At 49.3% G+C, this 57671-nt stretch carries 37 protein-coding genes (1 of these 37 only partly in view); 27 read left to right on the forward strand and 10 right to left on the reverse strand.

Features of this window, described 5'->3' with window-relative positions:
- Window positions 1–309 precede the first annotated feature (309 nt).
- The 17 genes from IDH41_RS20875 to IDH41_RS20960 all read left to right on the forward strand — a co-directional run bounded on the left by IDH41_RS20875 (window position 310) and on the right by IDH41_RS20960 (window position 28479).
- Window positions 310–900 (forward strand): carbohydrate ABC transporter permease, encoded by a 591-nt coding sequence (locus IDH41_RS20875; protein WP_397328350.1) that lies wholly within the window; start codon window positions 310–312, stop codon window positions 898–900.
- Between the two features lie 37 nt (window positions 901–937).
- A complete protein-coding gene (locus IDH41_RS20880; protein ID WP_190864479.1) occupies window positions 938–1855 on the forward strand; it encodes a glycoside hydrolase family protein in 918 nt (305 codons plus the stop codon).
- 1008 nt (window positions 1856–2863) lie between these two features.
- Window positions 2864–4516 carry an extracellular solute-binding protein gene (locus tag IDH41_RS20890; protein WP_190864481.1) on the forward strand — a complete coding sequence of 551 codons (1653 nt, stop codon included), beginning with the start codon at window positions 2864–2866 and terminating at the stop codon, window positions 4514–4516.
- A 79-nt stretch (window positions 4517–4595) separates the two neighbouring features.
- Entirely contained in the window at window positions 4596–5513 is a 918-nt protein-coding gene (locus IDH41_RS20895) for an ABC transporter permease (RefSeq protein WP_190864483.1), read from the forward strand.
- A 16-nt stretch (window positions 5514–5529) separates the two neighbouring features.
- Window positions 5530–6399, forward strand: coding sequence for a carbohydrate ABC transporter permease (locus tag IDH41_RS20900; RefSeq protein ID WP_190864485.1), 870 nt, complete (start codon window positions 5530–5532; stop codon window positions 6397–6399).
- A 72-nt stretch (window positions 6400–6471) separates the two neighbouring features.
- Window positions 6472–8199, forward strand: a complete 1728-nt coding sequence (locus tag IDH41_RS20905; protein WP_190864487.1) for a sensor histidine kinase — start codon at window positions 6472–6474, stop codon at window positions 8197–8199.
- Between the two features lie 2 nt (window positions 8200–8201).
- Window positions 8202–9785 (forward strand): response regulator, encoded by a 1584-nt coding sequence (locus IDH41_RS20910; protein WP_190864489.1) that lies wholly within the window; start codon window positions 8202–8204, stop codon window positions 9783–9785.
- 48 nt (window positions 9786–9833) lie between these two features.
- Window positions 9834–11117, forward strand: coding sequence for an alpha-L-fucosidase (locus tag IDH41_RS20915; protein WP_190864491.1), 1284 nt, complete (start codon window positions 9834–9836; stop codon window positions 11115–11117).
- 219 nt (window positions 11118–11336) lie between these two features.
- Entirely contained in the window at window positions 11337–12872 is a 1536-nt protein-coding gene (locus IDH41_RS20920) for a glycoside hydrolase family 43 protein (RefSeq protein WP_190864555.1), read from the forward strand.
- 186 nt (window positions 12873–13058) lie between these two features.
- Window positions 13059–14018 (forward strand): ABC transporter permease, encoded by a 960-nt coding sequence (locus IDH41_RS20925; RefSeq protein ID WP_190864493.1) that lies wholly within the window; start codon window positions 13059–13061, stop codon window positions 14016–14018.
- Window positions 14019–14030: 12 nt separating this feature from the next.
- Window positions 14031–14924: a carbohydrate ABC transporter permease gene (locus tag IDH41_RS20930; protein WP_190864495.1), complete on the forward strand. Its 894-nt coding sequence runs from the start codon at window positions 14031–14033 to the stop codon at window positions 14922–14924.
- Between the two features lie 69 nt (window positions 14925–14993).
- Entirely contained in the window at window positions 14994–16700 is a 1707-nt protein-coding gene (locus IDH41_RS20935) for an ABC transporter substrate-binding protein (protein WP_190864497.1), read from the forward strand.
- A gap of 740 nt (window positions 16701–17440) precedes the next feature.
- Complete coding sequence (locus IDH41_RS20940; RefSeq protein ID WP_190864499.1) at window positions 17441–19141, forward strand: ABC transporter substrate-binding protein; 1701 nt, start codon at window positions 17441–17443, stop codon at window positions 19139–19141.
- Window positions 19142–19382: 241 nt separating this feature from the next.
- On the forward strand, window positions 19383–21737 hold the full coding sequence (locus tag IDH41_RS20945; protein WP_190864556.1) for a glycoside hydrolase family 95 protein: 2355 nt from the start codon (window positions 19383–19385) through the stop codon (window positions 21735–21737).
- A gap of 196 nt (window positions 21738–21933) precedes the next feature.
- Window positions 21934–23085 (forward strand): SGNH/GDSL hydrolase family protein, encoded by a 1152-nt coding sequence (locus IDH41_RS20950; protein ID WP_190864501.1) that lies wholly within the window; start codon window positions 21934–21936, stop codon window positions 23083–23085.
- 349 nt (window positions 23086–23434) lie between these two features.
- Window positions 23435–27514: a cellulase family glycosylhydrolase gene (locus tag IDH41_RS20955; RefSeq protein ID WP_223829921.1), complete on the forward strand. Its 4080-nt coding sequence runs from the start codon at window positions 23435–23437 to the stop codon at window positions 27512–27514.
- A 155-nt stretch (window positions 27515–27669) separates the two neighbouring features.
- Window positions 27670–28479, forward strand: coding sequence for a polysaccharide deacetylase family protein (locus IDH41_RS20960; RefSeq protein WP_190864505.1), 810 nt, complete (start codon window positions 27670–27672; stop codon window positions 28477–28479).
- Between the two features lie 284 nt (window positions 28480–28763).
- Here IDH41_RS20960 and IDH41_RS20965 read toward each other — a convergent pair whose 3' ends face one another.
- The 3 genes from IDH41_RS20965 to IDH41_RS20975 form a co-directional block, all read right to left on the reverse strand.
- Window positions 28764–30431 (reverse strand): cellulase family glycosylhydrolase, encoded by a 1668-nt coding sequence (locus tag IDH41_RS20965; RefSeq protein ID WP_190864506.1) that lies wholly within the window; start codon window positions 30429–30431, stop codon window positions 28764–28766.
- 267 nt (window positions 30432–30698) lie between these two features.
- Window positions 30699–31505, reverse strand: a complete 807-nt coding sequence (locus IDH41_RS20970) for a rhodanese-like domain-containing protein (RefSeq protein WP_190864508.1) — start codon at window positions 31503–31505, stop codon at window positions 30699–30701.
- A complete protein-coding gene (locus IDH41_RS20975) occupies window positions 31471–33285 on the reverse strand; it encodes an alpha-galactosidase (protein ID WP_190864510.1) in 1815 nt (604 codons plus the stop codon). The genes IDH41_RS20970 and IDH41_RS20975 overlap by 35 nt, the downstream gene beginning before the upstream one ends.
- A 124-nt stretch (window positions 33286–33409) precedes the next feature.
- Here IDH41_RS20975 and IDH41_RS20980 point away from each other — a divergent pair, with 124 nt between their 5' ends.
- On the forward strand, window positions 33410–34234 hold the full coding sequence (locus tag IDH41_RS20980; RefSeq protein WP_190864512.1) for an AraC family transcriptional regulator: 825 nt from the start codon (window positions 33410–33412) through the stop codon (window positions 34232–34234).
- Window positions 34235–34282: 48 nt separating this feature from the next.
- Here the strand turns inward: IDH41_RS20980 and IDH41_RS20985 are convergent, their stop codons facing one another.
- The gene (locus tag IDH41_RS20985; protein ID WP_190864514.1) at window positions 34283–35074 is read right to left on the reverse strand and encodes an AraC family transcriptional regulator; all 792 of its coding nucleotides are present in this window, start codon (window positions 35072–35074) and stop codon (window positions 34283–34285) included.
- Window positions 35075–35279: 205 nt separating this feature from the next.
- Between IDH41_RS20985 and IDH41_RS20990 the strand changes: the two genes are divergently transcribed.
- The 8 genes from IDH41_RS20990 to IDH41_RS21025 all read left to right on the forward strand — a co-directional run bounded on the left by IDH41_RS20990 (window position 35280) and on the right by IDH41_RS21025 (window position 47451).
- Complete coding sequence (locus IDH41_RS20990) at window positions 35280–36407, forward strand: glycoside hydrolase family 5 protein (RefSeq protein ID WP_190864516.1); 1128 nt, start codon at window positions 35280–35282, stop codon at window positions 36405–36407.
- A gap of 75 nt (window positions 36408–36482) precedes the next feature.
- Complete coding sequence (locus tag IDH41_RS20995) at window positions 36483–38456, forward strand: beta-galactosidase (RefSeq protein WP_190864517.1); 1974 nt, start codon at window positions 36483–36485, stop codon at window positions 38454–38456.
- Between the two features lie 254 nt (window positions 38457–38710).
- Window positions 38711–41002 (forward strand): helix-turn-helix domain-containing protein, encoded by a 2292-nt coding sequence (locus tag IDH41_RS21000; RefSeq protein ID WP_190864519.1) that lies wholly within the window; start codon window positions 38711–38713, stop codon window positions 41000–41002.
- Between the two features lie 200 nt (window positions 41003–41202).
- Window positions 41203–42846 carry a type 2 periplasmic-binding domain-containing protein gene (locus IDH41_RS21005; protein ID WP_223829913.1) on the forward strand — a complete coding sequence of 548 codons (1644 nt, stop codon included), beginning with the start codon at window positions 41203–41205 and terminating at the stop codon, window positions 42844–42846.
- A gap of 89 nt (window positions 42847–42935) precedes the next feature.
- The gene (locus IDH41_RS21010) at window positions 42936–43853 is read left to right on the forward strand and encodes an ABC transporter permease (protein ID WP_190864521.1); all 918 of its coding nucleotides are present in this window, start codon (window positions 42936–42938) and stop codon (window positions 43851–43853) included.
- A gap of 16 nt (window positions 43854–43869) precedes the next feature.
- The gene (locus IDH41_RS21015; RefSeq protein WP_190864522.1) at window positions 43870–44751 is read left to right on the forward strand and encodes a carbohydrate ABC transporter permease; all 882 of its coding nucleotides are present in this window, start codon (window positions 43870–43872) and stop codon (window positions 44749–44751) included.
- 28 nt (window positions 44752–44779) lie between these two features.
- The gene (locus tag IDH41_RS21020; protein WP_190864524.1) at window positions 44780–46465 is read left to right on the forward strand and encodes a glycoside hydrolase family 2 protein; all 1686 of its coding nucleotides are present in this window, start codon (window positions 44780–44782) and stop codon (window positions 46463–46465) included.
- Window positions 46462–47451, forward strand: a complete 990-nt coding sequence (locus IDH41_RS21025) for a Gfo/Idh/MocA family protein (protein ID WP_449867063.1) — start codon at window positions 46462–46464, stop codon at window positions 47449–47451. The genes IDH41_RS21020 and IDH41_RS21025 overlap by 4 nt, the downstream gene beginning before the upstream one ends.
- Window positions 47452–47490: 39 nt before the next feature.
- On the opposite strand, the gene IDH41_RS21030 is transcribed toward IDH41_RS21025, so the two are convergent.
- The gene (locus IDH41_RS21030; protein ID WP_223829915.1) at window positions 47491–48411 is read right to left on the reverse strand and encodes an AraC family transcriptional regulator; all 921 of its coding nucleotides are present in this window, start codon (window positions 48409–48411) and stop codon (window positions 47491–47493) included.
- A gap of 226 nt (window positions 48412–48637) precedes the next feature.
- Here IDH41_RS21030 and IDH41_RS21035 point away from each other — a divergent pair, with 226 nt between their 5' ends.
- Window positions 48638–51325, forward strand: a complete 2688-nt coding sequence (locus tag IDH41_RS21035) for a glycosyl hydrolase family 95 catalytic domain-containing protein (protein ID WP_223829922.1) — start codon at window positions 48638–48640, stop codon at window positions 51323–51325.
- Between the two features lie 99 nt (window positions 51326–51424).
- Here IDH41_RS21035 and IDH41_RS21040 read toward each other — a convergent pair whose 3' ends face one another.
- The 5 genes from IDH41_RS21040 to IDH41_RS21060 form a co-directional block, all read right to left on the reverse strand.
- Window positions 51425–52921: an alpha-L-fucosidase gene (locus IDH41_RS21040; protein WP_190864530.1), complete on the reverse strand. Its 1497-nt coding sequence runs from the start codon at window positions 52919–52921 to the stop codon at window positions 51425–51427.
- A 334-nt stretch (window positions 52922–53255) separates the two neighbouring features.
- On the reverse strand, window positions 53256–54164 hold the full coding sequence (locus IDH41_RS21045) for a carbohydrate ABC transporter permease (protein WP_190864532.1): 909 nt from the start codon (window positions 54162–54164) through the stop codon (window positions 53256–53258).
- A gap of 19 nt (window positions 54165–54183) precedes the next feature.
- Window positions 54184–55143 carry an ABC transporter permease gene (locus tag IDH41_RS21050; protein WP_397328345.1) on the reverse strand — a complete coding sequence of 320 codons (960 nt, stop codon included), beginning with the start codon at window positions 55141–55143 and terminating at the stop codon, window positions 54184–54186.
- 113 nt (window positions 55144–55256) lie between these two features.
- Window positions 55257–56957 (reverse strand): ABC transporter substrate-binding protein, encoded by a 1701-nt coding sequence (locus tag IDH41_RS21055; RefSeq protein WP_190864535.1) that lies wholly within the window; start codon window positions 56955–56957, stop codon window positions 55257–55259.
- Window positions 56958–57059: 102 nt separating this feature from the next.
- On the reverse strand, window positions 57060–57671 hold the end of the coding sequence (locus tag IDH41_RS21060; protein ID WP_317890785.1) for a sensor histidine kinase. 1044 nt of this gene lie beyond the right edge of the window; 612 of the gene's 1656 nt are visible here — the last part of the coding sequence; its start codon lies beyond the right edge, outside the window — the gene reads right to left on this strand; its stop codon occupies window positions 57060–57062.

Consider the following 57671-nt stretch of genomic DNA (forward strand, 5'->3'; position numbering starts at 1 on the left):
GAGCGCGTTTTTAATATAACGAATGTCGCATTCATGCTGATTCTGATGTTTGCGACCATTTATCCGTTTTGGTATGCGGTCGCGAGCTCCCTGAACGGGGGAGTGGATCTTCAACGAGGGCCCGTGTTTCTATGGCCTCGGGAGTTTACCTGGGCAAGCTGGCGGACCGTATTGTCGGATCCAGGCTTGATTCAAGCGACATGGATTACCGTATCACGGACCGTGATCGTCACAGCCGTGTCCATACTATACACTGCGATGTTTGCCTACGCGTTTTCGAGGCCTTATTTGAGAGGGCGAAAATGGGTTATGGCTGTCGGATTTACAAGCATGTATTTCAGCGGCGGGTTGATTCCTTCCTTCATGTTAATCAATTGGCTGGGGCTGTATGATAATTATTGGGTCTACATCATTCCTTCCTTATTCGGAGGCTTCTGGAATGTAATTGTTCTGAATGCGAACTACAAAACCATTCCAGACTCGCTTTTCGAATCGGCCAAAATGGACGGAGCCAGCGAATTTATTGTGTTTTTCCGTATTGTTCTGCCGCTCTCAAAGCCGGTTTTAGCGGCGCTATCCGTTTTCTCGGCAGTAAGCATATGGAACGATTACGGTACTACCCTTTATTTCACGCAGTCCAATCATCTGCAAACCCTGCAATATCTTATATTGAAATTGCTTCAGACAAGCACGGCGATCGAGCAGTTGGCGAGCACTGCCCAGCTATCGAACGCATCCGTCTTCGCGCTGCTGTCCAAATCGCAAGGGGAGGGGCTCGTTACGTCGCAAACGCTTCAACTCTCCTCGATGGTAATCGCGTCGATTCCGATGATCGTTATGTACCCGTTCGCCCAGCGGTTCTTTCTTAAAGGTGTTTTGATAGGGTCCGTAAAAGAGTAATCCGAAAACCGTTATACTGAAAAGGAGTGGAGAAGGAATGAAATCGCCATTGTTCAGGGATCCCATCTATGACGGTGCGGCAGATCCTGTCGTTATTTGGAATCGGCAGGTCAAGGAATGGTGGATGATCTATACGAACCGCCGCGCAACGGTGGAGGGTCCGAGATTCGGATGGGTGCATGGCACCGATCTTGGTGTTGCTTCTTCATCGGATGGCGGATCTACCTGGTTATACCGGGGAATCCTGGAAGGTCTCGAAACGGAATGGGGAAGAAATACGTTCTGGGCGCCAGAAATCATATGGCATGAAGGGCTGTACCATATGTATGTCACATACGTCCACGGCGTACCGAAAGATTGGACGGGCAAGGCTCGTATCCGGCATTATACAAGCCCCGACCTTATTCATTGGGAGTTCCTGTCCACGCTTGGCATTAGCGAGGAGAACGTGATCGATGCCTGCGTGTACCGGCTGCCGAACGGCACGTTCCGAATGTGGTTTAAGCAGCGGAATCATACCTTCGCTGCCGAGAGCAACGATCTGTATGAATGGCAGCCTATTGGTCCGGTAATAACCGAAAGAGGCCATGAAGGACCGAATGTTTTCCGCCTGGGCGGCTATTATTGGATGATCGTAGACGAGTGGAGAGGACAAGGCGTATTCCGTTCCGATGATCTTACGGCATGGGAGCGAAACGGCCTCATTCTCGACCAGCCTGGCAAACGCGAGGATGACGGGACGATTGGCCTTCACGCCGATGTGGTCGTTCAAGGAGAAGAAGGGTATATTTTTTATTTTACTCATCCCGGCCGTGTGGATGGGCATCATGAAGAGTCGAACCATTATGAATGGCGACGTTCCTCCATTCAGGTGGCCAAGCTGGAGGTCGTGAACGGAGTGCTGATCTGCGACCGCGACATGGAGTTTGAGTTGAATCTTAGAGAAGAAGATTAATCATTCTGCCTATCTAGGGGGACCTGACCATCAATGTTCAAGGCGAATTAAAAATACGGACCAAACAAAGCGGCCCTGTATTGGCGGAAAAGCTGAAATAAAGGTGGAGGATGAATATCCGCTGAATGCTAGAAATCCACATTATCCAGTAATGCCAAAGCGGATCTGGTAGATGAACACTACTATAAAGCTCCAAATTGGTTTTTGGCGACGTTGTCCATTTGGTCTGCTATGCGCCGATGTTGGCCCATGTTGATTATGTAAACTGGCGGCCGGACTTGATTTGGTATAATAATCATTCGGTTTAAGGGACCCCTAATTACTATGTGCAGAAAATGTTCATGAATGATCAAGGCGATGTTGTACTGCCTTCTCAATACACGGATTTGGAAGAAAAGCAGCAGCTCGCCTAAGCTGCACGTTATCAGGGCTATAGCGGCAAAAATGCCTGCAAACGTACATCCTTGGGTCCATCGATGGGGCAATCGGACGAAACGCCTGCGGATGTGCAGGCATTTCAGGAATGCGAAGCTCTTTTCGAGCTTACAGAACGGGAAAAGATGCGCATTCGCAGGCATTTTCTTCGCAGTACGGATGCAGCGACCCAGAAGCCTGCACTTTTGCAGGTTCAAGCGCAAAGCGCGCTGCCAGGGCGCGTCACGCGGCGGCTTCGGCGCTAGGCGCGCCTCTTTTCTGTATAGCTGCCGGAAAACCGTTACGCATAGATGCGTTGATCGTGGCTATCCACGGATGATCTTTGGGCGGGTTTGCGTTGAGGCGCAGAACTGGCCTTTTTCTTTTGCTGCGACTTAAAGCGCTCTGTTTGTTTGAGTAGCAAAGCTTGTGACAGCTATGTTTGAACAGGTTCTAATAGATAGTCCTTTAAATAAATCCAGCGTTAAACTTGCTAATTTTTTTGCATGCTTCTTTTATTTTTATTATATCTCCCAATTTTCGCTCAGACTATAATGATGATGTCAACGGATAAATCAAGAGGGGGATGAAACAATGAAAAGACGTTTAACGGTTGTGAAGAGTTTGTATACAGCTTTGGCGATAAGTGTATTGTTAGCCGGATGCGCATCAAACGGTTCCGCAGGCAAAGAAAATGGAAGCACAGCCAATTCGGGGGCGGGAGGCGACTCCGGCGCGAATGAGGCGGTTACGATTACGACGGCTCGTATTGTCGGCGGAGACGTGACATTTAAAAATGGCGAAGATATCGATAACAACGTGCATTACAAATGGGCGAAGGATGAGCTGGGCATCATTCTCAAGAACGATTGGACGGTAGGAACCGGAGACGCATTTACAACGAAATTACGCTTGATGGTAAATACGAATGAGAAGCTTCCCGATGTATTCCGTACCGGGGATCTGAACCTGGCGACTCAATTAATCGACTCCGGCAAGCTGATGGATATTACGGAAGCATTTGAGCAATACGCATCCCCGCGTCTTAAGGCATTGTTTGAACAATACCCGCAGCTCTGGTATCCGGTAACGGTGGATGGAAGACGTTACGGGCTTCCGATAACGAATGCGGTCAGTTCGTCGAATGTGCTCTGGATCCGGCAGGATTGGCTTGATAAGCTTCATCTTGATGCTCCCGAAACGATGGAAGAGCTTGAGCAGGTTATGGATGCATTCACCAATCAAGATCCCGACGGCAATAACAAGAACGATACGATTGGAATGTCCGTATCGCTGCGCAACGGCGTAGCCACATGGATGGCCTCCTCTGACTTTATTTTCGGCAAAGCCGCTATGCCGACCAGTTGGAATAAAGGACCGGACGGGAAACTGCAATACGGCTCAGTCCAGCCTTCGGTCAAGGAGGGCGTATCCAAGCTAGCCAAATGGATGAAGAAGGGTTACCTTGACAAAGACGCCGGAACATTAGACGAAAGCAAAGCGGTTGAAAGCTTTATCCAAGGAAGATCGGGTATGGTATTCGGTCCGACCTGGATGGCTAGCGGATGGCCGTTCACCGCGGATATGAACTTCGATTACAAAGCGATTCCACTGCCGTCAGGCATTGACGGACAGCAGGGCTTCATGGCGGAACAGTTGACTTCCATGCAGTTCTACTTTAACAAGGATTTCAAGCACATGGATCGTTTTTTCGTGTATTTGGATAAAATTATGGGTCCAGGCTTCTACGATACCGAATCGGAATTTGCGAACGGTTGGGCGGAAGGCTACGACTATGTGATGGAAAACGGCGAGCCGGTGTATGATCACGACAAAATACCCGGAGGTTTCACAGACGCCAAAAAATATACCCTTTTCTACAATGATATTCAAACGCCAAAGATGGAATTAGAGGTTATGGCTAAACTCGGAGAAGGCAATGCTCCGGAAACGTCATATGATAAGCAGTTTGCGAGCCGGGACAAGCGGTGGCAGGAGGGGGCGGCTGTACTGAAAACCTACATGGACAAAGCTTCCGTACTGAATGAAATGACTGGACCTCCAACGCCGGCAATGTCCAAGAAAAGCGAACTTCTCAAAAAGATGGAAAACGAAACCTTTTTGAAAATTATTTACGGAAGCTCGCCGATTGAATCATTTGATACATTCGTTGAGCAATGGAAGAAAGCGGGCGGCGATGAAATTACGAAAGAAGTAAATGAGTGGTACGCGTCTGTGATCGAATAATGCCGAATGACGGACCTTGAGGGAGGAGCCTCTTTCAAGGTCCGTCTGTATTCGCAATCTACATGGGGGTGTGAGAAGGATGTCAGTCCGTACGGAAGGGAAGAAACAGTCGAGGTTCATCAAGGATTTGCCGATTCATTTATTTATTTTGCCATCGATTATTCTGCTGCTCATTTTTAACTACATGCCAATGGCGGGGATCATTCTTGCTTTTCAAGACTATAAGCCGCGACTCGGGTTGTTCCATTCGCCGTGGGTCGGCTTGGAGCATTTCCGTTACCTGTTTACGTATCCGGACAGCAAGCAGGTCATTTGGAATACGTTTCTAATTGCCTCTTTAAAAATAGTTGCCAATACCGTCATCCCGATTGGATTTGCATTGCTGCTCAATGAAATCCGCTTACTTGTTTTTAAACGGTCCGTGCAGACGCTCGTATATTTACCCCATTTTTTGTCCTGGGTCATATTGGGGGGGATCTTGACCGATCTGCTCTCCAATAAAGGATTAGCGAATCAAGCGTTAGGCTGGCTTGGGATTCCGTCTATCTATTTCCTAGGGGATGGCGATTGGTTCCGGTTCACCTTAATTGTCAGCGATGTCTGGAAGGAGTTTGGTTTCTCTACGATTGTATACCTTGCCGCTCTTACCGGCGTAAACCAATCCTTATATGAGGCGGCCGAGATCGATGGAGCCGGGCGTTGGAAGCAAACGCTCAACATCACTCTTCCGGCGCTCATTCCGGTTATTGTCGTCATTATGACCCTTTCCCTCGGCAATATTCTGAACGCGGGATTTGATCAAATCTTCAATTTGTATAACCCATTGGTCTACCGTGAGGGAGACATTATCGATACGTTTGTATATCGCGTGGGCTTAATGAACGGATCGTTCAGCTTTGCGACTGCTGTAGGGTTGTTTAAGTCGGTCGTCAGCTTTATTTTGATCGTCGTCTCCTACACGATTGCCTATCGATGGGGGAATTATCGGATTTTTTAAGAAGGAGTGAACAATTGTGTATCGTAAAACAATGCCGTATAAAATATTTAATGGCTGCAATATTCTATTTCTAGGTTTAATGGCATTGCTGTGCATTCTGCCGCTCATACATGTTCTCGCCGTATCGTTCAGCTCCAGCGCGGCGGCAACGGCCAATATCGTGACGCTTTGGCCGGTCGATTTTACCTTTGTGGCCTATCAAAAAACATTTGATAATCCCTTGTTTCTGAATTCCCTTGTTTACGCTGTTGCGCGAACGGTGTCGGGAACCTTGCTGACGATGTTGCTGACGATATCGGCGGCCTATGGATTGTCCAAGTCCTTCCCGGGAAGAACGGCATATTCCTGGATCATTGTATTTACGATGTTGTTTAACGGCGGTTTGATCCCATCGTACATGGTCGTTACGAATCTGCAATTAACCAATACGCTCTGGGCACTTATTCTGCCCTCGGCCGTGAGCGTATTCAATACAATTCTAATGATGCAATTTTTCCGCGCCATTCCCAAAGAGCTGGTAGAGGCGTCATCGATCGACGGAGCCGGTTATTTCCGGGTACTAATCAGTATCTTTCTGCCGTTATCGCTTCCATCCATTGCAACCTTATCTTTGTTCTCGATGGTCGGGCACTGGAACTCTTGGTTCGACGGGCTTCTGTATATAACCGACTACCGTAAATACCCTCTGGCTACTTTCTTGCAAACCATCATCCAGAGCGGCGATATGCGCAATACGAGCATCGATCCGTCGGAGCTGGCGGCTTTATCCGAGCGCACGATCCGTTCAGCCCAAATCTTTATTGGAGCGCTGCCGATCCTGCTAGTCTATCCGTTCCTGCAAAAGTACTTCGTGAGCGGTACAACGATGGGCGCCGTAAAGGAATAGACACTTGTCATTCGATTCACGAAAGCTATACATGCGTGGTACCATTTAGGGAAACGGCAGGGGGATGAAGGATTGAAGCATACATTGTTTAGAAAAATACTTCTGACGTTAAGCCTGTTTCTTGTTGTGGTATTGCTTCTGTATAGCTATTCCAACGCCATGCACGAAAAGCTTATCAAAAAACAAATCAGGGATTCTTCCACGGACCAATTGTCCTTCTTCGCGGATCAGGTTAATCGTACGGTCTTGCAGTTGGAGACGTTCTCCAAAATTATTCTTCGGGATCCGAATGTGATTGAGTTTCCCGCCTTGCCGCTTCTGGATGACGAGTATGAGATCATGAGTAAAAAGTCGACCATTCTGGAAAAATTGATCCTGCAAAGCACATCCGCCGTATGGGCGAACTACATCACCGTATATGCACCTGAAATCGGTCAAACAATATCGACAACCGTCGAATCGGCGACCGGCACCGGCAACGAGGAATTGGAAATGCTGGCTCGGAAAAATTGGAATTATCGTCTCTCGAATGGAAATACAGGCGAAGGCGAGTTCGTTCATATCAGTGTGGAGCCTTACAATATGACCGAGAATATCAATCAAGCAAACACTGTCGTGGAGATACGATTCTCGGCCCGTAATATAGTAGAGATGCTCAATCGGTTCAACGAAGAAGGAAGAGGAAATCCATTGTTCTACCAGCGCGGATATCCATCCATCACCAACAGCACGTTCGACCAGCGTCTGCTAGCTGAGGTGAATCAGTACATGGACAATAGTCTTCTCCGGGAGAGAGGGGATGAGGTCGTACACTTTCAGGACGTCACTTATTTGATCACGTATACGGAAATTTCCAGCCTGCAAAGTTACGTCGTAAATCTGGTGCCGATAGACGAAATTATGAAGCCGATTCGATTAAATAATTACTATGTGTATGGCTCCATCTGCCTCATGCTGATCGTTAGCATTATCGTCTCCTGGATTATTTATCTGAATCTCCAAGTTCCGTTGCGGGCGCTCGTGAAAGGCGTTCAACGAATAAAGCGAGGTCAATACGGCATGCTCGTGGATGTTCCCGTCAAAAATGAGTTTCAGTTCATTATTGCGCGCTTTAATGAGATGTCCTTCGAAATCCAGGAGCTTGTTGAGAATGTGCTCGAGGAAAAAATAAGAGCCGGCGAAGCGGAGCTTAAGCAGCTTCAATCTCAAATAAACCCTCATTTTCTATATAACAGCTTAACCTATATGGTTAATATGACGAAGATGGATCGGAAGGAAGCCGCCTTGCAAATGGGCTATCATCTGGCCGATTTCTACAGATACGCGACCAGGGTTGAACAGCAGGAAGTCATGCTTGCGGATGAAATCAAGACGGCCCGCGATTATTTGAGCATACATTGCCTCCGCCTCGAACGGATGAGGTATGACATTACGATTGACGAATCCATGAATGCCCTTCCCATGCCGCGCTTGATCCTGCAGCCAATTGTCGAGAATGCGCTGATACATGGAATTGAACAAATGGCCGGAGAAGCCGTTATCACCATTTCCGCTTCCCGCGTAGACGATTGCTTCCGACTTATCGTGGAAGATAACGGGGGGAAATTGACAGAGCCGCAGGTGCAAGAGTTGCGGAATCTGCTTATGAACGCTTATCCAATTGAACAGACTGGCTGCGGATTGTCGAATGTACACCGCAGATTGCAGCTTCGATTCGGAAGAGACGCGGGCTTAAGCTTGTCCCTATCCCCTTCCAATGGGCTGATTGTGGAGTTGAAATGGAAATGGGAGGGGCCCTGATCGTGACTAGATTGCTAATCGTAGACGACGAGAATTATTTGGTTGAAAGCATGCTGAGCAGCATTCCATGGGAGATGTCAGGTGTCACGGATGTCGCAGGCGCTTATTCGGCTAATGAGGCATTAGCGTTGCTTGAGGAAGATGACTTCGATATCGTGATTACGGACGTAAAAATGCCGGAAATGGACGGTCTGGAATTAACGGCCGCCATAAAAAAAAGATGGAAATACGTAAAATGCATTTTGCTGTCCGGATATGCGGAATTTGAGTTAGTTAAGGCAGGTCTTCAGCATGAAGCAAGCGACTACTTGTTAAAGCCTGTCCGCGATGAAGTGTTATTGGCACGAGTCAAAGAACTGGCGGCCGTTCAGCAGAGGGAGAAGGAACAAGAGCGGGCGTATCTGGATTCCAAAGCTTTTCTGCATCAAAGCGTGCCGTTACTGCGCTTGAAACTGCTGAATGATCTGATATTTGGAAATCATCCATCCCAGAAGCAATTATCGGAACAGATGTTACGATATGAAATCGGCATTCGGATCGGCGATTATGTGTCTATTCTTCTCATACGGATCGAGCACGAAGCACAGGAACCGAAAGGGACAGACGACAAGCTTATGACCTTCGCGGTAACCAATATTTTGGAGGAGCTTCTTGCAGAGGGATATGAACAATGGGCTGGTGAGGATTTATACGGTCATTTATTGTTTGTCGTTAAACAGAAGGAGATAGTTGCGGAGACGGAGTCTCTTGCCCAAATTGCCGATCATTTGCTAAGAATCGTAAGGAAGTTGTACAAGCTCACGGTATCCGTCATTATATGTCCTCCCGATATTTTTCCCGGCTGCATGCAATCGTCTTATCAACAAGGCGTCGCTTCGTTTCGCCGTTACCTGGGAGAAGAACGGGATACCATTGTTACGATTGGGTCGCAACACCCGAATCGGGATCCGTCTGTACTTACGTCCCTGCACAGGCTCCCGTTATTTGTGCATTTGCTAGAGGCCGGTCAATGGGATTCAGCCGCAAGTAAACTTCAGGAAGTCGTCAACGAATGGCGGCAATTGTTTGACGGGTCTTATGAGCATTTGATGGAAATATACCATAGTCTGTCTGCGGATTTCTTTTATTATGTTCTAAAGAACGGTGAAAAAATAACGGATTATCACTTGTTAAGCGGCATTAAGCTTCATACGATAGAGGACTTATATAAATGGGCTTCGGAACTGATCGCAAGATTGCAATCGGCAATGAATGACGATGTATCGCGACATCGCAGATCGCTCGTGTCACAGGTTCAAATGTACGTACAAGAGAATTTAGGGCACGATTTATCCCTCCAGTCCATATCAGAACATGTTCACATGCACCCGGTCCATTTGTCTAAAGTGTACAAAAATGATACCGGCGAAAATATTTCCGATTATGTATTGCGGTTGCGCATGGAGCAAGCAGTGACGTTGCTGCATAATCGCGAATTGAAAGTCTACGAAATCGCCGAACAAGTTGGATACAAAAATCCGGCCTATTTTATCCGTGTGTTCAAGAATCATTTTAACGTAACGCCGCAAGAATATAGAAACGAATAATGAGCTAAGCCATTCAAAAATGCGAAGAAAAAAGGAGTTTGATTGATTATGTCCATTAAGAAATTGCAAGACGCCGAGCTCGCCTCCATGTTAAAAAGCAGTATTGTATTGAAAAGCAAAGACGGCATCGAGGCTCCGTGGCTGAACCTGAGCGACGAGGACATGCAATGGTGGCGGGATGCGAAGCTCGGTCTTTTCTTCCATTGGGGACTCTACTCCATACTTGGGCGCGGCGAATGGGCGATGTTCAACGAAAAAATTCCCGTAGACGAATATGCGAAGCTGGCGGATGATTTTAATCCTCATGACTGGAATCCGAAGCAGTGGGCCAGTCTGGCTAAGGAAGCAGGTATGCAGTATTCGGTTATGGTAACCCGCCATCACGACGGCTTTGCGCTCTGGGATAGTCCTGGCAGCTATGGACAATTCGACAGCATGCATTCCGCCGCGAAACGCGATTTCGTGAAAGATTATTCGGATGCCTTCCGTGACGCCGGACTACGGGTAGGATTGTATTATTCGCCAATGGATTGGCGTTTCCCTGGATACTTTCAGCCGAAGGAATTGCCTGAAAATGCGGCGTTGATGAAGGATCAATGCTATAAGCAAATCCAGGAGTTGACCACGCGGTTTGGGCAGATCGATATTATGTGGTACGATGGAGGCTGGCTGGCTCATAGCGGAACGGATGCAGACGCGGCTTGGTTCTGGGATCCGGTCAAGCTAAACGAATTGGTAAGAAGCAACCAGCCCAAATGCGTAATCAATCCGCGATCCGGATGGATCGGCGATTTTCAATGCGATGAAGGTTCTCATGAAATTACAGGCAACATCATGCCCATCGACTGGGAGAAATGCTTCACAATCGCCTATCACTGGTCTTATGAATATGAGGAAAGAGTCATGCCGCTGGAATCCATCATCAAACTAATGATTGACTGTTTTGTCCGCGGTGGCAATGTGCTGCTTAACGTTGCCCCTAATCCGAACGGGCAAATACCCGCAAGCCAAGTGAATCGGCTTAAGGAAATTGGAGCATTCATGAAGAAGAACGGGGAAGCGATTTATGCAACTCAGGCAGGGCCGCTCGAGCCGGTAGACAATGTATATGGAATGACATGCAAAGACAATCGCCTGTATTTACATGTTCAGGATATGCCGGCTTTTGAAACCATGGTGTTACCGGCAATTCAGCAGAAAATCATACAGTGTCAATTGCTTGACGGCACTTCGGTTCCTTTCGAGCAAAATGAACATGGGATTTCGATCAAGGTTCCTCAAAATAAATGGGAGCCGCTTGATACCGTCGTCAAGTTGGTTGTGGAAAGCTAAACAGCCTTGAAAAAGTAAAAGCTTCGAAAAAGATCAAATTCCGCGAGCGTAATATAAGCTCGCGGAATTTTTTTAGCTAAGCCAGGCGCCTGAAATATAAATGTCTAAATCATGCTATTCTATGACTTGAAAATCAAGGTGCTAGCTTATGCCGTGTTTTATAATCCGAATGGAAGGGCTTCGGCAATATCAAACTTTAGATTGATTAGGAGTTGTAACATGATGACGACAAGCAGCACCGCGACGTATAGCAATCCGATAATTTCAGGCTTTTATCCCGACCCGAGCATCTGCCGTGTCGAAGATAATTATTATTTGGTAACAAGCTCATTTGGTTATTTCCCCGGAGTTCCTATATTTCATAGCAAGGATCTTGTCAATTGGCGCCAGATCGGACATTGTCTCACTACCGAGCAGCAATTGCCGCTGGCCAACACCTGGTTATCGGGAGGGATTTACGCGCCGACGATCCGCCATCACGACGGCTGGTTCTATATGGTTACGACGAATGTGAGCGGGGTCGGCAACTTCTATGTTCGCAGCCAAGGGCCGGAAGGCCCTTGGTCCGAGATGATACCTGTCGCGCAGGGCGGCATCGATCCTTCTCTATTATTCGATGAAGATGGCAGCGTATTCTTTCAGTCTACTTATGCGGGCAGTGAAGGCTATGGCATTTATCAATGCGAGATTGACATATCGACCGGGCAAATGCTGACAGAGAGCCGTCTGATCTGGAAGGGGACGGGCGGAGCGCATCCGGAAGCGCCTCATCTATACAAGATCAATGGGCTTTATTATTTGTTGATTGCCGAAGGCGGGACGGAATACGGTCATATGGTGACGATTGCGAGAAGCGACGCTCCATACGGACCTTACGAACCATGCCCTCATAACCCGATACTAACCCATAGAAGCCGGAACAGCAGCATTCATGCAACAGGCCATGCCGATCTGGTACAGGCGCATGACGGCAGCTGGTGGGCGGTTTTCTTGGGCATTAGACCGGTCTCCTATCCTTATCGGCATCATTTGGGCAGGGAGACGTTTCTGGCGCCCGTATCATGGACGGCTGACGGCTGGCCCATTATCGGTAATGGGGGAAGCATCGAGAGCGTCATGGATGCTCCTCGGTTGCCGGAGATCCGGTGGCAGACGAACGCAGCCCGAGATGATTTTGACGATTTAACCTTAAGCTTCGATTGGTTGTTCCTGCGAAATCCGGATCCGTCATGCTGGTCGCTCAGCGAATCTCCGGGGAATCTTGTATTGCGCGGAAACAAGACGTCGCTGAGCGATTCCGGCGCCCCAGCCTTTGTAGGCCGTCGTTTGCGCCACTGGTCAAGCAACATCTCCGCCTTGCTGAATTTCGAACCGCAGCACGAAGGCGAGGAAGCCGGACTTACCGTATTTATGAACGATAGCTATCATTACGATCTGGCTGTAAAGCGTCAAGAAGGGCGCAAGGTAGTCGTATTCCGGCGTACCGTAGGAACCTTGATAGCAGAGAGAACGCTGGAGTGCTCGGAGGGCCCTGTCATTCTTAAGGTTGAAGCGCAGCCGGAGTGGTTTCACTTCAAAATTCAGCAGGATTCATCCGATGTTCTTGAAGCGGGATCCGGAGAAACGCATCTTCTCTCAACGGAAGTTGCTGGCGGCTTTACGGGAGTAGTCATTGCGATGTATGCCGTCTGCGAAACGGGGCAAGGCTCTCCGGCGTGCTTTGATTGGTTCGAATATGAGCCATTGAACGGATGATGAACAGCTTCTCTCCGGAGAATCGCTTGTTCAGTAGCTTGATACCTCCGGCCGTTATGGTTCGGAGGTAATTTAATTGAAATGTCTATATCATGCTATTTTATGTCTTGAATATCAAGGTTTACTATCAGTAGTGTTTTTATAATTTTACTGGAGAAGAAGCTTACGAAGCCAGGAGGAGCACAGATGAATCCGCTAACAGAGAGTACCCTGAAAGCAGAGTCGACGCACAAAAGGAACCGGTTCTGGTTCAAAGCATTCCAGCAGCGTTACTTGTACATGATGTCACTTCCGTTTGTGATATGGATTTTTATTTTCAGTTATGTACCAGTATGGGGCTGGCTTACCGCTTTTCAAAATTACAAGCCGAAAGATTCCATTCTGGATCAAAAATGGGTAGGGTTTGCTAATTTTATAGAGTTATTCCAAGATGAAAGATTTTATATCGTTTTGCGAAATACGCTGGCCATGAGCACGATGGGGCTCATTGTAGGCTTCACGGTTCCTGTCCTATTCGCCTTGTTGTTAAACGAGATGAAAGGCCAGTTTTTCAAACGGTCGGTACAAACGATTTCGTATTTGCCTCACTTTGTTTCATGGGTTGTCGTAGCCGGACTCGTATATAAGATGCTTTCGACAGACGGCGGAGCGGTGAACCAATTGCTCATGTGGCTTAACATTATCGACCAGCCTATTCAGTTTATGGCTAAAGGCGATTTGTTCTGGGGAATTGTAACCGTTTCGGATATATGGAAGGAAATGGGCTGGAACTCGATTATTTTCCTGGCAGCGATGGCAGGCATCGATCCCGAGCTTTACGAAGCGTCAACGGTTGACGGCGCAGGCAGATTCCGCAAGATGTGGCATATCACGCTGCCCGGTATTCGTACAACCTTCATGGTCCTATTCATCTTGTCGATCGGACACTTAATCAGTATCGGCTTCGAGAAGCAGTTCTTGCTTGGAAACCCTCTGGTAACCGATTATTCTGAGGTGCTCGATCTGTATGCGCTCAAGTACGGTATTCAAATGGGCCGATACTCGTACGGTACGGCAATCGGTATATTCAATTCCGTAGTCAGCATCCTGTTAGTATTTATTGCGAACGGAATATACAAGAGAGTCGCCAAAGAGTCAGTCATATAGGAGGCGCGGCATATGCAGGGAGTTGTTCAAAAAAATATCGGCGATAAAATATTCGACCTATTCATCTATATATTCATGACGATGGTAGCCATTGCAACCTTATATCCGTTTTTAAACGTACTCGCGATTTCATTCAACGATTCGGTGGATACCGTACGAGGCGGTCTGACGATTTATCCGCGGGAATTTACCTTAAGAAACTATGAAACGATTTTCGGCTTTGAGGGCTTGATAACCGGCTTTAGAAACACCGTCATCCGGACGGTAGCCGGTACGGCAATGGGGGTCGCGGCAGCGTCCATGATGGCTTATACGTTAAGTCGTCCCGATTTTCAAGGCAGAAGATGGATGTCGGTTTTGTTCGCCCTCACGATGTATTTCTCCGGCGGACTCATTCCGGGATTCCTGCTGATGAAATACTTAGGCTTGATCGGCACCTTTTCCGTTTATCTCATTCCTGCACTTCTCAGCGTTTGGAACGTGTTCGTTATCCGCTCGTATATCGACGGGCTTCCGTTCGCGCTTCAAGAATCGGCGAAAATTGACGGCGCAAATGATTGGACTATATTCTGGAGAATTATTCTTCCGCTTTGTCAACCCGTATTGGCGACAATCGCATTATTCATCGCTGTCGGACATTGGAATTCCTGGTTTGATACGTACTTGTTCAATAACAGGAATCCGGAAAATACGACGCTGCAGTACGAGCTGATGAAGGTGCTGCTATCTACGCAGACGGGCAGCAATTACCGCGACCCGAACGCACAGCAAGCGATGGCGGCGGTATCGCCCGAATCCATTAAGATGGCGATTACGATCGTCGTTACCGTACCCATCTTGCTCGTCTATCCATTCCTTCAAAAGTATTTTGTCAAAGGAATGACGCTTGGCGCAGTAAAAAGCTAATTTTGGTAGTATCAGGTTTACCTGTTATATACATGAAATCACGCACATGAAAAAAGGGAGGCATAAGAAATGAAAAGAAAGATGCAATTGGCACTTAGTTTGATGTTGGCACTCGTATTCGTATTCGTCACAGCATGCAGCAGTTCGAATACGGAAGGCGGTAAAGACACGACGACGCCAGAAACAACAAATGCAACAAATGAGTCGGCAACTGAGCCGATCACAATCCGTTTGGCAGCCGGCGGTAACAACCCGAACTGGGATAACATGCAATCCGATATCGGTAAATTTATTAAAGAAAAAACAGGCATTACTATCGAACAAGAATTCCCTGTCGGCGGTAACAATACTGAAATGTTCGCACTTATGGTAGCAAGCAATGAGTATCCGGATCTGGTTATGCCTAGTGGCAGTGAAGGCAAATTGGTTGATGCAGGCGCCTTGCTTGACCTTCGTCCTTTGATCGAAGAGCATGCTCCTAACATTAAAAAGGTTTACGGCGAATATTTTAACCGTCTTCGTTGGAGCAAGGATGATGACGCGATTTATACGCTTTCGCTGACCGGCGTAGGTCATACGTACTTTGATGCAGGCGGCGGATTCCAATTGCAGCACCAAGTGCTTGAAGCAGCCGGCTACCCGGAAATCAAAACCGTCAAGGATTACGAAGCTGCAATCAAAGCCTATATTGAGAAAAACCCGAAAACGGCAGACGGCCAACCGAATATCGGTTTGTCTCTTAACGGCGGGGAATGGCAAATTCTGATTTCCGTAACAGACCCTGCGTTCGGAGCAACCGGCGCTCCGGGCGATGGCGAGTTCTTCATTAATCAAGATACGTATGAAGCAATCATGCACTACCAGCGTCCTGAAGAAAGAGAATATTTCCGTTGGCTGAATCACATGAACGATATCGGCTTGCTAGACCCGGAAAGCTTCGTTCAAAAATACGATCAATACAAAGCAAAAATCGCTTCCGGCCGCGTTCTGGGTCTTATCGACCAACAATGGGATTACGGCCAAGCGGAGAACGCTTTGAAAGCTGAAGGCAAATTCGGTTCGACTTATGCTCGTTTCCCTGTAACATTGAACGAAACTTACCGGGATCATACGTTTCTCCATGGTACTGGTTACCTTCCAGCCCTCGGAATTGGGATTACGAAAGATGCTCAAGATCCGGTTCGTTTGATCAAATTCCTGGACTACCTTGCTTCCGATGAAGGTCAAGTGCTTCTTAACTGGGGGATTGAAGGCAAGCATTACAATGTGGTAGACGGCAAACGCGTCATTCCTGCCGATTTGCTGGAGCAGAAAACAAACGATAACAACACATTTACGAAAACAACGGGTATCGGCAACTATAACCTATCCGCCCGTTACGGCGACGGCGTGAAGGATCCGTCCGGAAACTACTATACGACGACATTCCCTGAGCAGATTCAAGCCGCTTACTCGGAAGAAGACAAAAAGACGCTGGCGGCATACGGCGCAACGACATACAAGGATCTGTGGCCTACTGATGGTGTTTTACCTGATCGCAAATACGGCGCGGCATGGACGCTTGCGTTCGAGACGGGCTCCCAGGCGAACGTTATTTTCCAGAAAACGCAGGATATTATGAAGAAACGCATACCGCAAGCGATTCTGGCGAAGCCGGAAGAGTTCGATAAGATCTATGATCAGTTCCTGAAGGACCTGGAAGACGCCGGCGTTGCAAAGCTGAATGAAGAACTTTCAAAGATGGTGAAGGCCCGCGCTGAGCTTTGGTCGAAATAAGGGCAAGGCGGATAAGCTAACGGCTTGCCATAAGCATACTCTTTATAATTCGAATGGAAGGGCTTCGGTATTATCAAACTTTCGCTCTCAATTATTCGATGAAGATGGCAGCGTATATTTTTAATCTATTTATTCCGGCAGTCGAAGCAGGGTCTGCCGTTGACTCGGCTTTCTTTGTATGGTATTGAATGGGAGCTGCCTACGAGTTTGAGTGGGCGTACAGAAGCTTTATACCTCCGACCGTTATGGTTCGGAGGTATTTTAATTGAAATGTCTATATCATGCTATTTCTTGTCTTGAAAATCAAGGTTTACTATCAGTGGCGTGTTTATGATAGGTACAGACAAGAGAGGGTAAGCTATCGCATGCAAAGAGGAAGCTTACGAAGCCAGGAGGAGCACGGATGAAACCGCTAACAGAGAGTACCCTGAAAGCAGAGTCGACGCTCATAAGGAACGATATGGATTTTTATTTTCAGTTATGTACCAGTAGGGTGCTGGCTTACCGCTTTTCAAAATTACAAACCGTAAAGATTCCATTCTGGATCAGAAATGGGTAGTGTTTGCTAATTTTATAGAGTTATTCCAATATGAAAGATATTATATCGTCTATCCATTCCTTCATAAGTATTTTGTCAAAGGAATGACGCTTGGCGCAGTAAAAAGCTAATTTTGGTAATAACAGGGTTACCTGTTATATACATGAAATCACGCACATGAAAAAAGGGAGGCATAAACGAAATGAAAAGAAAGATGCAAATGGCACTTAGTTTGATGTTGGCACTCGTATTCGTATTCGTCACAGCATGCAGCAGTTCGAATACGGAAGGCGCTAAAGACACGACGACGCCAGAAACAACAAATGCAACAAACGAGCAGCCAGCTGAGCCCATGACGATTCGTTTTGCAACCGGTAACAACCCGAACTGGGATGACATGCAATCCGATATCGGCAAATTTATTAAAGAAAAAACAGGCATTACCATTAAACCGGAATTCCCTGTTGGCGGTTCCAGCGATGAAATGCTCGCGCTTATGGTAGCAAGCGATGAGTATCCGGATCTGGTTGTTCCGGGCAGCGCCACAAACAAAATGGTCGATGCAGGCGCTTTGCTCGACCTTCGTCCTTTGATCGAAGAGCATGCTCCCAACATTAAAAAGGTTTACGGCGAATATTATAACCGTCTTCGTTGGAGCAAGGATGATGACGCGATTTATACGCTTTCGCTGACCGGCGTCGATCATACGTACTTTGATTCAGGCAGCGGTTTCCAATTGCAGCACCAAGTGCTTGAAGCAGCCGGCTACCCGGAAATCAAAACCGTCAAGGATTACGAAGCTGCAATCAAAGCCTATATTGAGAAAAACCCGAAAACGGCAGACGGCCAACCGACTATCGGTTTGTCTCTTAACGGCGGGGAATGGCAAATTCTGATTTCCGTAACAAACCCTGCGTTCTACGCAACTGGAGCACCGGACAATGGCGAGTTCTTCATTAATGAAGATACGTATGAAGCTATTATGCACTACCAGCGTCCTGAAGAAAGAGAATATTTCCGTTGGCTGAATCACATGAACGATATCGGCTTGCTTGACCCGGAAAGCTTCATTCAGAAATACGATCAATACAAAGCAAAAATCGCTTCCGGCCGCGTTCTGGGTCTTATCGACCAGCAATGGGATTACGGCCAAGCGGAGAACGCTTTGAAAGCCGAAGGCAAATTCGGTTCGACATACGCTCGTTTCCCTGTAACATTGAACGAAACGTACCAGGATCATTCCTTCCAAAGAACGGGTTACCTTCCAGCCCTCGGAATTGCGATTACGAAAGATGCTCAAGACCCGGTTCGTCTGATCAAATTCCTGGACTACCTTGCTTCCGATGAAGGTCAAGTGCTTCTCAACTGGGGGATTGAAGGCAAGCATTACAATGTGGTAGACGGCAAACGCGTCATTCCTGCCGATCTGCTGGAGCAGAAAACAAACGATAACAACACATTTACGAAAACAACGGGTATCGGCAACTACAACCTATCCGCCCGTTACGGAGACGGCGTGAAGGATCCGTCCGGAAACTACTACACGACGACATTCCCTGAGCAGATCCAAGCCGCTTACTCGGAAGAAGACAAAAAGACGCTGGCGGCTTACGGCGCAACGACTTACAAGGATCTGTGGCCTTCCGATGATTCGTTCCCTGAACGCAAATACGGCGCGGCATGGACGCTTCCGTTCGAGGCGACTTCCGAGGCGAACGTTATTTTCCAGAAAACGCAGGATATTATGAAGAAACGGATACCGGAAGCGATTCTGGCGAAGCCGGAAGATTTCGATAAGGTCTACGATCAGTTCCTGAAGGACCTGGAAGAAGCAGGCGTTGCGAAGATGAATGAAGAATTTACAAAGATGGTGAAGGACCGCGTTGAGCTTTGGTCGGAATAAATATATTCAAATTCCGCGAGAGTAATAGGCTCGCGGATTTTTTTTCTGCTAAACCATGCCCTTGACATACATAGGGCTAAATCATGCTATTCGATGACCTGAAAATCAAGGTGCATGGTTTATGCCGTGTTTTATCGGCTTGTGAAATCGTCAGAATGAATCTGAACAGTCAGAAAGTTATAATGTCTCTAGTGCAGATAGGTGGAATAACATGGAAAACAACAAACTCATACAAGCGCCCATGCGTTTATGGTACAGACAGCCGGCTGTTGAGTGGACCGAAGCTCTGCCTCTAGGCAACGGCCGGCTCGGAGCTATGGTTTTCGGTCGGCCGGACGAAGAGCTGTTTCAGCTAAATGAAGATACTCTATGGTCATTCCAGCCGCGAGATCCGGTGAATTATGGCACGGCGGCTTACCTCGCTGCTGCGAGAGAGGCTATTACAAGCGGTGCGTACATGCAGGCACAGGAAATAATCGAGCGGCACATGCACGGCCCTCGAACGGAAGCGTACCAGCCGCTTGGCGATTTAAAGCTTAAGCTCGGCGATGGCTCAGGCTCCGTCGAAGCTTATGAACGGCAGCTCGATCTGGACACGGCTGTAAGCAGTGTTACATGCGTGCGTGAAGGCGTCCGTTATACGCAGGAATCATTCATCTCCGCCGCCGATCAGGTATTGGCGATCCGATTGAGCGCAGATCGTCCGGGGAGTATCGATGTGACGGCGTCCCTTGAAACGCCTCATTCGGCGGCTGTCAGCCTGGAAGCCGATAGAGGCATTCTGACGATGAAAGGAAACGGTCCCACGCATCCGAATCCGGAATCGGGACCCGGTGCGTTCGAAAAGCTCATTTACGAAGAACATAAAGGCGTGCGTTTTGAGGTGCAGCTCCTGGCTGTCATCGAGGGGGGGACGAAGGAGAGCGGAAGCCATGCCGAGCTGAGAGCGGTCAATGCCGACGCCGTAACGTTCCTGCTTGCGGCTGGAACGAGCTTTAACGGCTTCGATAAAAATCCGGAGTCCGAGGGCAAAGACCCTGTCGATCAGGTTCGATTCGCGCTGGCTGCGGCCGCCGGATTCTCCTACGAGCAATTGAAACGCCGTCATCTGAAGGATTATCTCAAGCTGTACGACAGGGTAAAGCTTCATCTGGGCGAATCCGATGCCGACCGGCTTCCGACGGACGAACGGCTTGTTCGCGTGCAGCAAGGAGAGAGCGATCCGGGGTTGTCGGCCCTGTACTTCCAATATGGCCGGTATCTGCTTATCGCTTGTTCCCGGCCAGGCACGCAAGCGGCGAATCTGCAAGGGATTTGGAACAAAGACGTAGACCCGGCATGGAGAAGCAATTATACCGTTAACATCAATACGGAAATGAATTACTGGCTGGCGGAGACGTGCAACCTGGAGGAATGCCACGAGCCGTTGTTCGATCTGCTTGAAGGTCTCCGCGTCAGCGGCCGAAGAACGGCGGAAATTCATTACGGTTGCCGCGGGTGGACTGCCCATCACAACGTGGATCTGTGGAGAATGTCGACGCCCGCCGCCGGTTCCGCAAGCTGGGCGTTCTGGCCGATGGGCGGCGCATGGCTCTGCAGGCATCTGTGGGAGCGGTATTTGTTCGAAAGAGATACGGAATTTCTTGCCGACAAAGCGTATCCCATCATGCGGGAGGCTGCCTTGTTCTGCCTCGATTGGTTGATCGAAGACGGCGAGGGCCATCTGGTTACGTCGCCGTCTACATCGCCGGAAAATATGTTTCTCGATGTCGAAGGCAGAGCGTGTGCGGTCAGCATGGGGACGACAATGGACACCGCCATTATCCGCGAGCTGTTCACGAATTGCATTGAAGCGAGCGCGCTGCTGAACGCAGATGCCGAGCTGCGAAGCGAATGGGAGGCCGCGCTTGCCCGTCTGCTGCCATATCGCATCGGCCGGCACGGCCAGTTGCTGGAATGGTTCCGCGAGTTCGAGGAGCACGAGCCGGGCCACCGTCATATCTCGCATCTGTACGGATTTTATCCTGGGGATCAGATCGATCTGCACCGAGATCCGGTGCTGACGGAGGCCGTGCGCACCTCTCTCGAACGTCGTCTGCAGCACGGCGGCGGGCATACCGGATGGAGCTGCGCCTGGATCATTAACGTCTGGGCCCGGCTCTCGGATGCAGAGAACGCGTATCGGTATGTGCAAACCTTATTCGCCAAGTCGTCCTATCCGAATTTGTTCGATGCGCATCCGCCGTTCCAGATCGACGGCAATTTCGGCGGCGCCGCCGGTATCGCGGAGATGCTGCTCCAGAGTCATGGCGGCGAAATCCGTCTGCTTCCGGCACTTCCGGCAGCGTGGTCGACCGGCTTTGTCAGCGGCCTGCGAGCGCGGGGCGGCTTCGAGGTTGATATGGTATGGACAGACGGTCATATAGTCGATGCCGAACTGAGAGCGACGCGGGATGCTCTGTGCAGCATACGCGTTCCGAGCGCCATTCGCGTCACGCGGGCAGACGGCTCTGTGCTGGCTGAAAGCGACGGAGCGTCGATCGTGAAGCTTCAAGCGGTCGCAGGGGAGAAGTATTCGATTAGGGCATTACGATAAACGAGTGAAGAATGGAGGCCATATGCGTACAATTGAATTATGGCCGGGCGCATCCGAAGAAAGCATCGGCGATGTGAACCAGGGATGTCCGAGCTTGCATGCATACCCCGAAGGCTTGGCCGGAGCTCTGCGAGGCATGGCTATGAAAACGAAATTTTATGTGTTGACGGAACACTAGACAGGGGGAAATATATTTATGTGGTGGAACTCTTATGCTTCGGCGACGGTTCAATCTACGGCCAAAAATTTTATTAGGAGTAGCGATTCCGCTTTTACTCATACGTACAGAGCTTATATCAAGACAACGGAATGCGGGGAATTAAAGCTGAGATTCTGGTGCAGCAATCTGGTGGATTCTACATGGGCAGACGGCTCTGAATCGAGCGCCAATCTGATTGGGGGCACGTGGAAAATCGAGTCCGCATACATTGCCGATGGCGGGAGGCTGCCTGACGGAAGCGTAGTAGAGGGGACGCAAGTTCCGGTAACGTTCGATTCGTCGGTCGCCAGGCTGGTTATGCCGGGAGAGCAGTTTTGGAGCGATGCCGCCCGGATCAATATTCCGAAGGATCATTATTTGGCATATTCGTGGACAGTTACGACATTGTCCGCCGGCGTAAGCTTTCCCTACAATACGGAAGGCCCATTGGTGTCCGCCTACGATGCGCCCGGGCATGCGGCCGGTCAAATCAGCGCCGATGGTTTCCAGCAATCAGGCAATTGTCTATTTCTGCCGGATTTCATCGGCTGCGAGCGTGAGGCAGCAAAGCGTATTGCGTTCTTGGGCGATTCCATCACTCAAGGCGTGCGAACGCGCCCTGACGCCTATGAATTCTGGGTTGCCCGCATTGCGGAGGGGCTTGGTTCCGAAAACAGTGTATGGAATCTTGGCTCGGGATGGGCGCGAGCTTACGATGCTGCAACCAACAAGGCTTGGCTGAGCAAAGCCAAGCTAAACGATGAGGTTGTCATTGCTTTGGGGGTCAACGATATAGGTACGACCGGACGAAGCGCCTCTCAACTGCTCGGGGATCTGCAAACCATTGTGTCCAGCCTTAAAGGAAGCCATAACGAGATGTCGGTCATCCTTTGCACGGTACCCACATTCAATTTTACCGAGGAGCAAGAGCTTGTCTGGCGAATTGTGAATCAGGCCATACGAAGCCGTGCTATTACTGGAGTCGATCGTATATTCGATATTGCGGAAGTACTCTCTCAGGAGGCTCCTCGCGATAACCTGCTTATTCCCGAATATATGTCGAACGAGTTCGACGCGCATCCGAATGGCGAAGCAGGGGCTGCTGTTGCCCTGGCATTCTTGGCATGGTATGGAATGGGAGATGACTAATCGACAAGGCAAAAAGCACAGAAAAGGATAGATCACAACAAGGCACCGGGCCGCTCCCTTACGAAGCCATGGTGCTTTGTTTGTTTTTTTTGTAAAAAAAACAAAAATTAACTAGACCAAATCATGCTATACCATGTCCAAAAAATCAAGGTTCACTATTCAACCTGTTGATAAAGTAATGATGTATCAAAATATGTGAAATGAGGAGGAGTGGTTGTTGAAAACATGAAAACGTTTACATCAAATGTTTTCAACAAGAGCTAGCGGTATGAACGCAAGAAGAAAACGATTGAAAAAGGAGATTAGTTTGATGAAAACAAGGAGAAAGTCGCGTGGCTTCACCCAAAAAATGATTTCCTTATGTAAGTCCGCTTCACTTCTGGTCACGGCCGCAGCATTGACGGTAAGCATGGGCCCTTCGTTCTCGAAGGTACCCGACAAGGCATTCGCAGCGGATTCGACCGGAAGCGAAGCAGCGGCCGTGCAGTCGGATATCGTGCCAGTGAAATCGCAAGCCTATGATTGGGGCAGGGTGAAGATCGTCGGAGGCGGGTTCATTCCGGGCATTATTTTCAACGAGAAGGAGAAGGATCTCATCTATGCCCGCACGGACATGGGAGGCGCGTATCGCTGGGACCCGGCGACCAAGACATGGATTCAGTTGCTGGAATGGGTGAGCCTGGAAGACTGGAACCTGTCGGGCGTAGAGAGTATAGCTACCGACCCTGTCGATCCGAATCGCGTCTATATTGCGGCCGGCACCTACTCGAACGACTGGGTGCAGTCGAACGGCTACATTCTTCGTTCGCAGGACCGCGGGCAAACGTGGGAGAAGACCGAAATGCCGTTCAAATTCGGCGGCAACATGCCCGGCCGTTCCATGGGCGAACGTCTGGCTGTCGACCCGAACGATAACCGGATCCTTTACCTGGGAGCCCGCAACGGGAACGGATTGTGGAAGAGCGAGGACTATGGAGCGACATGGCATAAGGTGAGCAGCTTCACTTCGGTCGGCAACGTGAATGATAGCTACGGCGGCAATGTCGGCCCCGTATGGATCACCTTTGATCCTTCGACGGGCTCAGCAGGCCATGCGACGCAGACGATTTATGTCGGCTTGGCGGATACGCAGTCGAGCATTTATAAGTCGGTCGACGGCGGCGCGACCTGGGAGCCGGTAGCGGGCCAGCCGACTCAGGGCTTCCTGCCCCACCACGGAACGCTGGGTTCGAACGGCATGCTGTACGTAACATACAACTCGTCCATCGGACCGTACGACGCCGGCACTGGCGCGGTTTGGAAGCTGAATACGATGACGGGCGAGTGGACGGACATCACCCCGGACGGAGTCGGCAATACGAGCAAGCCGTACGGCGGTCTCGCCGTTGACCCTCAAAATCCCGATACGCTGATGGTTGCCTCGATGAACGTATGGTGGCCGGACAATTTCATTTACCGCAGTACAGACGGCGGGCAAACATGGAAGAACCTGTGGCAGTTCACCGAGTATCCGAAGCGCGACAACCGGTACACGATCGATTACTCGATCTCGCCATGGCTCGATTGGGGCATTCAGCGCGACCCGGAGACTGACCCGGAAACCTCGCCGAAGCTTGGCTGGATGATCGGCGACCTGGAGATCGATCCGTTCAACTCGGACCGGATCATGTACGGTACCGGTGCGACGCTGTTCGGCTCCGAGAACATGACCGATTTCGACAAGGGCGAGAAAATCGGGATCTCCGTCATGGCGAACGGAATTGAAGAGACCGCGATTCTGGGCTTGATCAGTCCTCCATCCGGGGCGCCGCTCATCAGCTCAATGGGCGATATCGGCGGGTTCCGTCATGAAGACCTGAATAAGGCGCCGCAAATGATCACAAATCCTTATATCGTATCAAGCACCGATCTGGACTACGCGGAGACGAATCCGAACTTGATCGTGCGCGTCGGCCATGCATCGAACCTAGACGCGCGGATGGGCGTATCGACAGACAACGGCGTCACCTGGACGCCGGCGGCCAATGCCTGGCAGGCGGCGGATGGCGACCATACGAGCGGAGAATGGGTCGCGGTCAGCGCGAACGGCGATACGATTCTATGGGCTCCGGATGGCGACGGCGACCGGCCGGTAAGCTACTCTACCGACCTTGGCCAGACGTGGACAGCCTCGACAGGCATCCCGCAAGGCTCCGTCGTCTCTTCGGACCGTATCAATCCGGACAAATTCTACGGGTTCCATGAGGGGACGTTCTATGTCAGCACGGACGGCGGCGCCAGCTTCACGGCTTCGGCTGCTACCGGACTGCCGCAAAATCTGAGTGGCAAGTTCAAGGCTGCTCCTACGGCTGAAGGCGATATCTGGCTTGCCAGCGAGAATGGACTATTCCGTTCGACGGATTCGGGAGCGAGCTTCCAGAAGCTAACGGGCGTTGATGCGGCGGTATCCGTCGGTTTCGGCAAAGAAGCGCCGGGCAAAACGTATAAGACGATCTATGCCGGACTGAGAGTAAACGGCGGCAAGTACGGGTTCTACCGCTCGGAGGACGAAGGAGCGAGCTGGATCCGCATGAATGACGATCAGCATCAATTCGCGAATGCAAGAGGGACGATTACCGGCGATGGACAAGTATACGGCCGGGTCTATATCGGAACGAACGGTATGGGCATCGTCCGCGGCGATATTAAACAGGGTGCGCCGGTAGTCACGCCGGCCATGCCAATGCGAGATATCACAACAATGGAGCTCGTCAAAGAAATGGGAATCGGCATTAATCTGGGCAACACGTTAGAATCGACAGGCAGCTGGATTGATGGCAGCAGTGTTTCTAATTATGAAAGGGCCTGGGGCAGTCCCATTATTACGAAGGAAATGATTCAAGGTTATGCGAGCGAAGGTTTTGGCGTCCTTCGAATTCCTGTAGCGTGGTCCAATATGATGGGCGAGGATTACACGATCAATCCTGACTATCTGGCCCGGGCAAAAGAAGTTGCGGATTGGGCACTGGATAGCGGTATGTACGTTATTCTGAATCTTCACTGGGACGGCGGCTGGTTTGAGAAGTTTCCGTCAGAAAAAGAAGAATCGATGTACAAATATACACGCATATGGACGCAGCTGACAGACGCATTTAGAGACTATGACGATCATCTGATGTTCGAGTCTTTCAATGAAGAAGGCATATGGTTTGATTTATGGAACTATTACAGCGGTCAAGAAACCATAGTCGACGGCAGAAAAAAAGCCTATGCGTTGCTGAATGAGATCAATCAGACATTCGTAGATATTGTGCGTGGTTCCGGAGGCAACAATGAACGACGACATCTGTTGATTGGCGGTTATGGAACCGATTTTGAGAAAACCGCTGATCAACTCTATAAGATGCCAAACGATCCTCAAAATCGCATTGCGGTATCGGTCCATTATTACCATCCTTCAACATTTGCTATTATCGATGAGGATGTGGAATGGGGAAAAGCGGATCCGGAATGGGGAACGGAGGAAGACTTCGCTGAGCTGAACAGGCTCATGGATATGGTGAAGACACGTTTCATCGACGAAGGCATCCCCGTTATCATGGGGGAATTTGGTGTAGCAATAAGAAATAAGACACCAGAAATGATACGGCTTTATCTTACGTCGGTGGCCGAGGCCGCATATTCAAGGGGATTTACCCCGGTTTTATGGGATATTACAAATGTATTTTACAACCGAACTACAAATGAAATGATGGATAAGGTGCTGCTTGAGCAGCTTATGGCTGTCAAGGATACGACGGAGCCAATGCCTAATTCGGCTCCATCCGCCTCGATCACCTCGTATGAGGATGGCCAAGCGATCAATCAGAATAGTCCGCAGATCGACTGGATGTCCCATGACGAAGATGCTTCGGACGTTCAAGCCGCTTATCAGGTGCAAGCCTCGAATGATGCTTGGGAGACGGTCGCAGTGGATAGCGGGGAACTTGAGGGCGCAACGAATTCTTACACATTGGACGAATTGGCAGACGGAACCTGGTCGATCAAGGTTCGTGTGAAAGATAATCAAGGCGCTTGGTCGGAATGGGCGTACAGAAGCTTGGTCATTGATACGGTTCCTCCAACCCTGAATGTTTTCATGGATAAGGAGACCTTGTGGCCGGCCAACAACAAGCTGGTTAAAGTAACGGCAACTGTTGAGACGGATGTTGAGCTGTCTCAGGTGGAATTGCTCTCCATTACGCCGAGCGTAGAAGTCGACCGATACGAATCTATGGTACAAGGAGCTGAATTCGGCACATTCGATACGGAATTCAAGCTGCTGGCCAAAAAAGCAAAGGGTAAAGAGCCTCTAGTCTATACGATTACTTATAAAGCGATAGATCAAGCAGGGAATGTTACGGAAGCATCCGCCACCGTTAAGGTTCCCCATGATCAAGGAAAAAAATAATCCTCTATAGGAACTGGATACCTCCGACCGAAATGGTTCGGAGGTATTTCAGGTGCAATGTCTATATCATGCTGTTTCATGTCTTGAAAATCAAGGTCTACGATTAGTAGTGTGTTATTATCGTTAGTGCAGTACTCACTCGAGGAGGAGTTATAATGGGAAACGTGAGCATTCGATTCGACCGGTTTCCGGGAGGGCTTAGCAAGGCGGTCGCGTTTAGTTTCGACGATGGCCGCGATCAAGACAGGAGGCTGGTGCAGGCTTTTAACCGATATGGCCTCAAAGGAACGTTCCATCTGAATTCCGGCAAATTCGGTCAGGAAGGCTATATCAATGCCGAAGAAGTGGCGGACTTATTTCGCGGCCACGAGATTTCGGCCCATACCGTCACGCATCCCTTCCTGGAGCAGTCCCCGGACGACCAGATTGCGGAGGAGCTGATCGCGGATCGCCGAAATCTGGAGGCGATCACGGGATATCCTGTACGCGGTATGAGTTATCCGTTCGGCACCTACAACGACCGCGTTGTGCGCGCGCTGCCGGTGCTCGGTATCGAATATGCCCGCACCGTCCAGAGCCACGGCGGCTTCCACATGCCGGATGATCCGCTGAAATGGCATCCGACCTGCCATCATAAGGAGATGTTGGAGAAAATCGAACAGTTGCTGGCTTCTAATAGCTGGTTTAGCCGCATGGAGCTATTGTTCATCTGGGGCCATAGCTACGAATTCGACCACGATGATAACTGGGAGCTGATGGATAGGGCAGGCGAACTGCTCGGCGGCGAGGAGTCGATCTGGAAAGCGTCGATGACGGATATTGTATCCTACCAGAATGCGCTCAAAGCGCTCCGTTTCTCGGTTGATCGAAGCGTGGTGCATAATCCGAATGCCCTTGAGGTTTGGGTTAGCGCAGACGGCGAAGCCGTCCGTATTGCGGCAGGCGAAACGAAGAGGCTGCGATAGCAAGCGAAAGTTTTCTAAAAAAAACAAAAATTTTGGCAAGGTACCGGGTCGCTTCCTTGCGAAGCCCTGGTGCCTTTTTCGTTTTTACCCGAACAAATCCTAGGAGAGAGCTTCTCGTTCGGTCGAATTCCATGCGCAGTCCGGATTTCGGTTTTTCATGATGCTACGCGCTTCTGACCTAATAATACGAAATAGCCCCCACCTAGCCTGGCAATGGGAGCTATTTGACGCTTACGTTCGCTACATCTTCCACACTCGTTGTTTTGCGTTTCTTTGGGTTTTATTTAGGTAATCGGAACCAGCTGCCATTGCTGATTAAAGTTATACTGATTGCCTAAAGACCATTGACCAACTGGCGCACTATCATTAGTAGACCAACCCAAGACTTCCAGATACTTGCCGCTAGCAGCATTTTTAAATTCGAAATAACCATCACCTACGTCAATCTTCTGCCACTGTTGATTATAGCCGCCAAGACCAGAATGTGCCCATTGTTGTGCTGTAGCGCCATCAGAAGAAGACCAACCCCCGATTTCCAGAACCTTGCCGCTATTACGATTTATGAGTTGATAATTGTTAAGTCCGACATTAAGCAATTCCCATTGCTGATTGTAGCCGCCAGTATACGCATACTGATTTACAGCAGCGCCATCAGCAGTTGAGTAGCCATTTACATCCAGCACCTTGCCGCTATTGCGGTTGACGATCCTATAATAATTACCTATTCCGCTCATGATGCCATCGATGATTCCTTGTTGTGTTATTGTAAGGTTATTTCTGTTAATCAATCCAAAATTAGATCCATTATCCCACCATACAGGAACTAAGCTATACTTCTTCGCTGTTGAGACAACTGCTTTTGTCCAAATTGCACGATAGGTATTGTTGGACGAGTCAAGAGCCGACTTATCGATTGCACCGTATTCTCCGATGACTACAGCATACCCTTGTGTTACGAACTTATCGTACATGGATTTGAATTGTGACTCCATGTGGGCTTCCTGTCCCCCAGAGTCTCTTTTGGCAGGGTCTGCTGTTGCACCCCATTGGGTAGCGCCTTCGTTTTCTACTAGGCAGAAGAAGTAAGGATCGTAATAATGTACAGAAATCATGATTCTCTTTTCGGAACTAGGAACAGTACTTGATCTGTTATTGTCTGTTGGAAGCACAAAACCTGTATAGCCATTGTTGCCTGCCGTGTAATCAATGTTCGTATTCCAGCCTGGAATCAAGAGCCATCTTGCCGCATTGTTTCCGCCGGACAGTCTCACGGTGTCCACAAAGATTTGATTCAATGCATTAATGTTTGAATAAATCGTGAGGTCAGGCTGTGACCCGCCATATGTCACCCCATCGAATACTTCGTTCATTGATTCGAAGATCAAATGCTCGTTATAATTAACGAATGTATTGGCAATCTGCTGCCAAACCTTTTTATATTTGTCTCGAATCGTATTTTGATCGCTTGCATTCGGCAACAGCCAATTATCTGACGGAGTATTGGGGGTTGTAGAGTGCGCGCCATCATGGTGAATATTGAGAATGACAAACAGGCCTTCGCTGTAAGCATAATCGACAACCTCTTTCACTCTGGCCAGATACGCAGAATCAATAGTGTAATTCGGAGCAGGACCGATTTTTTTCATATATGTCACCGGAATCCGAATGGATTTAAACCCTGCTGCTTTTACCTTTTGAATTAACGCTTTTGTGATAACCGGATTACCCCAAGCTGTTTCGCTAGGAACACCGTTAATATTAGCATCTAATGCGTTTCCTAAATTCCATCCTGCACCCATTGCCGAAGTAATTTGAGCGGCGTTATATTGCGTGAAATCCCATGTCATATCGGCTGCTGATGCTACAGAACCCGAGCTTGTAAAAACGGCGGTAAACATAAAAACAAATGCGATCATTATTAGCTTGCAGGACTTGAACGTAAATTTTGTCATCAAATGGCACCTCTTCTCTTCATGTAGTTGGAAAAGAATAATACTTCGCTTATCACCTCTTAATTCGCTTTTACAGAAGCTATAGTAACCGCTTCTAGTAAGCGCTTTCAATTCTATGCAATTCAAATTATATTCGAGGTCAGTTAGAGTCCGCCTTGATTATATAGCCATCTTTTAGCAAATTATAGACTTATTTCGCCGAGCGCCTGAACGAACTGACGCAGCAGCCCCCACCTTGACATTAAGATGGGGCTATTACGATGGATGTTATTTTTGTACTCGACAGATTGTATACGGATACTGATCTATACCTGGAATCGTATAGACTCTGCTATAGCCTGCATCTATAAGGGCTTGTGCCGCTACAGAACTCTTATACCCCTTTTGGCAGTAAAGGATTATTGGCGTATCCTTTCTCACACATACCGAGAACGGGTTAATTGATATATCATGTAACGGTATACAAACGCTTTCCTGTATATGCCCTGTTTGATAATCCTCATTAGTCCGTACATCGACAAGCTTGGCAGTAGGATCATTTAACATCAGCTCACACGCTTCATCGGGGGTCAGACTTTTACTTTGAAATACTCTGCCCCCAGTCTGAGGAATACGCTGCTCCTTATCAAGCATTCTTGCAACAATTGCAGCAGCCTCCGCATGAGTTAAGCCACCCACAGCGTCGAATAGGCTATGGTCACGCCCGAGCATTATCCCTTTCACATACACCTGCGCGATATGCATAACGCAGGTAGGACAGTCATATAAGTCCCTAAGATTTTCTGCCGACGACCAATCATGCTCATCTCTTTCTCCGAATTCGGTTAGCAGCGCCTCATGAACGATTCTTGCAGCGGAACGGCGCTCAATGGGTTTGCTTATGTTTGTAAGATCATAGTCCTCTATTATTCCCTTATACAACGCGTAATCCATATACCCTGATGATGGGCTGCCGCGCGTTGGCTCTATATGGCCTTTACTGCTTCTAATGACCAGGGTCACAAACTGTTCAGTCGTAACATAATCCTCAATCATCATATTAAACAGGAGTAACTCTAATAGTAACATTGTCATAAGCGTTAATTCCTGTAACAGAGAAGGTCCTTGAATGGCTCGTTGTAACCTCGCCTGTCCATAAATCCTTTAGGGAATAGCTTGCTGCATTTTTAAACTTTTCGGCATCCACCATTTTATGCCCAAGATAATCGATAATGCGGCTTACATCAACGGAATGCTCCTTCGTATCTCTAGAGTCACTGAGATTGATAAAGGATATGGCAATATCTCCGTTCGCAAGAGGCTTTACAAGAATATCAACACGGTTGTTATTAGCAATATAGGCCGTATCGGGATTGGCATTATCGATTGAGCAGTAAATTCTTTTGGCCTGAATACCGAGGGGATCCTGATTCAATGCGATTACCTCTTTGTTCGCAATGATCATCCATAGCTCGTCACCGTTTGCAACCCGTCTTAAATCCATTCCAAGCATAATCGGAGCGTTCATCATGCACCACATCGTCATATGCGTTTTACTCATGGTCGTTGTGATTCCGTTCATGCCGATGACTAGCATATCGGGATCGTTCCACCCCTTATCAAGTCCGGCAAACTCGTCCATAATAACCGCCTTGCTGTACTGCGAGGTTATACTTGCGGTATGGTTTGAGCTCCATTCGGCGGAGCCCGGATGGCCATCGGAGCCGACGCTGAAGGTTATATCATTAAGGATGCGCCAGGAGTCTCCAACCTTATATCCCCAGTTTTGCGGCTGCGTTTTACCCCATTCGCAGATGGAGAATACAATATCATGGTCAGGGTCGGCCACGTTCAAGCCTTCGAGCAAGACCGCATAGGAATTAAGGGTGTTTTCCTGCCTTCTGTGGTTCATTAGACGTATGATGTTTTCTCCCTCATTCAAGAATACCGTTATTTCTTCCGAATCCGCAAAGACAGCCGTACTTTCGGTAAGAGGAAGCAGATGATCCAAATATCGGGTTTCGTTCTCTGCGCTTCCTACCGCCAGCTGAAGCCAGCGTCCCGTGCCATCCTGCTCGCCGCTTGCGTAATTTACGGTTAGGGCGTACTTTCCGCTTGCCGGCGCGTTCACGGTAAACGCAAGCTCGCTCCAGCGGTCGCCTACAGGCGTTGTACCAACGTTTGTTCCGTCGAATGTACCGATATGGGTCACATAGTCGCCTCTGTTTTTTGATGCGCCCTGGCCTAATAGGACACCGTCCTTAACTGCATTTAATGTTATTTTCAGTTCTTCGCCCGTAACCGTTATGCTTCTGATATTCGGGGCGTAGGAATATTTGGCGTTTGTGGAGTCCGAGAACGTGGCGTTGTCCCAGAGGTAGTAGCAATTATCCACTTTGATAAAGTCGACCCCCCAGTCTATATAAGACCTCGTGTCGACGTCCTCAAAGCCGCAAGTGCCTACCGCGGAGCCAGCGCAAAGATGGGTACCTATATCGTTGTACATGCCGAATTTAAGTCCCTTGCTGCGGATGTAATCGGATAATGCCTTAAAGCCGCTTGGGAATTTAATCGTTTCATTTGAAAGCAATCCGTTGACGCGTTCGGACTTATAGCAGCCGTCATCGAGCACGACATACTTGTATCCCAGCTCCGCAAGTCCCAAATCAACCATGGCGTCTGCCATTGCCTTCGTGAGCGCCTCGTTGTTCTTGCTGCCAAAGGCATTCCAGCTGTTCCAGCCCATGGCGGGGAGACGTCCCTGCTTTTTATTCAGAAGCACCTTGCCGTTCGAGAAAGCCGGAAACATATAGTCGGGATTCGCGATTTCGTCCGGCGCTGTCCTTGATGTAACTCTAGCCGATACTTTGTCCATAATAAATCCTCCTCGCAAGCCGCGTTTTTAATGTAATGATAGGACAAATCATGAAGTCGATAAATGTGTTTTTATCGAGTGATTATGGGGAAATGTGATATAGTAGTTTCGGGAGATGAATGCAATGAAACTCTATTATGCGAAAAGCCCTTTAATCTCATCCGATATTTATCCCATGCAATATGGCGAACAGCAGTGCGATCGCGGATATTCCTTTGGGCCCGCAGTGCGTAACTTCTATCTCATCCATTACATTTACGGCGGGCAAGGCGAATTGCATATTAATAAAAAAGTTTATAAAGTACGCGCAGGACAGTTTTTTCTGATTTATCCGAAACAAACCGCCTATTATAAGGCGGATGACCATGATCCGTGGCTGTATCGCTGGATTGAGTTTGACGGCAGCTTCTCGGAGAAGATGATGTCCGTGACAGGCTTCTCGCACGAAAACCACGTGATAAATGATGATAACGGCGTCGGGAACGCGCTTAGGAACATCATAGATTTAGGCTGGACCGACTTTGAAACGATCATGAGCCACTTCTGGCCGTTTATTGCGGCGCTTACGAAGGGTAAATTATTGAAGAAAGAGGAGAATGCGGCGGAGACTTACGTCTCTTATGCCAAAAACTATATAAGAAGCAATGTGCACAAAAGGGTATCCGTTTCCGAGATTGCCCATTTTTTAAACATAGACCGCAGTCACCTGGCGCGTATCTTCAAAAGCATTTGCGGCAAAAGCACGCAGCAGTTTATCATTTCCCTTAAAATGGAGACGGCTTCTCAATCACTAAAAAAAGGCAGCATGACGGTTAAAGAAGTTGCCCATAGCGTCGGATATGACAATCAGATGGAATTTTCGAAGCTGTTTAAAAAACACTTTAATATGACCCCCACGCAATGGAGAGAACAAGAGTTCTTTCAACAGTCCATAAATAACTATGAATGATAGGGATCAGGGTCGGATCAAACCAAAGCCCCGTCGAATGGACGGGGCTTATTTGTGCTGCTTCCTATATTCTGTTGGCGTAAGCCCGAATTTCTCTTTGAATTGTCTCATCAAATGGAAGGCATTGCCGTATCCGCTTTGCGAAGCGATCGAGTCCAGCGTTAAATCTGTTGTTGCCAGCAGAGCTTTGGCACATTGAAGGCGGCTATGAATGATATCGGTCATAACATTGACGCCGAATATTTTTTTGTAGGTATGCTGGAAACTCGACAAACTCATGGATAGTTCATTAGCCAACTCTTTGACAGAGGGGATTGACACAGGGTTGCTGCGAATTCGGATGCGAACGTTAATCAAATTTGTATATTTTGCAGAAACCTTGATCGAAGGAAAGTGAAGCCCCATATGAAGTTTGCGGCTGAGCATAATAAAGAAAATATTCAGATAATGCTTGATAGCCTCTATACTGTGAGGGCCCGCCGTATAAAATTCGTAAGTCATTTTCTGTACAATGGACGATATCTCGGAAATATCTCCTAACCACGTAACCGTGTTATGGGGAATATTTAATTTGCCGATAAATTCCTTATCCTCGTCGTCTACGCTGAAGTAGAACCAGTCGTCCACGTATTTATCGCCATATGCACGATAATGCTGAGGAGCATCGCTGGTATACAGAATAAAGGAATTTTCCTTCGCGATCGCTTCATTCCCGTCTTGCATAAAGACGGCTGGCGTTTTGATTAGCAATAGAATCCAACAGCTTCCAATGCCGAATGGGCGATCGATCGCAAAGGTTTTGTCATGGGAATGATGATGTCCGATCACGTGTAATTCCATGAAAACCGCTTCCTTTCATCCTATATATTTAGCATAGCATCGATTTGCACGTTCCGCTATGACGAACTTAGTCTATAGCAACAATGATAGGCATTATAAATTCATAGGACTGCAGAAAATGATACCCTAATAAGCGCGTTTAGCTATCGGGCCTACTAACGACGCATATTATAATTTTTTAAAAAGCTTCGAGAAAGGGAGAAAAATGAAAAAGAAAACGATTTTAATCATCCTATTCATTACAGCGCTTTCATTGTTATCGGCTTGCTCCAAGGATGAACAAGGGGCGCAAATGCGCGAAATTACAACAATGGAGCTTGTCAAAGAAATGGGAATCGGCATTAATTTGGGCAACACATTTGAGTCCACAGGCGACTGGATTAGCGGCTTCAGTGTTACAAGTTATGAAACGGCCTGGGGCAGTCCCATTATTACGGAGGAAATGATTAAAGGTTATGCGAGCGAAGGTTTTGGCGTCCTTCGAATTCCCGTATCGTGGTCCAATATGATGGGCGAGGATTACACGATTAATCCTGACTACCTGGACCGGGTAAAGGAAGTTGTAGATTGGGCACTGGACAGCGGTCTGTATGTTATACTGAATCTTCATTGGGATGGCGGCTGGTTTGAGAAGTTTCCGACAGAAAAAGAAGAATCCATGTATAAATATACACGCATATGGACACAGCTGGCGGATTCTTTTAAAAGCTATGACGATTATCTAATGCTCGAGTCCTTCAATGAGGAAGGTAATTGGCTTGATTTATGGAATTATTACGCCGGCACTAACGGCAAAGAAGAAGCTTATGAGCTGCTGAACGAGATCAATCAGACATTTGTAGATATTGTGCGCGGTTCCGGAGGCAACAATGAACGACGCCACCTGTTGATTGCCGGTTATATAACGGATATCGAGAAGACCGTTGATGAATTGTATAAGATGCCAAACGATCCTCAAAATCGTAGTGCGGTATCGATCCATTATTACACGCCTCCAACCTTCGCCATCCTGGATGAGGATGCGGAATGGGGAAAAGCGCGTGCGGAGTGGGGAACGGATGAAGACCTCGCCGAGCTAAATAAGCTCATGGATATGGTGAAAACACGTTTCATCGACGAAGGCATCCCCGTTATCATGGGTGAGTTTGGTTTAGCTACAAAAAATAAGACGCAAGAAATGATACGGCTTTATCTTACGTCGGTGAACAAGGCCGCATATTCCCGAGGAATTGTCCCGGTTTTATGGGATGTTACAAATGTATTTTACAACCGAAATACAAACGAAATGAATGATAAGGTGCTGCTTGAGCAGCTTATGACTGACAAGCATTAGAGAATTACGAAACCGTGTTGCAGGATGAAAATAAATGACGCACGGAAAGGATCAGGATATAGGGGTGGATATGAAATGAAAATGGGTGTGGATTATTATCCGGAGCACTGGGAGCGCTCGATGTGGGAGCAGGATGCGAGGCTGATGCGGGAGACGGGAGTCAGCCTGATTCGCGTGGCCGAATTCGCCTGGTCGCGCCTGGAGCCGGAGGAAGGCCGGTATGAGTTCGGCTGGCTGGATGATGCAATCAATGTCTTCTATAAATACGGGATCCAGGTCGTCATCGGCACGCCGTCCTGCACGCCTCCCAATTGGCTCGTGGAGCGCTTTCCGGATGTGCTTCCCCTCGACGCCATGCTGCATCCGCGATATCCGGGCATTCGCGGACATCGCTGTTATAACAGTCCGTCCATGCGTATCTTCTCGGCGAGAATCGTGGAGAAGCTGGCTACTCATTACGCCAATCACCCTGCAGTGATCGGTTGGCAGATCGATAATGAGTTCGGTCTGAACGAGTGTCATTGCGAGAATTGCAATATCCGGTTCCGCGAATGGCTGTCGAAGAAGTACGATACATTGGAAGCCTTGAATCAGGATTGGGGCACGGTTGTCTGGAGCGGCGAATATAGCTCTTGGGAGCAAATCACGACGCCGCTAGGCGGCGCCAAATTCAGGAATCCGTCTTTTTTGCTCGACTGGAAGCGGTTCGAAACCGATTCCGTCGTGGAATTTCAACGATTGCAATCGAATATTCTGCGAAAATATTGCCCGGATCATTTTGTGACGCATAATATCTGGAGCTATCCGATGTCCCTCGACTATTACAAGCTTTGCGAGGAACTGGACTTTGCTTCCCTCGATTATTACCCGAGCACGAGCCCCGATAAAGCGGTGTCGGGCGGATACGGCGGGGCGTTAACGCTCGATCTGACCCGGGGGATCAAGAGGCAAAACTTCTGGATCATGGAAACGATAAGCGGCCCTCCCGGATGCTGGTTCCCGATGTGGCGGACCCCTCAGCCCGGATTTATCCGGGCCTTCGCGTGGCAATGCATCGCCCGCGGCGCCGACACGCTCGTTCACTTCCGGTGGCGAAGCGCTCCGTATGGCGCCGAACAATTCTGGCATGGATTAATCGACCATAGCAATGTTCCCGGCAGACGATTCGAGGAATACCGGATATTATGCGATGAAGTGAACCGGCTTTCTCCCCTCCTGGAGGGATCAGAGGTGCTTGGGGAGGCTGCCGTCCTCCACTCGCACGATTTGTACAATGCGTTCGAGATTCAACCTCAAGCAGAAGGCATGAATTATTTCGACAATCTGAAGCTTTATCATCGGCGGGCTTTGACCAAAACGGGCATTCTGACGGATGTCGTGAATACTGCGGACGATCTGGACAAGTATCGTCTTATCGTTGCGCCGTCGCTCTATTTGCTGGATGAAACACTGGCGGACAAGCTGAAAAATTGCGCGAAGAACGGAGCCACTCTCATCCTGACGAATCGTACCGGCGTCAAAAATAGGAGCAACGTATGTTGGATGCATCCGCTGCCTGCTCACTTAGCCGAGGCTGCGGGCGTAACCGTAGCGGAATACGATCCCGTCGGCCATGACGTTCATACGATCCGCACGCAGGACGGGAAGACCTATTCGTGCAGTCAATGGTGCGATGTTCTGGAGCCTGCGGGCGCTGAGGCGGTTGCCTGGTATGAGGACGATTTCTACGCGGGCAAACCGGCTGCGACGGTTCATTCCTATGGGAAGGGCAAAGTGTATTATATTGGAACCGTTGTCGAGGAAAGCTTCTACCTGGAATTGTTCGGGAAGGCTGCGGATAGCGCTGGGCTAACCCGATTTACCGGTTTGCCGGAGGGCGTGCAAATTTCGATTCGACGGAGAGGAAACGCCAATTATTTGTTCCTGTTGAATCTGACGCCAAAGCAGCAGACGGTCATGCTGAAGGGTACATATAGGAGCCTTCTGCAAGAGATGAGCGTCGGTCCTACTGTACACATGGATCCCTATGCGGTTGAAATCGTCGAATAAACCTGCGTGATCGATCAGATACGGAGTAAGACCGTAGCGCACTCGCATTCGCAACCCAATCCCTTCATGAGAATCGGCCTTCGCTCCGAATGCTATCGGGGCAAAGGCCGATTTTTGCGTTTGACCATTTTGTCAGAGGCATGTCCGTCATAGATCCTTATGATATAATGAAGCATTGTAATCAGGGAATGAAGGGATGAACGGAGATGCAGCATCGGGGAGTTAGGAGAAAAGGAACGCATCGGAGTCGCAGCATGTTCATTACGCTGCTGTTGTCTTATTTGGGCGTATTCCTGATTCCGGTTATCATCGGGAGCGTCGTGTATGTCCGAATCGAACAGATCATGATCGACAACGCTTACCGGTCCAACGCCGCATTGCTCGAGCAGATGAAGCATGTGATGGATGGACGTACGCAAGAAATCGATAATCTCATGCATCAGATCGTTTTCCATCCGAAGGCGGAGCTGCTGCTTGACGGCAGCGCCGATACGGCCAGAGAGCAATATCCGTTTTTTGAATTTATGAAGGAGCTTTCGAGATACAGCGCGTTTAACAATCTGCTTTATGACTTCTACATTTATTTCGTGGAAGCGGATTCCATCATAACGACTACGCTCAAGACGGACCCCGTCACCTTCTACCATCAAATTTACAAGGATCTTGACCGAACTTTCGATCAATACAAACAAGAAGTGCTCCTCGGCCCTCATACGAAGACGTACCTACCCGTGCAGCTGCAGGTGAACGGGCTCAAGAAGGAACGGAAGATTGCTTATATGCAATCCTTGCCGTTAGGGGAACGCGACGATGTGACAGGGAATTTGGTCATCCTCATTGACGATCGGCAGCTCCGGGACACGCTGATGGAAATCGAAGGTCTGCATGATGGGGACATCTATATCTATAGCGGAGAGCACCAGCTGCTTCTCGGTCCCGAAGAAAGCCTCGTATCCGCAGAGGTCTACTTGAATCGTTTGAAGGATGGACAATCGGCAGGATTCTTTGACGACTCGGAGGTGAGCGATCAGTTTGTGGCGTATACGGTTTCGGCCAAAAACGGCTGGACCTATTTGTCCGTGTTCCCGAAGAGCGTCGTGCTGGAACAGGTGAATGATATCAAGCGCTGGAGCCTCTTGACGGTGCTCCTATGCGTATTGGCGGGCATAGGAGCATGCGTGTACCTGACTCGCAAGCAATACGGTCCGATCCGTGATGTGGTGCGGATGATCGGAAGGGGAGCGAAGGGCAGCGAGGCAACGAACGCGAACGAGGTCGAGCTCATCCGTCATACTCTGGAGGAGTTGTTCGGGGAAGAAAATCGTCTGCAAGAAAAGCTGAGGCAGCAGCTTCCTACGCTGCGAGCCGATTTTCTGTCCCGGCTCATCAGAGGCCAGGTTGACGCCGATTCCATCACGGCTCAAGATTTGAATTTTATGGGAATCGCTTTCGAGGAGCCGTGGTTTCGAGTGCTCGTCATGGAGCTGCAGTATAGCGAAGGGTTTATGAGGCAAGACTCGGAGAGAGAATGGGCGCTTGTTCGTTTCGTGCTCATGAATTTGTGCAGGGATCTGCTGGACGAGCAGGGATACGCGTTCGAGACGGAGAAAAACCGGATTGTCGTCCTATGGAATAAGACAGATGATCGGGAGGATATGCTGCACGAGGTCAACGGGTTCTCGGATTCCGTCGTGAGGACGATGGCCGCGAGGTTCAAGACGACGATCTCCATCGGTATCGGAGGGGCGAAGCATGGGTTTGCCCAAATAGCGGAGGGCTACGATGAGGCGATGCTGGCGCTTAGCTACAGAATGGTGGCGAGCGAACGTTCGATATTGCATTATAACGAGGTGTTGGCGTCGAGAAGCGGTACCTATCGATTCCCGATGGACACCGAGGTGCAGCTTGTCAACTATGTGAAGAATGGCGACGAGGGGAATGCCATTCGGTTGCTGGATCAGCTCCACGAACTGAATTTCAAGCATGAGGACCTCTCTCCGGATATGGCGCAGTATTTGTACATGGAGCTGAATGGAACGCTTCTGAAAGCGATGGATCAGCTTAGGCTGGATTACAGACAGTTCTTCTCCGAAGAGCAAGGCCCTCCTCTAGCACTTGATGAATCGGCGACGGCGGCCGAGCTGCACGAGCGGATCAAGGGCAGATTTGTGGAAGCGTGCCGATCCGTCAAGGAGGATCGGACGGATTACAGCAAATCCTTGTACCAGGAGATGGTTCAATATTTGGAGGAGCATTATCCGGACAACAATTTAAGCCTGACGATGCTGGCCGACCGCTTCAACCGGAATCCGGTATATGTCTCTTCGTTCTTCAAGAAACACGGAGGGGAGAACGTAACCGACGTCCTGACCAGAATAAGAGTCGGCGGAGCGAAGCAGCTGTTGATGGAAACGGATCTAACCGTTAATGAAATCGCGCTCCGGGTCGGTTATTCGAACAATATCGTGTTGACCAAGGTATTCAAAAAACTGGAAGGCATCACACCTGGCAGCTTCCGGGAACAGGCCAGGAAAAGCCAGGACTGACGCGGGTTTCCGCAAGGAAGCTTAAACCTGGTGTATGGATCTTAAGATTAAACAACCGAATATCTTCAATCGAAATAATGCGTCTTTAAAGCGCATTATTTTCATTTTCCCCATCAGAATTTATTGTGGAATACAGATGCAGGCAGCGACTCGGACGAGGCGTTCCTGCAGCACATACACGTTCAGGGAGGGTTAACGTATTGAAAAACAGACATTGGAAGCATGTTTCCGCGATCGCCGCCGCGGCGGTTATGGTCGCAGCCATCTCCGGTTGTTCGAGTAACGGAGAGGGCAATTCGCCTGGCGTCCAATCGACTCCATCGGCGGGGACCGATGGCGGAAGCGCTGTCGCCGAATACCCGAGCTCGTTCAGCTATTGGGTAGAGCTCGATGGCGATTCCGCGGCTTCGCTCACGAATTTCTCCGAGGTAGCCGCGTACAAGAAGTTGGAAGAGATAACGGGCACCAAGGTCGAATTCAAGCATCCGGGCGGAGATGGCGCTCAGGTGAAAGAACAGTTCAATCTCATGATTGCTTCAAGAAATTTAACAGACGTGATTCAGACGAATTGGCTGGCAGTGCCGAAGGGGCCTCAGAACGCCATTGAGGAAGGGACGATTATCCGCCTTAATGAGTTAATCGACGAGCACGCTCCCAACTTCAAGAAGTTTCTTGACGAGAATCCGGATATCGCCAATATGATCATGACGGATAAAGGCGATATCTACGCTTTCCCGTTTATTCGCAAGGCTGATCAGCTCAAGGTATATTATGGTCCGATCGTGCGCCAGGACTGGCTTGACAAGCTGGGTCTGGATAAGCCGGCAACGATTGCCGATTGGGAAGCGACGCTGACGGCGTTCCGCGACCAGGATCCGAATGGCAACGGTCAGAAGGACGAAGTGCCGTTCCTGCTCGAGACAGGAGCCGTCCGCAACGAATCGTTGAATCAGCTTATCGGCGCTTGGGGAATCCTGGCGAAATTCTACCAGAAGGACGGCAAGGTGCAATACGGCGAGCTGCAGCCGGAATATGAGCAATTCATGGCCACGCTCAGCGATTGGTACGCGAAGGGATTAATCGATAAAGATTTCCCTGCGGTAGACGGCAAGCTGAAGGATGCCAAGGTGACGGGAGACACGCTTGGAGCCTTCTACGGCTTTGCCAGCGGAAGCATTGGCAAATATCTGGATCTTGTGAAGGATCATCCAACGTTTGCGTTGTCGGCGCTCTCGCATCCCGCATTGCAGGCAGGCGGCGTATCGGCGGCAGGTCAGCTTAGTCCGACCTATCCTGGCGAGCATGCAGTAGTGATTACAAGCGAAGCGAAGAACCCTGAGAAAATTGTGAAGTGGCTTGATCTCGGATACGGGGAGGAAGGTCACATGCTCTTCAACTTCGGAATCGAAGGGGAAAGCTATGCTATGAAGGACGGCAAACCCGAATATACGGAAGTCATTACGCAGAACCCGGACGGACTTGCGTTCAAGCAAGCTCAAGCCCGGTATATGCGTACCCACTTCGGCGGACCATTCCTGCAGGATCTGGATTCCTTCCTGCAGCAGATGAAATATCCGCAGCAGCTCGAAGCGGTGGATGTGTGGGCGCAGGCCGAGAATCAGATTCAGCTTCCGCCAATTACGCTGACGGCAGAGGAGAGCGCCAAGGTCGCTTCCATCATGAACGACGTCAATACGTATTCGGATGAGATGATCATTAAATTTATTATGGGCGTAGAGCCGATGAGCAACTTCGCCGATTATGTGGACACCTTGAAGCAATTCGGAGTAGAGGAAGCCATTGGCGTCTATCAAGCCGCCTTGGATCGTTACAATAATCGCTAATCCTTGAGAACGCAAGAACCGGGGGAGGGGATAGGTCCCCCGGTTCTTCATTTCGACAAGCTATTGCATCCGCAAGGAGGGAGATCAAGATGTCCGATCGTTGGTTCGTCCGTCTGGCTCGTGACATTCGTATTAACCGGCATGTCTATATCATGCTGCTGCCGATAGTCATCTATTATGTCGTCTTTCATTACGGGCCGATGTACGGCCTGCAAATCGCCTTTAAAGATTATTCTCCTGCCCGTGGTTTCCTTGGCAGTTCATGGGCCGGCTTCAAGCATTTCGAAGAGTTTTTCGGAAGCATGTTTTTCCTGCGGATTCTGGGCAACACGCTGCTGTTAAGCCTATACAGCCTATTGTTCTTCTTCCCGGCCGGCATCATCCTGGCGCTTCTGCTCAACGAGCTGCGCAGCGAGCGGCTGAGACGCGCGGTTCAAACCATTTCCTACATGCCGCATTTCGTATCGCTGGTCGTCATCGTAGGCATATTGTTCGACTTCTTGGCCAGAGACGGTCTGATTAATCAGCTGATCGCTTCGCTTGGCATCGAGCCCATACCGTTCATGCGCGCGGCCGAATGGTTCCGTACGATATACGTCGGCTCGGATATATGGCAGAACGTGGGATGGAGCTCCATCATTTATTTGGCGGCGATCAGCAACGTCAATCCTTCGCTATACGAAGCTGCCCGGATGGACGGAGCGGGGCGTTTGAAGCAAATCTGGTATGTTACGCTGCCCGGTATCATGCCGACGGTTACGATCATGCTTATTTTGTTTATCGGCAAATTCATGACCGTCGGCTTCGAGAAGATCATTCTGATGTATAACCCGGTGATCTATGAAACGGCGGATGTCATCCAGACCTATGTCTACCGGAAAGGCATACTGGAAGCGAATTTCAGCTATAGCGCGGCCGTTGGTTTGTTCAACGCGGCGATCAGCTTTCTTCTGCTTGTTCTCGCGAATACGGTCGCCAAGCGGCTGGGAGAGACGAAACTATGGTAAGGGGGAAGAAATACCGATGCTAATCAGAAGATCGCTAGGGGAGAGGATATTCGACGTCGCCAATGCAGCAGGCATGCTTCTTTTCTCATTCGTGACGATATATCCGCTTCTGTATGTCGTATTCGCCTCGTTCAGCGACCCGAGCCGAATCATACAGAATCGGGGGGCCCTCTTCTATCCGCTTGGCTTTACGCTGGACGCTTATGAGATGGTATTCAAAAATCCGAATATTCTCGGCGCATTCGCCAATACGTTGTTCTACGTCATCGTGGGGACGCTGCTTAACATCCTGTTAACGGCGCTCGGCGCGTACGCGCTATCCAGAAGGAAGCTGATGCTGAAAAATCCGATCATGTTTCTGATCGTTTTTACGATGTTTTTCGAAGGCGGACTCATCCCGCTTTATTTGCTGGTACAGAACCTTTCGCTGCTCGACACGAGATGGTCGCTCATCATACCGACGGCCGTTAGCGCGTTCAACCTCATTATTATGCGCACCGCATTCCAGGGCGTGCCCTATGATCTTGAAGAATCGGCGAAGATCGACGGAGCCAACGACTGGTCGGTATTGTTCCGGATCGTGCTTCCGCTGTCGATGCCGGTCATAGCCGTTATGATCTTGTTCTACGGAGTCAGCCATTGGAATTCCTGGTTCCTGGCTACCGTGTTCCTGCAGACGAGAGAGCTGTATCCGCTGCAGTTGATTTTACGGGAAATACTGATAAGCAACGATACGAGCTCGATGTCGGTCGGCATTGCCTCCGGCGATCAGATGCAGATTGGAGAGACGATCAAATATGCGACGATTATCGTATCGACTGCGCCTATCTTGTTCCTGTATCCCTTCTTGCAGCGTTATTTCGTCAAAGGAGTTATGATCGGAGCGGTCAAGGAATAGCTTGAAGGGCAAACAGAGGAGGAACGATATGATCCGTTTGTTTCAAACCAATGATATTCGTAAGGTGGAAGAACTCGAAGGCATGTGGGAATTTGCAACGATGGAGTCGGGCCATGCCATCCCCGCGGCATATCCACGGCGGCTGCCGGTACCGGGATGCTGGGAGAATCATCCTTTATACAAAACGTACCGCGGGGCTGCCGCTTATCGTAGACGCATACAAGTGAAGAATGGAGCGACGAATCTTCGCTTTACGTTTAAAGGGGTAAGTCATACGGCACGGGTAATCTGGGATGGCGTTCAGGTTGCCTCCCATTACAATGCCTACACGGCATTCTCGGCGATTGTTCGGGAGGTGCCTGCCGGCGAGCACGAGCTCATCGTTGTGGCGGACAACTCCTTTCACGAACACTCTTCCCTTCACCAGCCGAACGATTATTACTCTTACGGCGGCATTACCCGGCCGGTAGTCATGGAGGAAGTGCCGGATGTCTTTCTGGAAAGACTGCAATTTACTCCAAGACGGGTCGAAGGAGAATGGGTAGCCGACGTCCAGGCGTTCGTTACTAATAATGGAGAGGCAACAAGCCGTGCAAAAGTCCATTGCGAGCTTGACGGCGTGTACTTCGAGCTGGAGATGGGAAGCGTTGGAGGAGGCCAGAGCACCGTTCTGCATGGTTCGGCGAAGATCCCGGGGGCGCGGCCGTGGTCCGTGTCGACGCCGAATCTGTATGCATTGAAGGCAAGACTGTTTCTTGACGATGCTGTGTTGCCGACCGACGACCTAATCGAACGCGTCGGCTTTCGGAGCTTAACGACCGAGCGCGGCAAGATTCAGTTGAACGGCGAAGACATCATTTTGAAAGGGTTTAACAGGCATGAGGATCATCCCATGGCCGGATGCGCATTGCCGCTAGCGCTAATGGTTCATGACCTGGATTTGATGGAGGACATGGGAGCCAATACAGTCCGCACCTCGCACTACCCGAATGACGAGCGATTTCTGGATCTCTGCGACGAGCGAGGTATCCTGGTCTGGGAGGAGAACCATGCCAGGGGATTCTCTATTGAACAGATGCGTCATCCGAAATTCGTTGAACAGTGCGAAGACGTAAACCGTGAGATGGTAGAGCAGCACGCGAATCATCCATCGATTATCGTATGGGGCATTCTGAACGAATGCGCAAGCGATTGTGAAGAAGGAAGAGTTCATTACATTCGGCAGCTTGATCAGATCCGGAGCATGGATCCCAGCCGCCCATTGACGTTCGCATCCCATCATCGGGATCGGGAAATGTGTTTCGATCTTGTCGACATCGTGTCGTTCAACTTATATCCCGGCTGGTACGGCGACGAGGATCCGGGAGAGCTGGTCGACCAGGCTCGCGGGTGGGCCGAAACAGGCGGAGGAGCAGGGAAGCCCATAATCATGAGCGAATTCGGTGGAGACGGTTATTACGGCTATCGGGATGCCAGCCGTGTGCGAGGGACAGAGGAGCGTCAAGCGGACATTATCGAAGCGAACCTTGCCGCTTATTCCGCCCGTTCGTACTTGTCGGGGATGCTCATCTGGCAATTCAGCGACTGCAGGGTAACAGAAGGGACTGGCTGGCTGCTGTCAAGAGCGGGGACGCAGAACAGCAAAGGAATCGTGGATCGTTATCGTCGTCCCAAGCTGGCGTACGATGTCGTCAAATCCTATTTCCGGCGGTGATCACCTTGAAGCAACGATTCGTATTGGTCGGTCATGGAGCGATTGCAAGGACGTATCTGGAAGCGATGGGACATCTGGCAAGCTGCCGAATTGTAGGCGTTGTCGGGAGACATGCCGTACGTGTCCAAAAATTCGCGGAGAAGCACGGGATTCCCTGCAGCGGTACGAAGCTGGCGGAGGTCGCGACGGCTTCGGGGGCCAATGCCGTTATCGTCTGCACGCCTAACGGCATCCATGAAGAGGGCGTTATGGCCGCTGCCGATCTTGGCCTGCACGTACTCTGCGAGAAGCCGCTTCATATCGATCCTGTTAGGCAAAGGGCGATGGTGAAGCGCTGCGAGCAAAGAGGCGTCGTCCTGGGCGTCGCGTATATCCGGCGTTTCACGCCCCATCTATTATGGATAAAGGCATTAATGGAAGCAGGCAAATTAGGGAGAGTGACAGTGGCCGACATCTCCCTCAAGCATTACCGCGACCCGGCATATTATGAAGATGACTGGCACGGAACGCGTGCAATCGATGGCGGCGGTCCCTTCATGCAGCAAGGGATTCACTTGATCGACATGGTTCAATGGCTATGCGGAGGATGGGACAAGGTGATTTCGGCCGCTTGTTTCACCCTCCATCACGATATCGAGGTGGAGGATCATGGTTATGCGGTCGTGCGATACCGGAATGGAGCGGTAGGGAGCATTGCGGCTTCTACGGCCTGCGTAGGAATGAGCAGCGAGCGGCTTGAAATTTCGGGAACGTTCGGCTCGGTTTCCGCCGACTTTGGCGGGTTACTGGAGCTGGATGTTCCAGGCGTAGAGATTCCGGAATTTCGCACTCCTTCAATAGAATATAATATATTATTTCAACAATTGCTGATTGATTTCAACCAAGCCATAGAGAAGGGCAGAGCTCCTGTTGTTACAGGCGCTTCCGGCTCACGGGCAACCGAGCTGGTCCATGAAATTTACCGGGCGGCAGATCGCATGAAATAAAGACAACGTGAGGACTGGCCTTTGCATAATGGCAGCGGGTCAGTCCTCTCTGCTGATTTCGGAAGCAAGAAACGAGGGGGTTAAAGAATCGCTTCGATTCGCGGCGCGGAAGTCCCCTGCCGAGACGTTGTAGTACTTCTTGAACGCGCCGCAAAATGGTTCCAATGAGGAAAAGCCGACATGCTGCGCGATTTCGCTCACGGACATGGCGGTCTTATGAAGAAGATGGGCGGCGGTCGTCATTCTTGCCTTTGTCAGCATCTGCGTATACGACATGCCAAAATAATGATGAATGATTCTCTCCGTCTGTCTTACGCTTAGGCCAAGCTTTTGTGCGAGTGTCCGAACGGTTATGTCACGAAAGCCTGACCGAAAGCTGTTTTCAATGATAACGACTCTCTCGTCATCCAGCGTTTTTAGGGGCATGACAGTGGTTGTCGGATAGTTATTTGTATAATTTCTGACAAGCTTGACGACGATCTGTTCCATAATATTCTGAACGGTCTTATACCAGCCGATATACCGGTTGGAGGTTTCGCTGGAGAGCTGTTCGAACAGCTGCAGCAAATTCTGCTTGTCCTGACCGAACCAGAAGCTCGTATGAACGAATTGTTCTGCAATGTAGGAAAGATCCGGATCATCGCCAGCCGTATGGGCCAGCACTTCAAAGCAAATACAGTATTCTGCCATTGGGTCGGAGAGATCCGTAATTTGCTCATGAACAATATCCGGACCGGTCATGTATAGCGTGCCGGGCAAGATCGGATATTTATGGCCGTTTGCTGCAAGGATTCCCTGGCCGCAAGGAATATAATGCAGCTCGTAGCTTTTCATGCTGTGGCTGTGTTCCACATAGGATTGATGGAAGTACCCGTAATGGACATACAAAACATTTAATAATAAACCGCCTAAAGAAAGCTTGACATTCATGTTTTCAACATTTATTTTTGGGAGCTCCATTCGGGCTTTCCCCCATTCGATATTGTTGGTTTTATTCATTTATTTTCATATTAAAGGTGTTATATTCTTAACGCAATACGACGCCTGCGCGATTGCGACATCTTGCTGTTCATGATGTCGCTTTGAACGATTCATGAACCTGCTGCCGCCGGATATAATTAGGTCCAAAGCTATTAATTTCAGATAGGGGAGTAATGGAATGGCTAAAGCGGCTGATGTTAAACGAATGTACGATAAAGGAAATTATTCTCGTACCTATACAGAGGTGCCAAGCTCAGATCCCGGACGGGCATGGCGGGAAGGGATGGTTAGCGGAAACGGCGAGAACGGTTACATCATGTCAGGATCGCCGTATACGGATAGCATTATTTTCCAATATATGTGGTTCAACTTCCCGTCCCCGGATCCAAGGGAGATCCCGGAAGAATTGACGGGACAGCTTGCCGATGCGAGACGGAATGTATTTCAGCTGAACGATCAATGGAAGATAACCCACGCGGACGGAAGGACAAGGCGGAGAACCTTCTTCTATGGCTATCATCCGGGTCATCAGCTCAGGCTAAACATGACGAATAAAGGCACCGTAACCGAATATGAGCGATGGACGAATTATGAGACGGCCGAGACCGGTGTGCGTTATGCCGACGAATTCGGCGAGTGGATTCGAACTTCGTTTACTTCCAGAGAAGACAATATCTCGATTATGAAGATTGAACGATCCTCTGCCGGCGCCAAGCTTAACATGACGATTTCTATCGATGACATTTCGAGCATGTACAAAGCCCAGGACGGGATGTCTGAGATCACGGCGCTCCAATACAAAAAGCTGGTGGACCCGAATGCCGACTATATCGCACAGGTTGCCCATTATCCGTCTTACCCGGGCAGCGAGCTGATAGATGGAGGATACGCAGGTCTTACGCAGGTTATTGTCGTTAATGGAAGCAAGAAGCGGGTGCAGCTCGCTGACACGAATGAACCGATGAACGTCGGCGCGGTACAGAACCCGGCCATTGAAGTGGTAGAGGCCGACGCCGTCTATCTCATCACGCAATCGAACAGAGCATTCGATATGGGGAAAATCGAAGATTTTGCCGGAATGATGCAATACGCATTAGTTAATGAACTTCTCAAAAATACGAATGCCGTTGCCGAGAAATATCAGGATTGTTCCGGTCAATTCGATTATGACGCCGCCCTCGCGCCGCATGCCGTTAAGCATGCCGCAGAATTTAACGCCGTACGTTTTACGCTTGAAGGCGACGAGGACTTCAAGGGCTCGGACAACGAGACGCTTATCCGCGCGCAGAAGGAATCGAAATCCAGAATCAATCATGCCTTTATGGAACAGATTTACAATCAGGGACGGTATGCCTTGATTTGCTGCAGCGGTTCGAGCGCGCCGAGGTTGTACGGGATGTGGACAGGGGAGTGGAACCCCGGCTGGCGTGCGATCTATACGCTCGATGCCAACGTGAATTTGCAGGTTTCTCCTATGAACACGGGCCATCTCACATTCGCGCAGCTTGGGTATATCGCATTCTTCCTAAGGAACACATCGGATTTCGAATACAATGCGCGAATGTCTTATGGGATGCATGATGCGATTCAGGTGTCGGTCAACTCGGACGGCGACCGCGGGATGCAAGTGGAATACGACAATGCCTATCCTTTCCAATATTGGAACGCCGGGGCAAGCTGGTGCCTGCTTCCGATCTTCGAGTATTGGCAGTGCTACGGCAACCGGCAAATGCCGATTCAACCCAATATGAGGATTCAAGATTTGAAGAAAATTCTTAGCGTAAGGGACGGAGGACTGACGGATGAGGAGTTCAGACGGTTGGTCGACAAGGGATACCTGGATTTGGAACAGGATATTTTGCTGCCGCTGCTTACAAAGCAGGCGAATTTCTGGGAACAGCTATGTACGCCGGAGTACTATACCGATCTAAGCGGCCATGCATGTTATGAGAAAGGCAAAACAGCGCTGAAGCCAGGCGAAAAATATTTGTTGATCCCTACCTATTCGCCGGAAAATCACCCGATCGGTTACAATAGTACGATTACGGCTAATGCCACCATGGATATTTCAGCGGCCCGGGATGGACTGCATATGGTCATCGCCATAGAAAAAACGATAAAACGCGAAGGCTATGAAGCTGCGGTCGCCAAATGGGAGGCTTTGCTGGCGCTGCTGCCGGATTATAAGGTTGACAAGGACGGCGCGCTGCGCGAGTGGGCGATGAATGAGTATACGGAAAACAACGATCACCGCCATTTGAGCCATCTCTACCCGGCATGGCCTGCGTATGAAACGCAGAACAATTTGGAATTGAGGAAAGCCTCAATTATCGCTGTGGAGAACAGAAACCAATATAATTCGACGGATGCGACAGCGGGTCACGGCTGGATGCACAAGGCATTGGTCTGCGCCAGATTAAAGGACGGCGACGGTGTTGTCTCTTCCCTTCTGCCGATGATGACGGATTCCGGCTATTACACATCCTTGATGACAGACCATGACACGAACAGAAGAAACGACTGCTATTGCACGGATACGTTATTCGGTACGGTGGGAGCCGTGAATGAGGCGCTGCTTTTCTCGAATACCGGTGAAATCGAGGTCCTTCCGGCGCTGCCTTCCGAATGGAAATCGGGGTCGATCAACGGACTGATGGCAAGGACGGGGGTGGAGGTCACAGAGTTGTTTTGGGACACCAACGTCGTATCCTTTACCTTGAAATCCGTTTCAGACCATAAAGAAATGAAAGTAAAAGCTGGCCTACCTTGGATACAAGGAATCGTTAACGACAAGGAAGCAGAGGGATATAACGATGAATTTGGCAAATATCTTCGTATACCGCTGAATGCCGGTATGGACGTTAAAGTTGTAATAATTTTGTCCAATCGATAAGATGATCTGAGTATAATAGGACTGAAAGCTTACATCCATAATGAACAACAAAGCCGGCTGCGTCGATAACGTTAGCCGGCTTTGCTATTAAACTTAGGATTAACGATTCAGCTCAATCGCCAGGCAGTTAACGTACGGAGTCGGACGACTGTCCGGCAGCGAAACAACCAGAGCACCGTACGATTGTTCGAATGGCACTTCACCTACTCCAAGCAACCGGACGGACTTCACTTGGTCTGCCGGAGTCAACGTGCGAATGACGGCGCGATGATCCTCAGGCCACCGCATTTGGAAGGCGTACAGCGTATTTCCCTTTTGTGTGAAACGGAAGTCGCCGGCGTTCCAAGCTACTCTGTCCTCCGTGAAATGGTCGATGACGACGCGGGAAAGACCTTCGCCCGATACGCGGAACGGCCTTGTGCCGTATACGCCTTCCTCGCAAACCCGAATCCATTTGGCCATCTCTTGAAGAATATGCTTGCATTCGTCATCAATCGTACCATCCGGCTTCTGCGGAATATTGAGGAGCAGGTTGCCGTTCTTGGCAATGATATCGACCAGAATTTCGATGACGTGCCCCGGTTTCTTGTATTCGGTTTTTACATGGTAGAACCAATCCCCGACACAAGTATCCGTCTGCCATGGCTCAGGCTTGATGTCAGGCTCCTGGCTGCGCTCAATGTCAAGGATTCCGATGCGGTAAACGTCCTGTCTGCGGTCCTTCTGGTTATAAATCGCACGATTCACCCCGCCGTTTGCCGCTGCATTTGTATTGTACAGATGCGCGACCGCTTGCAGTCCGGCTGAGAACTGAGGGTCATCCAGGGGAGCCCACGCTCTATCCCATGCGCTGGCGAACGGCAGCCCGCCGTCGGAGTACAGCAGATCCGGCTGATACAGATCGATGACTTCCTTCATCACGTCGAACCAGCGCTGATGCCACCAAGCATTATCCGTATACCAAGGCTTTAGCTCAGACGACAGATTATTCGGATCGTAATGCTCGCGGTTCGGCAAATACAAATCTTCGAATGCAGGGTCGTTGCCGTCATAAGGGATACCCGCGTAAGGGCCTTCCTTATCCTGACCTTTATTGAATTTATACCAGCTGAACGTCGCTCCCATATGCTCGGTTAGCCCGAAAGGAAGTCCCCGACTGGATGCGGCGGCTTTCCATAGCGCTACTATATCTTTTTTCGGTCCCATGTTGACCGAGTTCCAGCGGTGGATTTTCGAATCGTAGTTAAAGAAGTTGTCGTGGTGCATCGCCTGCGCGACGAAATACTTGGCGCCTGCGGCCACGTACAAATCCATCAGCGATTCCGGATCGAACTTTTCCGCTTTCCACAGCTGAACGATATCTTTGTAGCCGAATTTAGACGGATGTCCGTAGTGGCGAATATGGTACCGGTATTGCTCGGAACCCTCGCAATACATGTTCCGGGCGTACCAGTCACCGTACATCGGAACCGATTGTGCGCCCCAGTGCGACCATATGCCCAGCTTCGCGTCACGGAACCAATCCGGACACTCGAATTTCCAGAGCGATTCAAATGTGGGTTCGAAAGGACCCTTGGCGATTTGCGCTTTAACCATAAATGGCTTGCCTCCTATTTCTTGATATAAGCTGATTCTAGCAAACGGTTGAAAGTAAAATCTTAACTTCCTCTAGTAAATTATTATCTATTCCTACTTCACCGAATAGCCAAAGGACTGTTCTGGACGATGGAAAGCCATTCGAGGGCAATGCGTTTAATCTATATTTTAACAGTGTGCCCTTCCAGAAAAAACGATTAAAAATGCACCAAAAATCATATCGAAATTCGTTGTTGCAGTATTTTCGTAGTCCTTCATAGGGTCTTCGTCATCAAAAAGGCCCAATCCGTTAAGATTGGGTCTTTTTGTACCGTTTTTTCTATCGATTTGGCCTTTAGCCCTTCACGCCGCCAACAACCATGCCCTTGACAAAATACTTCTGCAGAAACGGATAGACCATAATAATCGGCACGCTGGCTACGATCGTCATCGTCGCGCGAATGGATGTCGGCGTAACGACCGTTTTGTTGCCCTGCGCGTTCGCAAAGGCGTCGGCAGCAGATGCCGTCGTATTGGATGTGGACAGGATCTTCATCAGCTCATACTGCAAGGTGCTTAGATGAGGTCGGGAGGAGTTGTATAGGAAAACATCGAACCAGGAGTTCCACTGGTATACGGCAACGAACAGAGATACCGTGGCAAGAGCCGGAACGGTCAGCGGAAGCACAATCCGTACAAAGGTGATAAAATCGCCGGCTCCGTCCATTTTGGCCGATTCCATAATGCCCTCCGGCAGGCCTTCGATGAAGGAGCGGATGACGATCATATTGAATACGCCGATAATGCCAGGAATAATATAGACCCAAAAGCTGTTCAACATATTCAACTCTTTGATGAGCAGGTAACTCGGAATCAAGCCGCCGCTGAAGTACATCGTAAAGATGAAGGTAATGGATACGAACTTCTTTAAAGCATACTCGGAACGGCTAATCGTATAAGCCAGCATCGCCGTGCAAAAGACGGAGATGACCGTGCCGACGATCGTCCTGGCAGCGGAGATGAAGGTCGCGAAGAAGATATTGGATTCACTGAAGACGTACTGAAAGTTTTGAATCGTCCAATCGCGCGGCCATAAATAGATGTGGCCTTTAATGGAGTCGTTCGCATCGTTAAACGCCAAGGCTAACATATTAATGAAGGGATACAAGGTGAATAGGATTAAAACAAACATAAAGATGTAGTTGCAAACATCGAAAATTTGATCTCCCATCGACGAATAACGCTTGGATTTGGTTTTTGACATCGCGTATGCCTTCTTTCCTTTAATACAATCTGCTTTCGCCAAGACGTTTGGCGAGGTTGTTGGCAACGATGAGGAAGATGAAGCTGACCACGGTTTTAAACATGCCCGCAGCTGTCGCCAAACCAAAGTTATTCATTTGGATCCCGTATTTCAATACGAATATATCAAGATTCTCCGAATATTCAACATTCATGCCATTGCCAAGCAAGTACTGCGGCTCGAATCCGGATTCCAGGATATGGCCTAAATTCATGATAAGCAAAATGACAATGACGGGTTTTATGCCTGGCAACGTAATATGCCACATCCTTTGAAGGCGCGACGCGCCGTCGATTTCCGCCGCTTCGTACTGGGTAGGGTCTATCGTCGTGATTGCCGCCAAGTAGATAATGGTATTCCAGCCCACGTTTTTCCACACTTCAGTTGCGCCAAGAATACCCCAGAAATATTCGCCGACCCCTAACCACAAGACGGGTTTATCGATAATATTCAATTGGAGAAGAAGCACGTTAAAGATACCTTCGGGAGCAAGCGCCGTTTGAACGATATTCGCCGCGACGACCCATGAAATGAAGTGAGGCAGATAGCTGATCGTTTGCACCGTGCGCTTGAAGTAAACTCTCCGAAGCTCGTTGAGAAGAAGCGCCAATAGGATAGCCGTTACGAATCCGAGCACAAGATTAACGGAGCTCATCACGAGCGTATTGCGCAAGACCAAGTAAAACTGCTCTTCCCTGAACAAAAAAGCAAAGTTATCCAAACCAACCCAGGTCTGGTCGAATAAATCTCTAGCCAGCTTGTATTTTTGAAACGCAATCGTCCAGCCCCAAAGGGGTACATATTTAAATACGATTACCCATGCGAGAAAAGGCAACGACATCAGCATCAGCATTTTCTGTCTGGATAACACCTTGAAAAAAGCTCTTAAGCGCGAATCGTCAGCAGTCGATCCTCTCAGCTGCACCGCATGTTTCTCCACCTGATTCGTCTCCCTTCCGGCAGATCTAGTCTGTCTATCCATCGTTTAGAAGGGAAAAGCGAAGGAGGCTTCGCTTTTCCCGGTTTCCTATCCAATTTGTATGAAGCCTTTAATTACCAGACTCCCGCAATGCGAGCTTTAACCTTGTCGGTCATGAATTTCTCGAAGCCGGCGGCATCCAGTTTGCCGAATTCGGCAAGATAATCGTTCCATACGGATTCGAATTGCGCTTCCGTGGCGAATACCAGTTTAGGATAGAACTTCTGTTGTAGATCTCCCGCCTTTTGGTTGAAAATTTGTTCAGGCGAACCTTGCTCCTTCTCGATGCTCCAAGCAGGGTACCAAGGTCTTTCCACAGGCTGGGCGAAGAACCCGGAGAACGTTTCAATGCCATAAGCATTAAGCAGCTCGCGGTCGCCGTCCGTATAGTTGACATTGGCTACTTCCGGCTGTCTCGCTGGCAGATGCGCGTTTCCGTCTTCATAGACCGAGTTGTCGCCGTAACGCGGCCATTCATAATCGAAGTAAGCCCATCCGTATTTGCGCTTGAACTCATTGTCATTGCGGTTAGCTAGTTGCTCTGCGCTCATGATGAAACGTCCTTCTTCGTTGACGGAATAAGTGACGCCTTCCTCACCCCATTGAACCAGCCTTTGATTCTCTTCTTTCAACAGGTTGTCCCAATATTTAATAATACGCACTGGATCCTTGGCGCTTACGCTGATACCAAGACCGCGGTTGTTAACGAAGGAAGGAGGATCCATGTAGGCGTCCGTAATGCTTTCGTCGAATACGATCGGGAGCGATACGTAACGCAGATCGTCATTGCCGGCAGTCTTCAGGTTGTTCATCGCATCGGCCATTTGCCAGATGTAACCGACAAAGCCGAGCACGCGTCCGGAGGTCAGCTTGGCCTTGAATTGGTCGCCGTTAGCCGTAAAGGTCTCCGGATCCACCAATCCTTTTGCGTTCATTTCGTTCAGCTTTTTCAGCCATCTCTTTTCGTGCTCGGTAGCCATGTAAAGCTTGGCTTCGTGCGTTTCCATGTCGACCAGGACATTGCCGTCATTCGGGTAGCCGGCCAGATGCATAGGGGCGTTAGTAATGGTATAGAATTGGCCTTGCTCCCCGGCGAATGTTACGAAGCCCACCGTTTCTTTTCCGTCTACGGACGGATATTTTTCCTGGTACTTGACGATCAGATCAAAATATTGATCCAGCGTCTTGACTTCAGGGTAACCGAATTCCTTCAGCACGCGGCGTTGAATCCAGATGTTGCTGCCTGCATCCGGGTCATTCAAATAGCCGCCAACGTTGGCTGTAAAGGGAAGGATATAAATATTGCCGTCCTCATGCGTAATCTTGTCCATGTATTCGCCATAAACACGCTTAATATTAGGACCATGCTTCTCGATCAGATCATTGAGCGGGATATAAGCGCCGGCATTCAGAAGCTTGGAAAGCTCGCCAACAGGCGAAATAACATCGGGGTATTCGCCGCCGGCAATCATAACGCCTGCCTTCGTGCTAGGATCGCCAACGACGTATTCCATTTTCCAGTCGACGCCGGTTTGTTCCTGAAGAATTTTGCCGATTGTCGTTTCGCTAGCCATAACGTCGATGTTTGTTCCGAAGCCGAAATAACTGAACGTTACCGGATCTGTATTGTCTACAGCATTTCCGTCTGTCGAATCGTTGGCGTTTGTATTGGTTTTGCTTCCTCCATCATTATTGTTTGATGAACAACCGGCAAGCAGGAGTGACACGGCCGTTATAACGGCGAGGCTGGTGTTCAGCCACTTTTTCTTACGCATTTCAAAAGCCCCTTTCTTCTTTCTATGATTGTAAGCACTTTCAGTATAGGAGAAAGAGCAGACATTTGTTATACGGCAAACCTTATATCGATCTTTGAATAGTTAAGAATTTAGCAATCGTAGCGTGATCCGTGAACCTTTGCCCTGTTCGCTTACAATGTCAAAGCTAAACGACTCTCCGTAACATATTTTTAGACGAGTCAAGACATTTTTTATGCCGATGGAATCCCCCATGGCCATATCCTCGCCAATGTATCGATGAAGTTCATCCATCTTGGCTTGATCCATGCCTACTCCGTTATCCGAGATTCTAAATATGATTTGCCCCTGCTCCTGTGCAATCTGAATGGTGATATAACCAATGCCCGGTATATTCTCAATGCCGTGAATACTCGCATTTTCGACAAATGGCAGGAAGGCCATTTTCGGGATTTCGATATCCATTACAGCTTGATCGACTTCGATATGGTACTCCAGCTTGCTGTCAAAGCGATACTTTTGAATTTCAAGGAAACTTTCGATCAAATCGAGCTCCTCGCGAATCGTAACGAAGCTGCGCTTCCACAGAATCGATTTACGAAAGATTTTGGCCATATTTTGAATCGTCTTCGCTGTCTGGGCTTCGCCCTTCATGAGGCTCCGCATCCGGATCGTTTCCAGCGCGTTAAACAGAAAATGGGGGTTGATCTGACTATGCAACGCATGAAGCTGGGC

The sequence above is a fragment of the Paenibacillus arenilitoris genome (assembly GCF_014705655.1).
GTDB lineage: Bacteria > Bacillota > Bacilli > Paenibacillales > Paenibacillaceae > Pristimantibacillus > Pristimantibacillus arenilitoris.

What these genes read in the sequence shown, in the direction of transcription:
- IDH41_RS21000 (WP_190864519.1), top strand. Translation starts at nt 38,711, where the DNA reads ATGTTCATTACGCTGCTGTTGTCTTATTTGGGCGTATTCCTGATTCCG.
- IDH41_RS20985 (WP_190864514.1), bottom strand. Translation starts at nt 35,074, where the DNA reads ATGGAATTACACGTGATCGGACATCATCATTCCCATGACAAAACCTTT.
- IDH41_RS20890 (WP_190864481.1), top strand. Translation starts at nt 2,864, where the DNA reads ATGAAAAGACGTTTAACGGTTGTGAAGAGTTTGTATACAGCTTTGGCG.
- IDH41_RS20925 (WP_190864493.1), top strand. Translation starts at nt 13,059, where the DNA reads ATGAATCCGCTAACAGAGAGTACCCTGAAAGCAGAGTCGACGCACAAA.
- IDH41_RS21010 (WP_190864521.1), top strand. Translation starts at nt 42,936, where the DNA reads ATGTCCGATCGTTGGTTCGTCCGTCTGGCTCGTGACATTCGTATTAAC.
- IDH41_RS20920 (WP_190864555.1), top strand. Translation starts at nt 11,337, where the DNA reads ATGATGACGACAAGCAGCACCGCGACGTATAGCAATCCGATAATTTCA.
- IDH41_RS21015 (WP_190864522.1), top strand. Translation starts at nt 43,870, where the DNA reads ATGCTAATCAGAAGATCGCTAGGGGAGAGGATATTCGACGTCGCCAAT.
- IDH41_RS20945 (WP_190864556.1), top strand. Translation starts at nt 19,383, where the DNA reads ATGCGTTTATGGTACAGACAGCCGGCTGTTGAGTGGACCGAAGCTCTG.
- IDH41_RS20950 (WP_190864501.1), top strand. Translation starts at nt 21,934, where the DNA reads ATGTGGTGGAACTCTTATGCTTCGGCGACGGTTCAATCTACGGCCAAA.
- IDH41_RS20970 (WP_190864508.1), bottom strand. Translation starts at nt 31,505, where the DNA reads ATGACAATGTTACTATTAGAGTTACTCCTGTTTAATATGATGATTGAG.
- IDH41_RS20960 (WP_190864505.1), top strand. Translation starts at nt 27,670, where the DNA reads ATGGGAAACGTGAGCATTCGATTCGACCGGTTTCCGGGAGGGCTTAGC.
- IDH41_RS21055 (WP_190864535.1), bottom strand. Translation starts at nt 56,957, where the DNA reads ATGCGTAAGAAAAAGTGGCTGAACACCAGCCTCGCCGTTATAACGGCC.
- IDH41_RS20965 (WP_190864506.1), bottom strand. Translation starts at nt 30,431, where the DNA reads ATGACAAAATTTACGTTCAAGTCCTGCAAGCTAATAATGATCGCATTT.
- IDH41_RS20935 (WP_190864497.1), top strand. Translation starts at nt 14,994, where the DNA reads ATGAAAAGAAAGATGCAATTGGCACTTAGTTTGATGTTGGCACTCGTA.
- IDH41_RS21020 (WP_190864524.1), top strand. Translation starts at nt 44,780, where the DNA reads ATGATCCGTTTGTTTCAAACCAATGATATTCGTAAGGTGGAAGAACTC.
- IDH41_RS20975 (WP_190864510.1), bottom strand. Translation starts at nt 33,285, where the DNA reads ATGGACAAAGTATCGGCTAGAGTTACATCAAGGACAGCGCCGGACGAA.
- IDH41_RS20980 (WP_190864512.1), top strand. Translation starts at nt 33,410, where the DNA reads ATGAAACTCTATTATGCGAAAAGCCCTTTAATCTCATCCGATATTTAT.
- IDH41_RS20955 (WP_223829921.1), top strand. Translation starts at nt 23,435, where the DNA reads ATGATTTCCTTATGTAAGTCCGCTTCACTTCTGGTCACGGCCGCAGCA.
- IDH41_RS20880 (WP_190864479.1), top strand. Translation starts at nt 938, where the DNA reads ATGAAATCGCCATTGTTCAGGGATCCCATCTATGACGGTGCGGCAGAT.
- IDH41_RS20990 (WP_190864516.1), top strand. Translation starts at nt 35,280, where the DNA reads ATGAAAAAGAAAACGATTTTAATCATCCTATTCATTACAGCGCTTTCA.
- IDH41_RS21035 (WP_223829922.1), top strand. Translation starts at nt 48,638, where the DNA reads ATGTACGATAAAGGAAATTATTCTCGTACCTATACAGAGGTGCCAAGC.
- IDH41_RS20915 (WP_190864491.1), top strand. Translation starts at nt 9,834, where the DNA reads ATGTCCATTAAGAAATTGCAAGACGCCGAGCTCGCCTCCATGTTAAAA.
- IDH41_RS21040 (WP_190864530.1), bottom strand. Translation starts at nt 52,921, where the DNA reads ATGGTTAAAGCGCAAATCGCCAAGGGTCCTTTCGAACCCACATTTGAA.
- IDH41_RS20940 (WP_190864499.1), top strand. Translation starts at nt 17,441, where the DNA reads ATGAAAAGAAAGATGCAAATGGCACTTAGTTTGATGTTGGCACTCGTA.
- IDH41_RS21030 (WP_223829915.1), bottom strand. Translation starts at nt 48,411, where the DNA reads ATGGAGCTCCCAAAAATAAATGTTGAAAACATGAATGTCAAGCTTTCT.
- IDH41_RS21045 (WP_190864532.1), bottom strand. Translation starts at nt 54,164, where the DNA reads ATGTCAAAAACCAAATCCAAGCGTTATTCGTCGATGGGAGATCAAATT.
- IDH41_RS20995 (WP_190864517.1), top strand. Translation starts at nt 36,483, where the DNA reads ATGAAAATGGGTGTGGATTATTATCCGGAGCACTGGGAGCGCTCGATG.
- IDH41_RS20930 (WP_190864495.1), top strand. Translation starts at nt 14,031, where the DNA reads ATGCAGGGAGTTGTTCAAAAAAATATCGGCGATAAAATATTCGACCTA.
- IDH41_RS20895 (WP_190864483.1), top strand. Translation starts at nt 4,596, where the DNA reads ATGTCAGTCCGTACGGAAGGGAAGAAACAGTCGAGGTTCATCAAGGAT.
- IDH41_RS20875 (WP_397328350.1), top strand. Translation starts at nt 310, where the DNA reads ATGGCTGTCGGATTTACAAGCATGTATTTCAGCGGCGGGTTGATTCCT.